Below are 57,467 nucleotides of genomic sequence, written 5' to 3' on the forward strand. Positions count from 1 at the left end.
CCAGTGACCAGAACACGGCCATCACGACCGGCAAGAGCTTGTCGATTGCCAGCGGCGACAGCCTGTTCGCCAGCATCCGCCGGACCTTCCGGCTGTTCGTGCAAAAAGCCGGCATGAAGATGGTTTCAGGAGAGGGCGACATCGACATGCAGGCCCTGAAGGACAGCATCAACGTGCTGGCCAAACTGAACATCACGCAAACCGCCAACCGCATCAGCATCATCGCCAAGGAAGAAGTCGTGATCAATGGCGGCGGCAGCTACGTCAAATACAATGCGGCGGGAATCGAACATGGAACAAACGGTAGCTATGTAGCGCATGCTGCTACGCATAGCCTGCCCGGACCAGCCAATAAGCCGCTGCCGAAATTACCGGAACCGCCGCCACCGCTCAAAGACAATATGGTGTTCAGCCTGTCGCACGTGCCGGCGTCCGCCACCTCGATGTACGCCAACCATCCTTACACCCTCTACAAGAACGGCGCAGAGGTAGAAAAAAATGTGGCCGACGCATGGGGGCGCGTAAACATCAAGGACATCAAGCCAGGCGATCACTACGACGTCAAGCTGCCAAATGGCAGCGTGTTCAAGGTGCCGACCCTGGAACAATTCGATAGCGCAGACAAGGTCAAAAACGATCAGGAACTCGCTTACAAAGGCCTGCGCACCGACGGTCTGGGCGACAAGGGAAGATTAGATCAAGCCCGCCGCGGCGCCCAGGCCGGCGATCAAGATGGAGAAGCATGATGAGTTACGACATTCAAAAAAATCTCAAATCCATTCGCAGGGATGAACACATACCGGCCAGCACCGACCAGCGCGCGCCGCAAGGATCAATGCAATGGTTTTTAGAAAATCGCAGCGATACACATCCGATCCACAACAACAATGCCTTGCAGTTTTTCATGTGCGGCAAGGAAGGATTCGGCAGCATTGCCAGCGATATTGATAAAGCCAGTCATAGCGTCGATCTCGTGTGCTGGGGTTTCGATCCGGCCATGGAACTGGTGCGCAAGCCCGGCAAATGGGGGCAGCGCGGCGAGACCTTTGGCGACCTTCTGGCTCGCAAGAGCAAGCAGGGCGTCAAGATACGCCTGCTGATCTGGAAAGACCTTGTCGGTTCGGCAAAGCAAGGAAACATGGTTGGCTATATCAGTCCAAGCCTCTGGCACACGCCGGATGGAATTGAAAAACAACGGCTGGATCATTGCATCGCCTGGTGGAAAGGCATCCGATACGGCGACTATCCGAATATTGAAATACGCACCCGCTCGGTGCCATCGAGCGATGCACGGCACAGCCTGGCGAAAAACTTCCCCGACATGCCTTCCACCTTGCTTGAAAAATTATTGACAGAGCAAGTGGCGACCCACCACCAGAAGCCGGTACTGATCGACTATGAGCATCCCGACCCAAGCCGCGCCGTCGGCTATGTCATGGGCCTCAATTCGATTACCGACTACTGGGACAGCTCTTCCCATATTTTCAACGACCATTGCCGCGAGGCCGACTATCTGCAGGACCGCGCCGGCAGCGTCATCCGCAAACCGTATCGCGACTACGCAATACGCGTCCAGGGTGAAGCCCTCTATAGTCTGAACCAGAATTTTTCCAAGGCATGGGATAACGTAAAAACGGAACTGGGAAAACCATTGGCAAGTGGAGCTTTGCTAGGCTCCCGCGCGAAAGTCAGTGCTGCCAGCTTAAGCAGTTCCTGCACTGCCGGGCACCGCTGCCAGATTGTGCGCACTCAGCCGCAGGAACAGGACGCCACCATCTGGGAAAGCTATCAGCTGGCGCTTTCCAATGCGATCCAATACATCTACGCGGAGAATCAGTATTTCTTCCTGCCTGAGTGGGCGCAGGGAATCAAGCAGATTCGTAAAGCCAACCAGACCGGCTACCTGAATGGCAAAGTCGTAAAAAAGGACATTCCACCTTTATACGTATTTATTGTCATCCCCAATCCGGAGGACCGTGGCATGGTTCCGCGTACCTACTCCACCGTTGCCGAGCTCGGGGCGGGAGATCAGTTTCCGACTTACCAAGCGGGGGCGGAACGTGCTACCAAAGTAATTAACACCCCGCCGCCAAGTGGAAATTACTATGATGGCGACGTAGGAGTGATACCTAACCCTGGCCCACAAGATATTGTGGAAAACCAGCACCTATCCGACATCAAGACGATTCGCAGGGAACTCCAGCAGCTTGGTATAGAGGTGCTGGTCGCCATGTTGCAAAGCTTCGATGACAATGGTTCCAGCAAGAGCAAGAGTTCCGAAGAACGTTATCGTGAAATTTATATTCATAGCAAATTAATGCTGATCGATGATACTTTCACCACCTTGGGCAGCGCCAATCTAAGCCCGCGTTCGATGGCGGGGGATAGTGAATTAAATCTGATTACCGAAGATCCCGGTTTTACCAGCAATGCTCGTGCGCGCGTTTGGGGTAATTTGGCGGGTGGCGATTTAAGCGGCGGCGGCGGAACACGTGATGAGATCGCCGATACGCATAAAGATTGGAAAAAACGTATGAATAATAATCTTAACGGAAAAAGCAAGGGCCAACCTTTCGAGCAAAGTAGCTTTATTTTACCGTTCCTTGATGCAGGCGGCAGCGCCATGCGGGTTCGTTAATGAAGAAAGCTTTTCTGCGTTCACTGTCCCGCAAGCCTTGGTATATCCGTCTCGGCTTGTTATTAATTGCTGCCGCCCTGTTAATCGGCGTCACCCAATTCACTTACAAACATCGTCATATTATGTCCAGCCAATTACGCTATAGCCAACTTCCGTTATTCAATCCCCATCGCACCGAATTTACCTGTATCCAACAGGCAGCAGTGGTTCCTCCCATTGATCCCGAAGCGGATCAATGGTTTGAGCAAGGCATGGCCTTGACTAGCGAAGATAAATTTGAGGAAAACAAGGACTACAAAACTGCTGCTGTACTTTGGGCTAAAGCGGCCGAGCGCAAACATTGGAAAGCACAAAATAACCTTGCCGGACTTTACTTACGCGGGAAGGGTGTGCCCTCAGACCCAGAAAAAGTGCTGCAACTGACAGAAGAAGCAATGGCTTGGGGAGTGCCACAAGCTTGGGACAACATGGGAAGTTACCACATGCAAGGCTTGGGTAACTTGAAGCCTGATGCGACCGCAGCTTATGCCTTTTGGCAGAAAGCTGCCGAGATGGGAGCTCCTGGAGCGCAGGCACGTTTGGGTAAGCAATTACTCGGTACATACGACGATCCAAAAAGCGGCTTTTGGGGTAACCATAAAATTGGACTGGAAATGCTGGAATGTGCTTTAGCTCAAGGCGACGGAAATGCCGCTTATGAGCTTGGTATTGACTATGAAATGCAAAAAACACCTGAGAGTAAGCTCCGCGCTCTAAATTACTATCAAGATGGAGTGAAATTCGGCAATCAAGACAGTGCTGATGCCCTCGAGATTGCGTTTAAAAACGGCCCGCTGCGTGACGCGGCTCCATTTGTTGACCTTAATCGCAAACTTCGTTATCAAGTATTTGGAAAAGCGCTGCGCGACAATCCGGACCTGCGCTTCCCCAATCTCGACAAAGTGCTGCCGCTACCCCCAGAGAAATTGCCATATTGGGATGGCGACGAAAATCATTTGCTCGATGCTGCCAAAGAAGTCCGTCCAACTCTGCCAGAACAAGCGTTGAGTGCCGGAAAATAATCTAGCGATGGCTATAAGCGATCCATTGAGAAAACATCGAAATGTCGAGCAGGGCAACTTTGTTTTTTCGTCCATCGATACAAACAATGGTGCAGGACTGACGTGTTAATGAAGAAAAAATTCCTGCATTTTTTCTCCCGCAAACCGTGGTACATACGCCTCGGCATGCTGTTGCTCGTAGCTGTCCTGATAGTCTTCGTCACAAAATTTTTCTACGACAGTCGGCATATCACCTCCAGCAAATTGCGCTATACCTCTCTGCCGTTGTTCCAACCGCATCGCGCTTCGTTCACGTGTATTCAGCAAGCTGCCGTTGTCCCGCCCATCGACCCTGAGGCCGATCAGTGGTTTGAGCAAGGCATGGCCTTGACCAGTGAAGACAAGTATGAGGAAGACAAGGATTACAAAACCGCTGCAGTGCTATGGGCTAAAGCGGCAGAGCGTAAACATTGGAAAGCGCAAAACAATCTAGCCGGACTCTATTTGAGCGGAAAGGGTGTGCCTTCTGATCCAGAAAAGATGCTACAACTGACAGAAGAGGCGATGGCTTGGGGGGTGCCGCAAGCTTGGGACAATATGGGCAGCTATCACATGCGGGGCGCAGGTAGCCTGAAACCCAATGCCACTGTCGCCTATGCATTTTGGCAAAAAGCTGCCGATATGGGAGCGCCAGGAGCACAAACCCTTTTAGGAGGGCAATTGCTTGCCTCGTACGACAGTCCCAAAAATGGCTGGTGGGCCAACAAAAAAATTGGCCTGCAGATGCTTGAGTGTGCGCTTTCTCAAGGTCAGGGCGCAGCAGCAAGAAAACTTGGCTTGGAATATGAACGGCAGAAATCTAGCGTAGGTAAATTCCATGCTCTAGCCTACTATCAAGAAGGGGTAAAATTTGGAGATCAGGACTCTGCGGATGCTCTCGAAATCGCGTTTGAAAGCGGGCCCTTAGATTACGCAGCCCCATTCATTGACCATGACCGCGAACGCCGGTATCGGGTATTTGGCCAAGCACTGCGCGATAATCCCGATCTGCGTTTTCCCAATCTGGACAAAATCTTGCCGCTTCCACCTGCTAAACTGCCTCACTGGAACGGCAACAAGATTGATTTACTCAACGCCGCTAAACCGGCCTTATAACCATGTCCCTCACAATTATTACTGTCGGCGATGATACCGACCACGGCGGTAAAGTCATCAGCGGCTCGCCTACACACGACATCGGCGGCAAACCAATCGCGCGCCTTGGCGATGAGGTTAACTGTCCGCAGCATTACCCCGATGGCCGGCCGCACGGCATCAATAAAATCGTCACCGCGCATCCTACCTTTACAGTCGGCGGCATTCCTGTGGCTGTGCAGGATTGCCTGACAGAGTGCGGTTGCAAGCTGATCGGTAGTGCCCATGCGTCCGTCGGCTAGCAGATAACAGCCCCGTGAATCCGCAAACCCGCGCCATGAAACAAGATCAACCAGCCATCCTGCAAGCCACCAACCTGACTTTCCATTACCCCGGCCAGGAGCTGTTCAGCAACTGGTCAGCCGCCATCCCCGCCGGCGTCACGCTGGTGCGCGGCGGCGATGGGCGGGGCAAGAGCAGTTTGCTGCGGTTGCTGGCTGGCGATCTGGCGGCGCAGGGCGGCCGTCTGGAAATCGGCGGCGCGCGTCTGGATGAACAGCCGGAGGCCTATCGGCGGCAGGTATTCTGGGTGGATCCGCGTTCTGAGGCGTTCGACCAGATGACGGCGCGCGACTATTTTGCGTCCTTGCATGCCGCGTATCCCGGATTTGACGATGCGCAGCTGCCGGCGCTAACGGAAGGGCTGTCGCTGACGCCGCACCTGGACAAGAAGCTCTACATGCTATCTACCGGCAGCAAGCGCAAGGTGTGGCTGACGGCTGCGTTCGCCGCCGGCGCTGCGGTCAATTTGCTGGATGATGCGTTTGCCGGGCTGGACAAGGCGTCTATCAATTTTGTCGTGAAGGTGCTCAACCAGGTTGCCGGCGATCCGGCGCGGGCCTGGGTGATTGCGCTGTATGAGGCGCCGGAAGGGGTGGAATTGGCGGCTACGGTGGACTTGGGGGATTGAGGCGATCGCGGCGCCGGTGGCGCTGATCGTGGGCGGGACCGCCTGGCGCACCAATTTACGATTTCAAACTTGCACCGGCTACGCATTCGACAGTCTAAATGTGCCGGGCACGGCCACGTAATTCGCGTTGTGCCTGCAACTTTGCGGCTTTGTCGAGTAGCCCTATTACCTCATCATCACCGGTTTGACGGAAGTCGTCATACCACACGCCGACCGCATAAAAGGGCTCGGGATTCATCAGAAAAACGGCTTCGTCGGCCTGTGATTCAATCTGCCGCATTCCTTCCGACGCGGCGACGGGAACGGCGACGACAAGGCGCGCCGCTTTGGCCTGGCGCGCCGCGTTGAGGGCGGCAAGCATGGTCGAGCCGGTCGCCAGGCCGTCGTCAACGATGATGGCGACCCGGCCTGCCAATTGCAGGGCGGGACGGCTGGCTCGATACAGCTTTTCACGCTCAGCCAATTCCTGGAGTTTGCGCTGCACCGTTGCTTCGACTACCTCCGCCGAGATATCAAAATGCTGCAGTATGTCGGGCTGCATTACGCACAGGCCGCCGCTGGCAACGGCCCCCATCGCACACTCTTCGTTTCCGGGGACGCCGAGCTTGCGCACGAGCAGGACATCCAGCGGGATTTCCAATGCCTTGGCAATTGCAAAACCGACAGGAACGCCACCGCGCGGCAGCGCCAGCACAATCGCATCCGGATGTCCGGAATAAGCGCCCAGTTGCTGCGCCAGGCGCGCCCCGGCTTCCGTGCGATTCTTGAAACGTCTCGCTTCAAACATATACGCTCCCGGCCTCATGGGCGACGCTGACGTCATCTCCCTCAACCGCGCCCGGCTTGCATCCGATGACAACGCCGACCTGCGGTTCGTTGTCAATCCGGCCTGCTCCAATGTTCGGATGGGATGTCGTTGCGGATTGCCCCGCATTGATATTGAACGTAAGAACCCGCTGTCGCCGCAACGATCAAGGCGATTGCTATCACGTTCCAAAGTATCGATTTCATCTCTGCCACGCTTCGTCCTGCTGGAAGCTTCATATTACGCCGCCCGGATCAATTTTGCGGCAAGCTGCCATGAAGCAGTGCCCGCCATCCGCCTGCGCCAATCGGGCATACGCCGGCAAACTCGACGTGGCGCCGATGTTTTTTGTGGCAACATGTGTCATCTGTTGGCATCTATTTCTCCACACCGGATTTGCATAACTGTTGAGCGACAGGGGCAGAGGCCATGGAACTTCTCGTAAACCTCGACGTTGACGACCTTGAGAAGGCAATTCGCTTCTATGGAACGTCGTTCGGATTGAAAGTCGGCCGACGCTTCGGCGCCGGCGGCGTGGAAATGCTGGGGAGCTCCGCGCCGATCTACCTCCTGGTCAAAGCGGAAGGGACGCAAGCGGCGAGCACAACTGCTCAGCGCCGTGCCTACGACCGCCATTGGACGCCAGTCCATCTCGATTTTGTCGTTGAAGAAATCGAATCCGCGGTTAGCAGGGCCGTCTCAGCCGGAGCGCGCCTTGAAGAGCCCATTGCCACACACAAGTGGGGCCGGCTCGCGCTCATGGCAGATCCCTTTGGCAATGGTTTTTGCTTCGTTCAATTTCTTGGGCGAGGCTATGACGAGATTGCTGAGTGACTGGGGAGCGTCAAATGGCGTTGCTCTCGATGGCTGGCTGCGTCATGCGTCAAGAGCGGCCTGGTCGAAACGCATGGCGCCGTCGAACAACGACTTTGCACAAGCGTAGCGCGGCCAATTCCATCCACACAAGTTCATCAATTGGAAGCCGCCAACATGGTTGGACGCGGTGCGCGCCAAGTTACCGTGAGGGGCAAGAAATAGACAGGTAGATTGCATCTATGGCATTGCCAGTCGCGAACGATTGGCATCAATGACCTTGGTCACTTCAACCATGGTTTTCTTCAAAACAGGCAACTCGCTCGCGCCGGCTTTGAGAGCCGCATCCGTAACCAGATCCAGTATCTCGTCAATCGTATCTTCGGCATCTTTTTCGTTCATCCCGCCGATCTGCGCCACCTTCAGCACATGAGCTCGTGTGGGGTTTTTTCCTTCACCGGCCACATCCATAAAATGTTCACCTTGATAACCAGGGCAATAGGTCAAGTCAAACGGCGGAGCCAGTTCCCACTCCTGGTGCGCGTTCAGCAGAAATGCCAGATTCTTGGCGTGATCGTCCCGATTGTTCATCAGCACGTTGAAAATGCAGCGTTGCAAGGCTTTTTTCAGTTCCCTGGCGTCGCGGGTGAGGCGACGCGTTGCGCGCATGAATTCTCCGTAGCCGAGCGACGGAATCTGAAAATTCACGTGCAGCATCCCTGCCAGTGAATGTGTATGGACACGCTGACCTTGTGCGCGGTCAAAGCGCCTGGTGCCAAATGCAGTGGCGCCATCGGGTAATTCAAAAAATTGCGTCGAGCCCATGCCCAGTCCGCATTGACGCGCCATGCGCGCATACAGTTCTTCCAGCGCACAGCTATCGCTCGAGTCTTCCTTTGCAGGGAATTTAATCAGCCAGGCCTGACCTTCGCTTACCAACCCCTCTTGGGTACTCATCTGCCCGCTGTCCGGGTTGTAGCTGACCACGGCTTTTGGCCTCGCGCCGCCGGGCGAACCCCCAGCCCTGGCCAATTCATCCAGCACCTCGTGGCTGTCATCGATCAGCAGAGTTTGTATTTCTTTTGCCAGATCGATCAGCACCATATCCTTGCTGTCAGCCAGGCTCTCGCTGGCAGGCTCATAGGTCAGCGCACCCATAGTGTTTTCACCGAGGTAGGCCAGGCGGTCCAGGACGGAAATTTTATCTGCATCGATACCCTTGGCCGCCAGCCGGCGATTCATCAGGCGGAAACCCCAGCTATCGGGCAGGGAGTCATAGACCAGCCCGGGTACGCGCAATAGTTGCAGGTAGTCTGTTTGCTTGTCTGGATACGCGTTGGGACGCAAGGGTAAGCGAAGCGGGGACGGTTCGAAACCACGCGCAAGCGCATCTGGCGAATATTGGAACAGGACGTCGCGGCCGTCGTCCGCCAATGTGCCCAGCCAATGCGATTCGCCACGCGCCTGGTACATCACTTTGAGCTCTTTCATGGCGTGCTTCTCGCTTTGCGGTAAGCGCGCTGGCGAGAAATCGCCGCAGATTTTGCGCGCATTTCTTCTATGCTGCGGGTTTCTGGAACAAGGATGTTGTTCAGGTCCGGCGTCGCATTGAGCGATTCAAGTATGCGCACAAAAGTGGCTAGCGTACATTTTCCGGTACGTTCGAAGTTGCTGACGGTCTGGTCAGACACGCCTATGCGTTGCGCCAGTTCCTCAACACTGATGTTCATCCGCACACGGCGGGCTCGGGCGCGGGCGCCTAACTCGGTGCAAATCTCACTTGGAAGCAACAGGGAGAAATCCATTGTATTTCCATGGTTTAATGCCAAAAAATATTACTATCCATTGGAATTATACAGCTTTTATATTTGGCCGTACGGGAAGTCTTCGCGGGTGCCTGCCTCAGAGCCTCAGGCGGGAATTGCCTGCAATCGCGCTTTGAAGGTGATACGTAGCCGCGCACTGTCGCGGTGAGGCACGCAAAAATAGACGCTGTGGATGATCATGCAATGGCGCAATCTGCTGATACGATGTCAACAATGCAAAACCGCACTCAATCCACTTTTACACTTGAATGTCACGCCAATATGTTGTTTGAGGCAGAAAGATTTGAATCCCGTTTAACAAAACCCGCCAGTTGGGAAGATTGCGCCTTTCGCTACTGCGACTTCGCTCACATAGATAGCGAGGGCGGTAGCATTGACTCGATTTTTGTCGGTTGCACATTTGAAAATTGCGATTGGTATTGGGGGATCTTTAACATGGCGATCCTTGTGCAGGTCAAGTTCGAGGGTTGCAAATTTCGCGGTACTGCATTCTCAGGATCCAAATTTGTCGAATGCGATTTCATAGATTGTGAATTTACAAAAGACAATTTAAATGGTGAGTGTTCCTTTCGTGACGTAGCTTGGTACAAATGCCGGCAAGATAATTGCAAGGGGCTTGAAGGCGAGTTCCGAAACAAGCACTAAATATTTTGAAACTCGCCGTACCCCGGTTCAGGCTGGGCCTCTAGGGTCAGCACGACTCAGCCAGCGCCACAGCATCCGCCCCAGCAGCAATACGAACCGGGCTCGACGGATCATTCGCCGCTCGCCACACCGCTTCCGCCACATCCTGCGCCCGAGTCACCGCAGACGACTGCCCCCATCCCGCGAACACGCTCTTTGCCAAGCCGGCGTAGGCCTCGGGAATGCCTCTCTCTATCCGAGGCTTGGCGTTTTCGCCGAAGCGGGTCTCTGGCGCCCGTCCCGGCAGCACCAGGCTCACCCGCACATTGAATTGCTTGAGTTCCAGCGCCAGCGACTCGGTGAAGGCGTTGATGGCTGCCTTGCTCGCGGTGTACACGGACAGCAGGGGCAGCGACCTCAATGTCACGCTCGAGGTGACGTTGACGATGACGCCAGCCTGGCGTTGCCTGAACTGCGGCAGCACCGCCTGGATCATCGCCATCGTGCCGAGGGTGTTGGTCTCGAAGACGTCGCGCGCGATTTCCATCGACGTGCCTTCGAGTGCGCCCAGCATGCCGATCCCGGCGTTGTTGACCAGGACATCGATAGGCCCGGCTTCTGCCACGGCCCGGCGGATGCTGTCGGCATCGGTGACGTCGAGGGCGATCACGCGTAAACGCTCGGAGCGCGGCAGAAGGTCCTCGCGCGGGGTGCGCATGGTGGCGACGACCTGCCAATCGCGGTCGAGGAAATATTGGGCGGTTTCGAGGCCGAAACCGGATGAGCATCCGGTGATGAGGACGGTTTTCATGGGGACTCCTGCAAGTGGTTAGGTGTATGAAGACTGTAGCCCACCGTAACCGGACGTACTACAATCAGAAGTCCAGGTTTCATTAGCAGGAGTCCATTCATGGTCGATCCCCTCGCAGAAGTCGTCACACTGCTGCAACCGCAAGCCCGCTTCTCGAAAGTCGTCAGCTGCGCCGGCCCTTGGCGTGTGCGCCGCTCGGAAGCCGGGCAACCGTTCTACGGCGTCATCCTCGACGGCGCCTGCCGCCTCGCAGCCGACGGCCAAGAGCCGATCAGCCTGCAGCAGGGCGACTTTGTCCTGATCCCCGCCGCGTATGGCTTCACCATGTCCAGCCTCGCACCGGTAGCGGAGGACTGCAATAGCGCACCCATCATGCTGCCCCACGGCGAGTTCAGGCTCGGCGCGCAAAGCGGGCCGCCAGATGCGCAGATGCTGATCGGCTACTGCGTCTTCGGCTCGCCGGACGCAGCGTTGCTGGTGTCGCTGCTGCCGCAACTATTGCACGTGCGCGGCGAGAAGAGACTGGCGACACTCGTGCAACTGGTAGGAGACGAATCCCGCGCGCAGCGGCCCGCGCGTGACGTCATCGTGGCGCGCCTGCTGGAAGTGCTGCTCATCGAAGCGCTGCGCTCCGCAGCGGGAACGGCAGCCTCGCCCGGCCTGTTGCGCGGGCTTGCCGACGAACGCCTCGCGGTGGCGATACGGTGCATGCACGAAAACATGACCCGGCCCTGGACGGTGGCGCAGCTGGCGAAAGAGGCGGCGCTGTCGCGCTCAGCGTTCTTCGAGCGCTTCAGCCGTGCGGTGGGCATCGCGCCGATGGCCTACCTGCTGGCCTGGCGCATGGCGATGGCCAAGGATCTGTTGCGGCGGAAAGAGGGGGGCGTTGCAGAGGTGGCTGAGCGGGTTGGGTATGGTTCTGCAAGCGCGTTCAGCGTTGCGTTTACCCGGCATGTGGGATTGGCGCCGATGCGTTATGCGCGGGAGGTTGATTATCACCATCTGTGATGTGCATTTAAAAAGCCGCTTTCTATGCATATCAATTTGAATATGTATAGAAAAGTCGCTTTTTTATACATGTGGGTGTTGACGTATATGGAAAATGACTTTGCCATCACTGCCCAACATCTTGTATGCATTCCGCCTCCGTATGCGCTTCTCGCATGACCGAGGGTGCGCGTGGGCACAAAGGCGTACCCGCCCTACACCTTATTGAGCAAACGCATGCTTCGTGCGATTCAGTTCCTGCCCAAATTCGGCAGATACTCTCGCACAAGCTCTTCGACAACGTCGGCTTGAAGGGCGTCTCGCCTGCGTTTGAGCGGGTCTCGCTCGGGTAGGGCACTCATCCACCGCTTGAAGCGGACAAACGCCATCGGATCAAGCGTGTTCATGCGAGCCATATCGCCGTTAGTGGCAACTATAACAGCCGAAAATTGAGGCGAATCAAGCAGTTCCTGGGCGCGCGGCGCTTGAGCCGCCCAGAAGTCTTCTTCGTCGTCACTTAGCCGGACGGGATGAGGGTCATCGGCAACTTGCTCACGCCGGATAATGTCGACCTCGAATCCATCCTTATTGACGGCGGTATATTTCTGCGAATTCCGAACGCGGAAAGTTGGGTCAACTTTGCGAAGCACACCCAGCATTGAGCTGTCGACACGGCGCAAGGCGGTAGCAAACGCGACCCTCTTGCGAACGTCCCATAGCAGGTCGATGTCGCGCGTGGCGACAGCGTCATTCTCGAAAGACACACCGGCAGCCGATTCATAAGCATACAACGCGTGAGTTCCGACCACACGAAAGTGCCCGCCCAGATCGGTAGCTGCCAAGCGATTCAGGATATCGATCACGAGCGGCGCAACGCGTCCGACTCTGAGGGCGCGATTCATCCTCTTATGTTTGTCGAGTGAGGCTTTCAAGCCATCGCGTCGTTGTTCGGCCAACTCTTTCCGCTGTCGGAAGCTGGTGTAAATAGCCTCAGTCTCCAGCGACCGTGGGCCAAGGCTTTTTTCGCTGCCGGAAGCACTGGTACGCACCAGATAGGTTTCCTCAGGAGCAGATGGAGGGCCTTTATGCCAGTACATGCCGCCTCGGACTTTGGCAGCCTCTGCCAGCGCTTCCTCGTATGCTGTAAAAGTGGCGGCTGCGTCGATGTACTGGCGAGTTGCGTCGTCTGGCAATTCCTGCATGGAAGGCCTTTCGGTATATTTTAGTATTATTTCAATTTATACCGAAAATACATATAAATCAATAGATTAGAACAGAAAATAGCAGATCCCCCATCGCATACATTAGCCTCCCTTAAAAAGCGCAATCTGCATCTGGATGAATAAGCCTCCGACCGACGTCGCCAGGTAGTCGGCGTTGCTATCGGTGACCAGTGTCTTGGCGACCGTCGACGAAGCGACGAAGCGCGTCACCACCAGCCGCATCGCCGACAGGGTCACGCGAAAGATCGGGGTCAAATCTTGCAATATCGCATTCAATGACTACGCCGACTGCATAATATGTCATTGCAAGACTTGCCCCCAAATTCTTCAATGTCAACGGCAGCATCTTGTGCGGCATGACTGGCCGTCGGGAGGTCTTGGCGGATTTCGCAGCTCAACCATTTCGAGGTCTTCGCCTGCGCCGCCAGCGCACCGACCAGGTTGACGAAGACCATCTGCTCCAACTCGCCGGCGGCGCACATCATTTCACCAGCTTGGATCATTAGCGTCGCCGGTGCGATGCAGTTGTCGATCACCTGCGCCCGGGTCTCTACCGGAAGAGGCACGTCGCACAACACATCCAGGCGATCGGCAATGACGTCGGCGAGGTCCTGAGGATCAGGTAAGGCAAATAGCGGCATTCCATACTCCTTATCGCTTTGTGTGTTCAGGTCGCGGTAGGCGCGACCATTAATGCAATCACTGCCAAGGTCTTGCTTATTTTGATTCTTGTTCCATAACTAAAGAGTTGTGTTTGACCATCAGCTCTACATAGTGCTGGACACTCATATGTGACGATTTGTCTACATTATTGCATGTGACGATTAGTCCGTGTTCGATTAGTCCACAAAATGTGTTAATGCTTATGTGAAATCTTTGTCAATACGCTTCGGTGAACGAGTACGAGAACTGAGAAAAGAGCAGGGTCTTTCTCAGGAGGGATTTGCCGACATGTGTGGCTTTGACCGCACGTATATCAGCGGTATTGAAAGAGGCGTGCGCAACCCTTCTTTGTCTGCGATAGAGGCTTTGGCTATGGCATTGGGGGTCACGGTGACGGAGCTTTTTAGCGGGCTTTGACGTTACAAATCGTGCCAGTTCTGTCCTTTCAACCACTCCGAACATCTCAAGTCGTCATAATCCGAAGCCTCAAATTCCGGCCAAATCTTGGCCGAGAGAGCGGAGCAGCAAATAGTAGGTAGCAGCGATCTTTTATATGGTGTTGGATGCTAGCTGCTTTGTCTGCGGACATGGTCCAAGCGATGGTGCAGATGATCCATCCAGACGTACGAACCGCTTAGCGACACAAGTCAATCTCCCTTGCTTAAATAATATTTATTCAACGTGTTAATGCTGCAATAACACGAGTAATATAGACGTTACCAAAAGGAAACGTTTATATGGCGACACTTATCCCCGCAATAGGCTCCTGTTCTTCCAGAATGACTCCAGGCGAAAGGCGCTTTGCGCGTCGGCTGGAGGAAAAACTGGAGGCCGACTATCTATGCTGGTATGACGTTTCCATCGGCGAGAAGACCAAACACCCGGATTTTGTCATCGTCCATCCCAGCCGCGGCTTGCTGGTGCTCGAAGTCAAAGACTGGAAACTCGACACCATTCAAAGCATCGACAAACAAACCACCTGCATCCTCACCGACCAGGGCACCAAGCATGTATTGAATCCGTTAAGGCAGGCGCGCGATTACATGTTCGCCGTCACCAATCGGCTTGAGCGCGATCCGCAACTGATCTTTCCGAGTGGATCGCAAAAGGGCAAGCCAGCCTTCCCCTACGGACATGGCGTAGTGCTGACCAATATCAGCCGCAAACAATTCGACGGCACCGACATCGGCGAAGTGATTCCACCGCATCTGGTCATTTGCCAAGACGAGATGCTGGAAAACGTCGACGCCGAATCGTTTCAAAAACGCCTGTGGGATATGTTCCCGCTCAAATTCACCCGCCTTTTGTCCGTGCCGCAGCTTGACCGCATTCGCTGGCACATGTTTCCAGAAATCCGCATCCCGGCGCAGCAAGACATGTTTGAGGATGCCGGACAAAAGATAACTGAAATTCCTGACTTGTTGCAGGTCATGGATTTACAGCAGGAGCAGTTGGCCCGCAGCCTTGGCGAAGGTCATCGCGTCATTCATGGCGTCGCCGGATCAGGGAAGACGCTGATATTGGGCTATCGCGCGGAACACCTTGCCAAGCTATGCCAGCGTCCGATTCTCGTGCTTTGCTATAACAAGACTCTGGCGACAAAACTTGGCAGCATGATTGAAGCCAAAGGGTTGCAAGATAAAGTTAACGTCGTCAATTTCCACGCTTGGTGCGCACGCCAATTAAAAACCTACAACGTCGGAATGCCGCCTCAAGATTTCAACAGAAACAATTTCTTCGAGGCTTGCGTTGAGAAGGTCATTCATGCCGTCGACAACAAGCTCATTCCGTCCGCGCAATATGACGCCGTATTGATCGACGAAGGGCACGATTTCAAGCCTGAGTGGTTCAAGCTGGTGGTGCAGATGATTCATCCAGACTCCAACTCGCTGTTGGTGCTGTACGACGATGCGCAGTCGATTTATGGCGGCAAGAAGAAGCTGCGGTTTTCGTTCTCCAGCGTTGGTGTGCAAGCGCAGGGGCGCACTACCATTCTTAAACTGAACTATAGAAATACGGCGGAGATTTTATCGGTGGCACGTGCATTTGCCGATGATCTACTATCGCAAAACGATGCTGAAGACGATCAGGCGCCAACTCTTCTTCCGATGAGCACTGGGCGTAGAGGCCCCAAACCGCTGCTGGTCAAATTCCCGACTTTGAAAGACGAAGCGGACTATCTCGCCGAAAGACTACTTGAGGCTAACAAGACAGGTACTGCCTGGAATGATATTGCGATTATCTGCAGACACTATGCTACTGGCAGCACGCTTGCAGACAGTCTGAAGCAGAGAAGCATTCCATTTGAATCGCAGATGGATAAAAAGCATTCTTACAACCCTGCGGACAACAGCGTCAAGATCGTCACTATGCACAGCAGTAAAGGACTTGAATTTCCGATGGTCTGTATCCCGGCTCTCGGCGCCGAAGCTATCAAAGATGATGATCTTCATGACGAGGCGCGCTTAGTCTATGTTGCGATGACTCGCGCAACGCATGAATTAATCATGACTCACGGAGAGCAAACCTTGTTTATTGAAAAAATGCAAAAAGCTATGCAGACATTGAGCGTGCTATGACGATCTTTTCCTAAAAAACACAGAGTGTTATGTGTCATTGCAAGATCTAACCCCGACCTTCCGGAAGTGAGTTCAGTGGTCCGTATTTCCTCGCCTTTCGTAGCGTCCGAGCTGCTCAGGCAGATAGCAAAAAACGTATGAGAAGGATACATCTCTGGAGAACACGGAAACGAAGCTGAACCGCCGTTTGCGATAGAGATGATCAGCCGCCGACTAAGGCCGACATAGGTGCTCTCCGAGGCACGCAGCATGCGACTGTGAGAATCAAAGCCCACAGATACTGTAGGGGGAAGTACATGCGACGAATGAACCTAGCAGACTTTAGCTTCACGAGAAGCTTTGTATTTTTGCGACAACGTAAGCGCTTGAAAGCGAAAACTTTGCGCAAACTACTGAAAGAAATTCAGATTCGTTCTGACCTAGAGAACGCTGCTGCCATCATTGTGCGACACCGATTATCGCTAGGAACCGTACCACCGAGTTATGGCTCGGTTTCCTTTCTACTGGGTGAGACTGTACGTTCTCCGACCTTTGCAAATGGGAGGTTGCAAGAGCGAGTTCTCGCGTACGTGATTTTGATCGAGTCTGCTGGATATGCCGCCATGCAGCTCCGCCATCTTGGCACTACGGACGTAGACCCGCTATTCCGGGACTACGTGCTTGTACCCTACAGCCAAGTTACGAGCGTTCTTACTAACGGCGCAAACATCCTGAAAATCGTCTCAAAGATAATCAATCCAGCACAAAGTGGGCTAACAGGGCGAGCATACGAGGGTAATTCACTTCAAAACGAGATGCCTCAATTCGGAAGCGGCAAGACTATCCCGCGCAGTTTGAAGGCAAATGACAACGGAGCAATGATTTCCGTCACTGCCAATGTCTCTCGGATTACTACATACGGGCAGGCTGTTGATATAGACAAAGTTGGCGCTTGGTTTTTCAAAATTCGTGCTTTATTGGATGCAAACCTCAGGTCAACTTTCCTTTCGCGGTTTGCCGAGCCTATAGAATTTGCAACTGCAATTCCGCTGCTAGTACCAAGCCTAGTAGTATTCGACACTTTGGGGTTACAACGAAAAATTGAGGAAGAGGGGTTGGTGTGGCGGCGCAAATTCAGGAAAAAAGGGGAAAGGAAGCTCACTCGGCCGGTGGCGACATCCCAAATGGCGGAATCTGCAGTCGAACAGTTGTCACGTAACGCGACAATTAATAGTAATCAGTTCTCCTTGGGCGGAGTTGTAGTTGGAGACAATAAGCTAAAAGTAGAGTTGAATGCCTTCAGAAATTTCAGCCTATTCGACGGCAAGAAGGATATTACGCTCTCCAGTTACATCAACAGCAAAGATTTATTTTCAATTTACTTCGATTCTCCAGATCATGTGTACATGAGTGGAGGCATCTATCGTGACTCAGGGATAGTTGGAGAAGTTCAGTCGGTCATTGCTGCTATTAGCGGATTAGATGCACTCGGCCATGCCGACAGAGAGAAGATCAATATATCTAGAGATCACCCGCACCCGGATAAGGCCACCCTGAATAGTTTTCCAGCCTCCTCCATATTCTCCATCGTCGAAGATCAATATCAGCACGCTGCATACATTTTTTGCGACGACCTGGGGGATGAATGGGCAGACCACATTGCAATAGACTCTGCAACCAAAACGCTTTCCTTTATTCATTCCAAACACGGGGAGTTGACCACGGGCGCATCAAGCTTGCATGAGGTAGTTGGGCAAGCACTGAAGAACATGGGGAATCTACTGTGTATGCCCACTGCGATGGGCCGCAAGATTTCAGGTTACAACAGAATGTATCATGGCACGGGTATCCCATTAGTACGCCGCGCTCCTGTAGGTGCGTCAATAGCCCAGATCGAGGATAGCGTTGTACAAATACTCAGTGATAACTTGTTGCGTAGAGAGACTGTTCTATGTTGCTCATTCCTATCGGCGACTGAAATTGTTAAGCAACTTACAAATTTAAAAGATGGGAAAAAAGTAAAACCGCACATACTGCAACTCCTCTGGCTACTCTCTTATTTTGTTGCTGCATGTAAGGAGCTTAGCGTCGTACCTCGCATAATTTGTCGCAAGTAGGTTTAATTCTATTCTGAACAAATACTTGCCATGTACCCCGGCGGTTATAGATGGTCATAAAGAATTCTCGAATCGACTAATTGGGCGGTGTCGAGAGAATTCTGGTGCGCACATGTATAGTTTCGACCGCTTCACATGCAAGGGACAAAAGCTTCGATAAATGTGCGTTTGGCCTACCATCGTGCAAGGTTGAAATCCCTGGATATCGAACACACCTTCATAATCATGCCATTTTTGATGATCCGGTAACCGGAAATATCTATGCCATTATGACGATCTTCCGTCATAAGCCATTTGAATCAGCGGCTTTGCCTGATCGAATTCGCGAGAATTAGTAATACTCAACTCGATGTCTCCTGTACCCCAATGCCCTGTCTCCCGTACGTTCCGAGCATTTTCAGGCAAAGTACCTAGCCGATCAGGATCCAGGTGAAGGAACAGTAAAAATCGGTTCTTTTGGATCACTATGGTGGCAAAATTTTTCAGCCGTGTGAATGCGAGGTAAAGCTTCAGCTCTTTGCGCTGGACGTCGTCACCAAGCGACAGCACGTAATCTTCCACCGAAGCCAAGAGCTCAGCCATTTCACTAGATAGCTCCTGTAGCGACTCTGCTACATGCTTATCAGAACTGCGTGCTCTAACAGCGGTTGCGGTCACCAGTCGATCCGAGCCCGCCGTCGTACGCGTCGAGACTGGTGTATTGGCGGACTCAAGCAGTAGAAGCTCCGAACCAAACAAACGATAACGCACCAATTCGATCTGACGATTAATCTGCTGCACTGCATGCCCGTCATACTTTGTGAAATCGGATGCAATGCAGATCAAGCGTGGAGCGCTCCAATCGATAAGATCTGCTACCTGCTTTCCGAGTTTATCCATGACAAGTAACTTGAACTCGGCTTGGTGATCCATCAACCAATCCAGGTAGAACAAGCCCTGGTTAATCACATTCTCTGAGCTTGACCTTTTGTATTCAAGAATTACCGGACAGTGGTTCTCATCCAGGCCAAGCGTATCGATGCGCCCAGCGTGAGTTTTACCGGTCGAATACTCGGTCGCCAGGAAGCGAATACCAAGCAAAGGTTCAAGATTGTTCTCTATCATGATTTGCAATGGTTTTTCGAGGCCAGAAGTATCCCCTTGGAACTCCTTGGCTTTACCATTTTCCAGACGAAAGAGCTTAATGTCGCTCATATGAGTTCCTGTTTAGTCGTTTTTACTATTTTTCACACAATCTCAGCCTACAACAGTAGACTTCTGTACAGTTTCTTTCTTGCTAAGCCGCGGATATTTGTACTTGCACAAAATAGAGTAAGAAAATTAGAACTTGCAATAGCACATTTGATGATTGGGTGGATCCAAAATTACGTAATGAGTGATGAAGAGAATAGTGAAATGATGTTATATCTCATTACAAGACCTGACTCTGAAATCTGTAAGGTCGTTGTGATTGACGGAAAATAACTCGTCGATCTCACGATTGATTTTGACGTTAGCATGTCGGTCTCCGCACCCTATATTGTGAAACGTGTGAGCTCCAATTATTATGAAGAAACCGATTTTTATTTGAACGGCAGCGAACTAAATCATTCATAGACTTAAAGAACGAACTCGCTTACATCAGATAAGGATAATTTGATACAAGATAAGTGAGCACTGCCATGTCTGTAGATATGGCAGTGGTATTAAACCACTCTCGTAGTCTTGGACTTCGATCCTGCGTGATTGATACATGTTATTGTAAGACTTAGCCTCATAATCTATGATTTTTCTTCAATGTACTCCATGCTAGCATTTTCATTTTGTTCGATAGCAATTTCTACGGCGCGTTTGGCAACGTTCAGCAAACGCTCGCTTTCAGCTTTGAGTGAAAAACTTTCTTGAACCATAGCCGCAATTTTTTCTTGTGTAGGCATATCCACTAATGGCACAACCACATTTTCAATTTCAGCGATTCGCCAATGAAGAATAATAGAACCGCCCGCGTCACGGTCGGCCTGCATTTTTACTAGCATTGAATTAAGCGCAAGAGTTAAATATTCAGGTAAAACCTTGGTCTTGTCCCGCACAGTAAGATGAAGCACCGCACCAGAGGTAATGAAGTTCGCGTCTTCACGCAAACAATAAGCCTCTCCCACGCTGCCATCTTTTGAAAATAAAATCGTGTTCTTCTTAGGTTTCAGCGCATCTAGCTGGGCATAATTTTCAGCAACAAAAGAAAAACTCAAGCATTTTTGCGGCTTGCTTACGCCATATTTGCTGTAGTCAGCAACTCGCAAAAACGGCAAACCTTCCTCATCTTCGCCGTAGGCATCCGATCCCGGCTCAATAGATTTTTCGATTTTAACTAGGTTGGTAAGCTTCGCATGAGATTGGGCTGCAATCTTGTTAACTATCTGTTCATACTTCGGCTGGTAGTACTCTGCATCCAAGCGCCCTGTGGCGGCGAAAGAATCTTTAAACGATTTGATGTTGATAGCTTCCGTGCTGAGCGAGGAGGCTGCCATGCTCAGCGTATCGAGTAGCAAGGTTTCAGCTTGGATATATGCTAATTTTGAGCCATTTCTACTTATAGTATGTTTTAAATAAAGCCGTTCAATAGCCTCTTGTAACTCTTTGCTTCCAACAAAAACATCAAGGGTTTTTAAATCATTTAAATTTAGTCCCTTTTGAATAGCCCCGCGCTCTTTACGCAGTAAAAGTGAGCGGCCATACTTTGAGTTTAAGTAGGCGAGAAGATATTGTGGACTTATAGTCTGTATGCGTAACACCGTGCTTTTACAGCTAAATATTGCTGGAATATCTTCCTCCTCGACTAACGCTGCGTTACCCAATGTTCCAACCACTGAAACTAAAATATCGTTCTTCTGAAGGGCATATTTTGACAATCGCTCAAAATCAGTTTTCGGCAAATAGACATTATCGTTGTCCATCAAGTACATTTGTTTAACGTCTTTTCCCCGTATGTATCGGTACGTTTTATCTGACGTGTAGTTATCTACTGTAAATGCTGACCCAAATGGACCAATCAAGAAACTCGTGAAATTTGATAAGGGCTTACTATTTTTAAGTCGCAACAATCCCTCATTTTTTAAAAATGAAGGTCTATAGTATTCTGCATCGAGTCTGCCGCTATACTCTAATTGGCTTTTCAATACCTCACTCACTTCCAGCCCTTTCAACAATGCCCTGTAGCGGGCTTCATCGAAAGGGCCTAGCGAAAAAAACTGAGTCGCTCTTTCTTCGCAAATTCAACAAATGCTTCAGCAATGCCATCTTGCGTCTTGCCATCATGATTGAACAGATCGTGTTTGACGATCAGGTGTTCGTGCGTATCCAACAGCGGTGCGCCATCGATATTCTTCATATAGATTTTGTCACCGGAATTATCCTTGCTCTGTTCCTTCATGGTGGCGAAAAAAATCGGATAGTCATCGACCTTGGGACAAAGTTCGTCATGCCATTTTTGCACTAGTAATACGCTGGTTTTAGTACCTGTATGTGGCTTGAATACATTACCGTGCAAACCCACGACTGCAAGGATGCGGCAATGGTCCGCCAAGTATTCGCGAATATTTTTGTCGCTTGAATTATTAAAACGGCCTTGTGGCAGCACAATCGCCATGCGTCCACCGGGTTTTATGAAATTCAGATTACGTTCAATAAAAAGAATATCGCGGCCTACCGTGTTTTGCGGCTTGATTTTGGTTTTGCGATAAGTGCCATCGGCCATTTTATAAATGGTCTCGTGACTAGCGTGCAATAACTCGGGAAAGGTCGGCGTACGCTGGGTTGCATCCTCAATGTCCTTGCCGCTTTCATTCACATTACCAACCTTGTCAAGGCTAACGGTTCGCGCTAATTCATATTTGGCAAGGATGCGCGTCTCCTTGATGTCACCCGCAAAAGGCGGATTTGCCATCAACACATCAAAACTAAAATCCCGGTTCTGATCTTTAGTGGCACGCAATTTCCTCAGCTTCTTCCAGCCCTCGCCGTAGATGTCCGTCCATTGCTCATCTTTGGTTTTTTCGTCCCACCGCTCATAATCCAGTGTATTAAGGTGTAGTACATTGGTTTGTCCATCGCCAGCGATCAGGTTCAAGGTGCGTCCCACACGCACGGCCTTTTCGTCAAAATCAATGGCAAATACTTTTTCCTGCACATAGGTTTCACAACGGGCGGGTTTTTTTTCCGTCGTAAACAGGTGGCTTTTACTCAAGCCCTCATCTTTCATGATCTGTTCCCAGACATGGAAAATGCTATGTACTGGGAAACCACAACTGCCCGCCGCAGTATCAATGAAAGTTTCATGCTCTTGAGGGTTGAGCATCTTGACGCACATATCAATGACATAGCGAGGGGTAAAATATTGCCCTTTCTCCCCCTTACTACTTTTGTTAATAAGATACTCGAAGGCCTCGTCCACCACATCCAAATTGGAATTGAACAGTTTCACACCTTCCAGTGACGATACGCACACAGCAAGATGACTAGGGGTAAGATCAATTTTTGCCCCACCTGGGAAGACGCCTTCCCACTTGCTACGCGCCTTGTCGAACAAGGCTTGAATTTTTTCCTTTAATTCGGTTTCGGTATCGCCGTAGTTTTTGAAAACAAGGTGGCGCTTCTTATCACGCCCGCTTTCCATCTCGTCATACAGTTTGGTGAAAATAAGTTTAAATAATTCTTCGAACACGTCCACACCAGCATTGGCGAGAACCTCGTCCTCCATTTCCAAAATCAGGTCTTTTAGCGATTTTCTTTGATTGAGCAGCTTGTCCATTTTCACAAGATCATCAATCGTCCAGCGTTCGCTCAGGATGTCTGATAATTTTTCATGCGCAGAGGGAATTGCCGGGATATCTTCAAAGTAGTTCGGGTCTTTGCGATGATAGAAAGAAATACTGTCGCCGTTACTCCACACTCCCATCGGCGCGCCGGTAGCATTGCAATAGGATTTAAGTTGTTCTTTGCCATCTTTGAGTTTGGGCTTTTTCAGTTCCACCAAAATATAGGCGGCAGTGGGGTTAGCCGAATCAAATACGCAAATATCAGCGCGTTTCTTCTCACGGCCAAAAACGACACCATATTCCAGTTCCATACGAGTCACTGGGTAGCCTAAATCGTCCGTCAGCAACATGATATATAACTGGCGCACGGCCTCCTCTGGCGTCAGCTTGATTGGTTTGCCACGTACTAGGCAAGTAACGTAAGGTACCGGGCTCTTTCCCACCACTTTCATCGTAATGCGATCTTCCAGCGCCTGTATTTGTGCCGGTTTGAATTGCGTAAGCTTGTACGCAGAGTCACGCAACAAGGCGGATAGTTTTATTTGTTCTGACATGATTCTCTCTGGATGGCAACGTGCTACTGAAAATGTGTATTAATGTACTGTAATTATCCAACGCAATCCAAATAGTTGGATGATGCGCTATTCAAGGACACTTAAGGCAAGGCATAAACTATTCGAATCTCAAGAATAGCTAAGCGCGCCTGATAGCTGTACAGCTATTCATAGTATAGGGAGGGGGCTAGTCGGTCGAAATGCGCCTTACTTTTCGCGGTGGTCAGCTCGCAGCGGAACTTGCCTGTAAGAACGGCCCCAGGCTGGACGTGCTCAAAAAGAAAGCCCGGAAATTTTCGGGCTTTCTTCAATTTATTAACAAGTTTTGACTAACAATTAGTGGCATGCGACAAGGTCAAACATCAATATTCCCAGCCTGCAAAGCATTCAACTCAATAAACGCCCGCCGAGGCTCAACATCATCCCCCATCAGTGTCATGAAGATCTGATCCGCAGCAATAGCATCCTCAATCTGCACCTTCAACAAGCGGCGCACAGTCGGATCCATCGTGGTTTCCCACAGCTGCGAAGGATTCATCTCGCCCAGACCTTTATAGCGCTGCTTGCTGACGCCGCGTTCGGCTTCGTCGCGTAGCCAGGCCATGGCTTGGTGGAAGTCGATGATGGCTGATTCTTTGACTTTTTCGCCGGCGCCGCGGCGGATCAGGGCGCCTGGGCCGATCAGGCCTTTGAAGGTTTCTGCGGCGTTGACCAGCACTGTGTAGTCCGGGCTGGCGACGAAGTCGCTGTCGATGGCGCTGACCTTGATGTTGCCGTGGTAGCGGCGCTGGATGCGCAGGGCGTGCTTGTCGGAGAGTTCGTCGGATTTGACGACGACTTGCACCGATGGCTCGTTGATCGACGCTTGCAGGGCCTGGGCCGAGGCTTCGGCGTCGGCCAGGGTGTCCAGCTTCAGCGTGACGCCGGTCATGATGGAGGTGAGGGCGGCGCCGTCTATCGCGCGCGTCAGGCGCGTGATGATGGAGTTGGCCATGTTGTACTGGCGCACCAGCTCGGCCAGGGCCGGGCCGCTGATCGGCAGCGCGCCTTCGCTTGGCACCAGGGCGGCGTCGTTGAGGGCGACCTGCATCATGTAGGAGACTTCTTCGGCGTCGTCCTTGAGGTAGCGCTCGTCCTTGCCGTGCTTGACCTTGTACAGCGGCGGCTGGGCGATGTAGATGTGGCCGCGCTCTACCAGTTGCGGCATCTGGCGGTAGAACAGGGTCAGCAGCAGGGTGCGGATGTGGGCGCCGTCGACGTCCGCATCGGTCATGATGATGATGCGGTGGTAGCGCAGCTTGTCGGCGTTGAATTCATCGGCGCCGATGCTGGTGCCGAGGGTGGCGATCAGGGTGGTGATCTGTTCCGACGACAGCATTTTTTCGAAGCGGGCTTTTTCGACGTTGAGCACTTTACCGCGCAACGGCAGAATCGCCTGGAATTTACGGTCGCGGCCCTGCTTGGCGGAACCGCCCGCGGAGTCACCCTCGACGATGTAGAGTTCGCACAGCGCCGGGTCTTTTTCCTGGCAATCCGCCAGTTTGGATGAGAGGCCGAGGCCGTCCATCACGCCTTTGCGGCGCGTCAGTTCGCGCGCCTTGCGGGCGGCGTCGCGGGCGCGGGCGGCTTCGACGATCTTGCCGCAGATGATCTTGGCGTCGTTCGGGCGTTCTTGCAGGTAGTCGTTGAGTGTCTTGGCGACGATTTCTTCTACCGGCAGGCGCACTTCGCTGGAGACCAGCTTGTCTTTGGTTTGCGAGCTGAATTTCGGCTCTGGCACTTTCACAGACAGCACGCAGGTGAGGCCTTCGCGCATGTCGTCGCCGCTGGTTTCTACCTTGGCTTTCTTGGCGAAGTCATGTTCTTCGATGTACTTGTTGAGCACCCGGGTCATGGCGGCGCGCAGGCCGGTGAGGTGGGTGCCGCCGTCACGTTGCGGGATGTTGTTGGTGAAGCAGAGTACTTGTTCGTTGTAGGCGTCGTTCCATTGCATGGAGACGTCGACGCTGACGCCGTCTTTTTCGCCGGTGGCCTGGAAAATCGTCGGGTGCAGGACGCTCTTGGCTTTGTTGATGTATTCAACGAAACCGCGGGTGCCGCCTTCGAAGGCGAAGTTTTCTTCCTTGCCGGTGCGCTGGTCGGTCAGCTTGATGTGCACGCCGTTGTTGAGGAAGGACAGTTCGCGGATGCGCTTGGCCAGGATTTCGTAGTGGAATTCGACGTGCGTGAAGATTTCTTCGTCGGCCCAGAAGTGGACTTCGGTGCCGCGCTTGTCGGTGTCGCCGATGACTTTGATCGGGGAGACGAGCACGCCTTCCTGCATTTCGGTTTCGCGGTTTTGCGGCACGCCGCGCACAAACTCCATGTAGTGCACTTTGCCGTCGCGGCGGATGGTCAGCTTGAGCAGCTTGGACAGGCCGTTAACGCAGGACACGCCGACGCCGTGCAAGCCGCCGGACACCTTGTAGGAGTTCTGGTCGAACTTGCCGCCGGCGTGCAGCTCGGTCATGACGATTTCGGCTGCGCTGCGCTTTGGTTCGTGCTTGTCGTCGAACTTGATGCCGGTCGGCACGCCGCGGCCGTTGTCGGTGATCGAGATCGAGTTGTCAGAATGGATGGTGACGTGGATTTCGGTGCAGTGGCCGGCCAGCGATTCGTCGATGGAGTTGTCCAGCACTTCGAACACCAGGTGATGCAGGCCGGTGCCGTCAGAGGTGTCGCCGATGTACATCCCGGGGCGTTTGCGTACCGCTTCCAGGCCTTCGAGAATTTGGATCGAGGACGCTCCGTATGCATTGGGTTGCGGCTGATTGGTGTTGTCTTGAGGGGCTGATGACATGGCTACCTTCTGAAAAGCTTACTTCGGAACTACATATATTGGGGCTGATGCTACTTTTACAAGCAACCGTAGGGTGGGCACGGGTGCCCACGCGGTTATAGCGGAGGGCTTTGCAGCGTGGGCACGGGGTGCCCACCCTACTCGGCTAGATCCGCATTGGCATGACGACGTATTTGAAATCGGCGTTTTCCGGCACGGTGATCAGTGCCGAGGAATTGGCGTCGCCGAGGGCGATGTTGACGTTGTCGCCCTTCAGGTTGTTGAGCACGTCGAGCAGGTAGGTAACGTTGAAACCGATGTCGACGCTATCGCCGCCGTAATCGATTTCCAGTTCTTCGATCGCTTCTTCCTGGTCGGCATTGGTGGAGCTGATTTTCAGGCTGCCGGGGGTGACTACCCAGCGCACGCCCTTGAACTTGTCGCTGGTCATGATGGCGGCGCGTTGCAGCGAGCGCAGCAGCTGGTCGCGGCTGATGGTGAAGTCGTTCTTGTAACCCTTCGGCACCACGCGGGTGTAATCAGGGAACTTGCCTTCGACCAGCTTGGAGATCAGTTCGATATCGGCGAACGACAGCTTGACCTGGTTGTTGGCGATTTCGAGCTGGACCGGTTCGTCGGTTTCTTCCAGCAGGCGCTGCAGTTCGATGATGGTCTTGCGCGGGATGATGACTTCCTGGCGCGCGAACTCTTGCTCGGTGGCGACCTGGCAAAACGCCAGGCGGTGGCCGTCGGTCGCAACGGCGATGACGTTCTTGCCGTCGAGGACCAGCAGCAGGCCGTTCAGGTAGTAACGGATGTCTTGCTGCGCCATCGAAAAGTGCACCATGTTGAACAAGTGCTTGAGCGTCTTTTGCGGCAGGGTGACGGTGGCGTTGTAGTGATCTGCCTGGGCGACTGTAGGGAACTCTTCGGCGGCCAGGGTTTGCAGCGCAAAACGCGATTTGCCGGACTGTACCGTCATGCGCTTGTTGCTCAGGGTCAGCGAGACTTCGCCAGTGTCTGGCAGGGCGCGCAGGATGTCGAGCAGCTTGCGCGCGGCGACGGTCGTCGCCGCCACTTCGCTGCCGCTGCCGACCTTGGCGTTGGTGGTGATTTGCACTTCGATGTCGGTCGACAGGAAAGAGACCTTTTCGCCGTCTTTGCGAATGAGGATATTGGCCAGAATCGGCAATGTGTGCCGACGCTCGACAATACCGCTCACGATCTGCAGTGGCCGGAGAAGGGTATCTCGGTTGGTTTTGACCAATTGCATAGCTATATCCTTGTTATTTAAAAATCAAATATTGCTGCTTGCTGTATGCCTAAGTTTGCCTAAATGCGTACGGGTTTAAATGCTTGGTAAGCAGTCTGTAAATGTAACTTAAATCGCCCCTCTACGGACCGATCCGGGGCGGAAATCTGCGTCGCTTTGCGGATTTTTTGCGATTATTAGTTAATAAATTAACAATCCGCCTGATTTAACCAAATCAGCAAAAAAACCACAGTTTTCGCGCCAGGCCGAACTTACCCGAACTTACTTTATACAAACTTATCCACAGGCTGACAGGCAAAGTGCACAATCGCCCGAAATGTCAAAATCAAGCTGGAATCAACCCCGAATCAACCCTTGAGCGTCTGCTCCAGCACGTGCAATTCGTGGTTGCATTCCGGATTCTTGGTACGGTCGGCGGCGATCTTGCGGACGGCGTGCAGCACCGTGGTGTGGTCGCGGCCGCCGAACAATTCACCGATTTCCGGCAAGCTTTTCTGGGTTAACTCTTTGGCAAGGTACATCGCAATCTGGCGCGGGCGGGCGATATTCGCCGGGCGCTTTTTCGAGTACATATCGGCAACTTTAATGTTAAAGAAGTCCGCCACCGTCTTCTGGATATTCTCTACCGAGATCTGGCGGTTCTGTACCGACAGCAAATCCTTCAATGCATCTTTGACAACATCGATGCTGATGTCTTTACCATGGAAGCGGGAGTAAGCAAGAATCTTGCGCAGCGCGCCTTCCAGTTCGCGGACGTTGGAACGTAGGTGTTTGGCAACAAAAAACGCCACGTCGTCGGAGAAGGTCACGCCTTCGGATGCCGCTTTTTTGAGCAAAATCGCGACCCGCATTTCCAGTTCCGGCGGTTCGATGGCGACCGTCAGGCCGGAATCGAAACGCGAAATCAGGCGGTCATCCATGCCGGTGATTTCTTTGGGATAGGTATCGCTGGTGATGATGATTTGTTTCTTCGCTGCAATCAAAGCTTCGAAGGCGTAGAAGAATTCTTCCTGGGTGCGGCTCTTGCCGCCGAAGAACTGGATGTCGTCAATCAGCAACAGATCGAGCGAATGGTAGTAGCGCTTGAAATCGTCGAAACCCTTGCGTTGGTAAGCAGTCACTACGTCGCGAACGTACTGTTCTGCGTGGATGTAGCGAATCTTGGAGTTTGGATTGTCGGCTAGCAGCTGGTTGCCGATGGCGTGGATCAAGTGGGTTTTACCGAGGCCGACGCCGCCGTACAGGAATAGCGGATTGTAGGAAACGCCCGGATTATTGGCGACCTGGATCGCTGCCGCGCGCGCCAGTTGATTGGCTTTTCCGGTAACGAAACTGTCAAAACTCAATGCCGTATTGATACGCGATTGATCGCGCCGGGCGGTGACTGCGCTGTTCTCGGTCTGCACTTCCGGCAGGCGGTCGAAGTTGTTGTTGCCATAAGTTCCACCGCCGGCAGCCGACGACATCGCGCCCGATTGCTCGCTACTATTATTAATGTTGGCGTGCGCCACCGGCATGCTGGACATGGACGGAGCAGGGGCTGCCTTGCGCGGATCGAGCACAAACACCACTTCGATCGGCGCTTCCCAATATTGGTGCGCCAGCGTGGTGATGCGGCTGGCAAACTGCGTTTTGACCCAATCCAGTTTGAAGCGATTTGGCGCCGCTATGCGCAAGCGGCCATCCTCGTAGTCGAGAGGCGTCAGCGGTTTTATCCACGCGCTAAATTGTTGAGGCGTCAATTCCTGCTCCAACTGGGTAGAGCAGCTCTGCCAGAAATTTTCCATGAATCGTTCTAAGTGAAGGTGTGCGGGATGAGGTTCTTTACGCCCTGGGCTGATGTTTTTATTGCACGCTGATTCAGTATTACCCCCGGCGCCAAATAAGTAGCCGGGTTGGATAACTGCGCAATGCTTAACTGGCGGGCGTGCCACACATAAGTCGCTATTCTACCCTTGCCGGCGCAAGTTATCCACAGGCACGGCCAATTATTGCTGGCGGCCGGGAGAAAAGGACCTTGTGGAAAAGAGCCCTAAGTGATTGACAAACAAGCAGAAAATGCGGTTTAATTCAAGGTTCACTGTCCGCTGAATTGCTCGTTTGCGCGTTGACTGTCGCCTGATCCTGCTCCGATTACCTGGCTTTACGCTAGTTCTTCATCGGGCAACCGGCTTCATCAAGTTAGCGAAAGGGTAAAAACCCAGCGCTCTGAGTGTGAAGATCCGATTTATTTTTGCTGATTAGCGAGACCAACATGAAACGTACTTACCAACCTTCCGTCGTGCGCCGTAAGCGTACTCACGGCTTCCGCGCCCGTATGGCAACCCGCGGTGGCCGCGCTGTGCTCAATGCACGTCGCGCTAAAGGCCGCAAACGTCTGGCAGCTTAATCAAGCCGGACGCTAAGGCGTTGCTTGCGTGACTGATACCGACCGTTGTTCCGCTGAGAACTGCGCTCAAGACTTTTCACGCGACCGGCGCATCGTTAAAACGGATGAGTTTTCATCCGTTTTTCGTTTGCGCCCTGTCTATAGAACAGCGCACTTCGTCTTGTATACCCGCCGCAATACGTTGCCGCATGCCCGTCTGGGCGTGGTGGCGGCAAAGCGGCTGGCGCCGCGCGCTGTTACGCGTAACACCGTCAAACGCGTTACGCGCGAGCTGTTTCGCCTGACACCATTGCCGCCCATCGACTGCATTGTGCGTTTATCCAAACCGGTAAACACCAAGGCAGGTCCGGCTACCACCGCGCGCCTGAAGCGGGAATTGCTGAGCGAGCTCAAGCAGCTGTTCGCGTCGCAACGCCTGGCGGCCGGCAAGCCGTAGTCACAGTTACGGCTTGGGCTTGTATTGTTCCAGCCTGGCTATATATATATGTACGGCGACGGCGGGCCGGAAGAAGAAGGGAAAAAAGCTGTCATGAAAATGCCTCTACTGTTCCTGTTGCGACTCTACAAACTGGGCATCAGCCCGTTTCTGGGACAGAATTGCCGTTTTTATCCCAGCTGCTCCGATTACGCAGCCGAAGCAATCCGTACGCATGGCGCCCTCAAGGGCAGCATGCTGGCCGGACGTCGCCTGTGCAAATGCCATCCCTGGCACGCCGGCGGACTCGATCCGGTGCCGCCGCATGCGTCATCAGCATCTCTATCCGCATCTCCATCTGCAGTCAAACCCGCATCGGCTAGCCGGTCGTGCGGTTGCAGCCATTCCTGAATCATAGATAAATACTCTTATGGATATCAAACGTACCGTCCTGTGGGTTGTATTTTCGGTGTCGCTATTGTTCCTCTGGGACCAGTGGCAGCGCCATAACGGCCAACCGTCGCTGTTCTTCCCGGGCACCGCTCAAACCACACCTGCCGCGCCAGCTGCCACCGGTCCTGCCAGTGCAGCTGCCGGCGCCAGCACCGATGTGCCGCAAGCTTCGGCTAGCGCAGCCGGTGCGGGCACAGCAACGCCGTCCGCCAGCGCCGTGCCTGCCACCGCTGCCGATGCGAAAGGCGAAATCATCACCATCACTACCGATGTGGTCAAGGCCGACATCGATACGGTTGGCGGCGAACTGAAGCGCCTGGAACTGCTGAATCACAAGGATACGGTCGATCCGACCAAGAACCTGGTGCTGTTCGACTCCAGCGCAACCCGCACCTATCTGGCTGAAACCGGCCTGATCGGCGGTCCTTTCCCTAACCACAAGTCGCCGTTCACGGCCTTGCCTGGCGTCCGTACCCTAGATGGCGGCAACCAGGTGCAACTGGTGCTGGAATCGACTGAAGGCGGCGTCAAGCTGACCAAGACTTTCACCTTCAAGCGCGGCGATTACTCGATCGACGTCAAGCACACCGTCACCAACGACAGCGGCGCTCCGGTATCGCCTTCGCTGTACCTGCAGCTGGTGCGCGACGGCAATGCACCTGAAGGCGAACAGCGTTTCGTGCACACCTTCACCGGCGCATCGGTCTACACCGAAGGCAGCAAGTTCCAGAAATTCCCGTTCGACAAGATCGAAAGCGGCAAGGCGGAACACGCTACCAAGTCTGACGATGGCTGGTTTGCCCTGATCCAGCATTACTTTGTTTCCGCCTTCATCCCACAGGACAAGGCGCCGCGCGAAATCTTCACCAAGAAGATCGCTACCAACCTGTACGCGGTCGGCAACATCCTGCCGCTGGACACGATTGCACCGGGCGCCAGCGTCACCATGGATGCGCGCCTGTATTCCGGTCCGGAAATCCAGAGCGACCTGGAAGCGGTTGCGCCTGGCCTGGAACTGGTCAAGGACTATGGCTGGCTGACCATCATCGCCAAGCCGATTTTCTGGCTGATGACGCAGATCCATAAAGTACTGGGCAACTGGGGCTTCACCATCATCGCCCTGACCGTACTGATCAAGCTGGCCTTCTTCCCCTTGTCGGCCGCGAGCTATCGCAGCATGGCCAAGATGAAGCTGGTGACGCCGAAGATGACCGCGATCCGCGAGCGCTTCAAGTCCGAGCCGCAAAAGATGAACCAGGCCATGATGGAGCTGTACAAGACCGAAAAGATCAACCCGCTCGGCGGCTGCCTGCCGATCGTGATCCAGATCCCGGTCTTCATCTCGCTGTACTGGGTGCTGCTGGCCAGCGTGGAAATCCGCAATGCGCCGTGGATCGGCTGGATCCACGACCTGGCCGCACCGGATCCGTTCTACATCTTGCCGGTGCTGATGGCTGTCTCGATGTTCATCCAGACCAAGCTGAATCCGACGCCGCCTGATCCGATGCAAGCCAAGGTGATGATGTTCATGCCGCTGATTTTCTCGGTCATGTTCTTCTTCTTCCCGTCGGGCCTGGTGCTGTACTGGGTCACCAACAACGTGCTGTCGATTGCGCAGCAATGGGTGATTACCCGCAAGATGGGTGCCGGTCCTGCGAAAGCCTAAATCGGTTTATATTCCGTATTACCGATTGTCGTAAAAAAGCCCGTGAATCAAGAATTCACGGGCTTTTTTGTTGGCTTCTGCCTGTCGCTGTTTCTATTATTTAACAACCCTCGTAGAATAATTCCATGTCTTTCGATTCCTCCCCCATCGCCGCCATCGCCACCGCACCCGGACGCGGCGGCATCGGCGTAGTCCGCATCTCCGGCAAGCATCTCGGTCCCGTCATTGAAGCCGTTTGCGGCATCGCGGAAAGCAAGCTGGTCCCGCGCCACGCCACCTACCTGCCGTTCAAGAACGCCGACGGCAGCGTCATCGACCAGGGCCTGGCGATCTATTTCAAGGCGCCGCATTCCTACACCGGCGAAGACGTGCTGGAACTGCAGGGCCATGGCGGTCCGGTGGTGCTGCAGATGCTGCTCAGCCGCTGCCTGGCGGCCGGCGCGGAACTCGGCTTGCGCATGGCCGAACCGGGTGAATTCACGCAGCGCGCCTTCCTCAACGACAAGCTCGACCTGGCGCAGGCGGAAGCCGTGGCCGACCTGATCGAAGCTTCCACCGAGGCAGCCGCCAAGTCAGCCTCGGAATCCTTGTCCGGCGCGTTTTCCAAGGTGATCCACGCGCTGGTGGAGCAAGTAACCAATTTGCGCATGCTGGTCGAAGCGACTCTGGACTTTCCGGAAGAAGAAATCGACTTCCTGGAAAAATCCGATGCACGCGGCCAGCTGGCGACCATCCGCAACACACTGGACAATGTGTTCAGCCAGGCCGCGCAAGGCGCCTTGCTGCGCGACGGCCTCAACATCGTGCTGGCCGGGCAGCCGAATGTCGGCAAATCCTCCCTGCTGAACGTGCTGGCCGGCGCCGACGTCGCCATCGTCACCCCGATCGCCGGCACCACCCGCGACAAGGTCACGGAAACGATCCAGCTGGAAGGCATCCCGCTCAACATCATCGACACCGCCGGCATCCGCGATGCCGAAGACGCCAACGACGAAGTCGAACGCATCGGCATCGAGCGCACCTGGGCCGCGGTGGCCAAGGCCGATGTCATCCTGCACATGCTGGACGCCAACCACGGCCCGTCGCTGGCCGACGAAAAAATCGTCGCCCGTTTCCCGACCAACGCGCCGGTGATCCGCATCTGGAACAAGATCGACCAGTCCGGCCACAAACCCGCGGTCGACGTGATGGGCGAAGTCACCCATATCTACCTGTCCGCCACCGACTACCTCGGCATCGACCTGCTGCGCGCCGAACTGCTGCGCATCGCCGGCTGGCAGCAAACCGGCGAATCGCGCTACCTGGCGCGCGAACGGCACCTGATCGCGCTGAAGGCGGCGCGCGATCATCTGGAGATTGCCGATCAGCACGCCTCGCTGGACAATCGCGTCAACGATCAGTCGCTGGATTTGTTCGCGGAAGAGTTGCGGCTGGCGCAGGACCGGCTGAGCAGCATCACCGGGGCGTTCACGCCGGACGACTTGCTGGGGGTGATTTTTTCGCGGTTTTGTATTGGGAAATAACTGGTAGCATCTGATTCAAGGTGCTATGACGCGAAATCCATTAGAAATCATCGGAATTACGCCGACAAAGACACTCGATGTTGATATAGACGATAAAAAGGCCGGCGCAGTAATTGCAAAGAAATTCAATCTCCCAAAAGACTGGCGGCTTCCGACTGGAAACATAGCATTCAATGGCGATGGCATGGACAGGAAATCTCTACCTGTAAATCTAGAATCCGCCGCAGGCTCACGCGATGCGCTCGGAAGGCGCATGGATGGAAAATTCATTAAAATGCTAGCTACTTGTAGCCAACAGCTGAAGCGGCAACGCACTGCGCCTGGATCTGCGACGCTCAGTTTAAAGTGTGGGCGGCTACAAAAATTTTGCAGCCGGAATACCCCATAACCCCCATCCGGGAGCCCCCGGGGATACCAATGATTAAATCACAATTAACGTTGAACTGGTTTGCCGTGACTCTCATCGTCTTAGCAGAGATCGCGTCAACAATCGCTTCACCATATAACGCGACTTATTTTGCAGTGTCAGGTTTGCTGGCTTGCTCGCCGTATGTTTCAGCTTTGATAGCCGCACGCACATCTGGGATAGCCGTAATCGGAGCTCTTACCATACTCCTAAACTGTATCACTATAGTGATTTTTGGGGGACTTACGGCAGTTGTCTTGACGGGGTTGGCCGGTGGCTTCGCACTGTTCCCTTTCTTTCTGAGCGCCGTAGTTGTGAGTGGCCTTAATGTTCTCGTCCTCGCCCGTTCATGGTGCTCAAACGCTAGGCCAGCTGTTCCGGATTAGTTACCCGTTCAGTCTCCACTATCATCAGCACTTCCTCAATATGCGCAATTCACCGTCGTCGATGATACAACCGCCGGCGACTCGCACACTGGATGCAACAATGTGCACCTTCTTCAAGGGGCTGTTCACATGGAGAATGGGATCGGATGTGACCGGACAGAGAGTAGCAGAGTAGATGCCCTCATCCTTTCGAATCAACAGCACGTGTACCACCTCACAAAACCAACGGCTGTGGCAAACGTGCGATTTCAGTACACGGCATCGGACGCCGAGGTAGCCGGATCTGGGCTCATAGGTATGAGCAATCAACAATTGCGTGATTTGCTTCATCAGCTAGCGACATACGGGTGCTGGAACAGTCAAGCATCGCTTGGCGGGCGAACACAATGCATTTAAAGATTCGATAATTGGTACTCTTATAGAACATTGTATTTCGGCCGGAATAGGCGATCGGTAAGACCGAATATGGATTAAGTGATACCTACCACCGTTTGGCTTCCCTACGTGTCGAGGACAGACTATGACGCCGACGTCTTGAGCGTCAGGTCCTAGTCTGTCGAACAACATCATCACCAGTAGAACTCACAGCTTGTACCAGTAGCAGTAGTCTCGCCGCAAACCAAAACCGCCCCATTCTTTAACAGCACCGCCGTTGGCGTAGCGCGCGCAATGGCCATACTTGCGGCGGACGACCAGGTGTTCGTTCCTGGGTCGTAAATTTCAGCAGTTGCAAGTGATCCATTCAAAGTGGCCGAACCGCCAAATACCAGTACTTTTCCATCGGGTAAAACTATTGCTGCATGTCCAGTGCGTGGAGATGCCATATTTCCAGCTGATGACCAGGCATTCGTATTCGGGTCATATATTTCTGCGCTTGAAAGGGGAGCATATGGATTCCCAGTATTGGGTTGACCGCCCGCAACCAACACTTTCCCATTCGGTAATAATGTTGCCGTGTGCTGATTCCGAGCGACAGCCATACTCGACGCTGGCGACCACGTATTGCTGCCTGGATTATAAGTTTCGGTGCTTGAAATCGTGTTATTTATAGAGGCATACCCACCCACTACAAACACTTTACCGTTTGGCAGTAACGTTGCGGTATGCCAGGTTCTGGCAGATGTCATGACTGCGGCGGCCGACCAAGCATTGGCAGTCGGGTCGTAGAGTTCTTCGGATGGAGTGGCGGGTAAGGGGAAAGTAGCGCCGCCCGCAACCAGTACATTTCCATTTGGTAAAAGCGTTGCAGTATGCCCAATTCGCCCGGACAGCATTGGCGCCACCGTCGTCGACCAACTGTTTAAAGCAGGGTCATAGGTAACGCTATCCGGCAGACTTTGACGATGGTCGCCTCCGCCCGCGACCAACACTTTGCCATTAAGCAACAATGTTGCAGTTTGCCCAATTCTGCCAATTCGCTGAGCCTCAGTGGCTGACCAAGTATCTTTATCCGGATCGTAGATTTCGGCGTCACTGCTAAGTCCATCGCTACCGGAAGAGAGGACTTTTCCACTTGTTAACAGCGTCATTGTGAATGACGACACCCGCTGAAGCATATTGCCGGCTTGCGACCAAGAGTTGGTCGTCACGTTCAGCGCGATGCTCGCCGATACGCCCGCTGAGGACACACTGATTGTCGCTGGCCCCTGCGACACCCCCGTGACTAGTCCGGCGGACACCGTTGCAACGGACGGCGTAAGAGAAGTCCATGCTGCGTTCGCTCCAAGATCTGCTGTGCTGCCATCGGAAAAGGTACCGGTGGCAGTTAAACGACGAGTAACCCCGACGCCGGTGATAAACGGGCTAGGGGTGACAGAAATCGATTGAAGTGTTAATGGAGTTACGGGGGTAACGGGTGTTGAACCCCCTCCTGGTCCGGCATCGCTACCGCCGCCGCAGGAGCTCATTAGTATCGCGATTGCGAGCATCCCTAGTGGGCGTAATTTTTGACTTGCTGCCAAAATAGAATTCACTTTTTTCCTTGCTTGACAGGTCAATGGCGTAATGCCGATTTTACTTCGGTTCCAGTTCCGCCCATGGAAACTCCCTTCGACATTGTTTACGCATTGTTATTATGTCATCAATTGTAGCATTGATGCAGCGCCGCCGTATTTGGTATGCTGAGAACCTGCCGCGGCAACAGTCAGCTGTAGAATTGCACGCAAATTGGGGGCGAGTCGAGTTATCTTTGATATTAAGGGACTATACAGAAAAACAGAGCCCAGCCGGTTCGATGCCTGGGTCGATTTTTTCGCGCTCATTGGCACCATCGTAAGTGCGATCGCGGTGCTGTTTTCTTTGTTTGGGTGAGTTTGCGTGAGCCTGTAGATAACTCAGCGCACTTTATGTTTTAAGTACACAGGTAAGTACACAAATTTGCGGAAAAACTGTGTGACCCAATACGGCACAGACTCTCCGAGGACTATCTAACTTCTGTATCGCCATAATTACTTGGTATTTCGCCATGTCTTTGCAGTGGCAAAACCAATTGCCACGATGTAGCTAGCTGCCAAGGAAATTCAAGCAAACCCGCTCCCGCCTGATCTGCATTCTAGCTGCCATGATTCTTTTGCTCGGAGGATGTGGCATATTCGGCTGCGGCGCCGCAGCAACCAATGGCGCCGCAGCTGCGGGCTGCCGGACGGGCGCCCGTTTTTAATCCCGGCATTGCTACTTCCATTGGCCAATCTCTTTGAGAATTCTTGGTCGCAGAGACTTTAAGTACGCGCATAAGGGCATTCGCACTCATGCTGAACGGCGCAAGAAAATCCTCCTTGAGAATTTCTCCGGGATGAATCGGACGCATCCTGTTTCGAATTTTGTTCACGACAACGGCACATAAGACCTGGCGCATACATCAACATTGGATTTCCATTTTTTCGCATGGAGATATCGATGACAGGCGTTTACTTAGAGAGGCATCATGGCCACGTCTTAGTCTTTCTGCCGTATCGATAGACACCAAATACAACTGAAAACAGGTATTGAAATTCGACTTGAAGACACAATATTGATTTGGTCTCCTCCAACACTCCCTAAGTTTTGGATTCAGCCCGCCGCCGCAAGGCAGGCGGGCTTTTTTTAATATGTTTCGTCCCCCAATTCCCCATGCGCCACCAAGGAAAAATCACCAGCTGGAAGGATGGCAAGGGCTTTGGCTTTGTCGCCACCAATGGGAAAAACGAAAAGGCCTTTGTCCATATCAAGGCATTTTCCGACCGCGAGCGGCGGCCGGCTGAAGGCGACCTCATCAGCTATGAGCTGATACTGGAACAAAACGGGCGTTTTCGTGCCGACAAGATCAGGTTTGCAGGCGGTGCTGCCGCTGCTTCGAGGTCTTCCCAATCCGGTTCGCTTGCCGTCATTTTCACCGTCGCGTTTTGCTGTTTGCTGCTGCTGGCCGCTGTCATGGGCCGGCTACCGCTAGCTTTTGCCGGTCTCTATCTTGTGGCCAGCGTGGTCGCCTTTGTCGCGTACGCCATCGATAAATCGGCGGCGCAAAGCAGGCAATGGCGTATCCAGGAGAACACCCTGCACATGCTGGCATTGATCGGCGGCTGGCCGGGGGCCTTGCTGGCGCAGAAGACGCTGCGCCACAAGTCGAGGAAGGAACAGTTTCAAACGGTCTTCTGGCTGACGGTGCTGCTCAATTGCTGTGCACTTGGCTGGCTTTTTACCGAGAGCGGATCGGCTTTCGTCAGGCCTCTGATCAATAGTTAGGCAGGTCCGGGGCCGGCCCGCTGCCAACTCAGTCTTGCCCCACCCAATCACGCCACAATACCGTCAGCACCGTCATCAGCGCCGGGCCGATGAACAGGCCGAGCAGGCCGAAGGTCTGGGCGCCGCCGAGGATGCCGAACAGGACCAGCAGGAAGGGCAGGCGGGTCGAGCTACCGATCAGCAGCGGGCGCACGAAGTGCTCGGCGATCAGGACCACGACGAAACCGAATACGGCGACGCTGATTGCAGCGACAGTGGCACCCTGCACAAGCAGCCAGAGCGCGGCACCGCAGAAAACGATCGGCGCGCAGAACGGCAGCATGGCGGCGATCGCCGTCAGTAAACCAAGCAGAGTGGCGTGCGGCACGCCGGTGATGGCATAGGCGATGCCCAGCAGCGCGCCTTCGCCAATCCCGACCACCACCAGTCCGGCGACTGTGCCGCGCACGGCGGCCGTCATCTGGTGCGCCAGCAGGGCGCCGTCGACGCCGAAGGCGCGGCGGGTGGCTTTGACCAGGTTGCCGCTCATCCTCGAACCGGCCTGGAAAATCACGAACAGCGTCATCAGCATGAAGCCGAACAGGATCAGACCGTGCGCCGCCAGCGCGCCGAAATGCCGGCCGGCGGCGACCGCCGCTTCGACATGCAATCCCTTGATGAAAGGCGAATCGTGCAAAGGCTGGGCCAGGTTTTCCTGCCACCAGCTGCTGATTTGCGGCGAACTGAAAGGCAAATGCTCGACCAGGCCGGGTAGCGGCAGGCCATTCGTCTCAGCCTGCTTGAACCACTCGATGAAATCGTGCGACTCGTGGGCAGCCTGGGTGATCACCGCCACAAAGGGCAGCACTACGAACAAGGCCACTGCCGCGGTCAGCAGCAGCGCCACGCCGACCGTCCGCGCGCGCGAACCGTGCGGGGTCTCCAGGCGCAGCAGCAGCGGCCATAAAGCGATGGCGATGACGCCGGCCCACACTACCGCCGGAATGAAATCGCGCATGACCCACAGCGCCAGCAACACCAGCAGGGCGTAAAGCCCGACGGTGGCGGCGTTCTGGATTTTCTTGCTGCTTGTTTCAATTTCACCTGGTTTGCGTTGGATCATGGAGTCTCTTTTCTGGTTTAGCCGGCGGGGCAGGTCAAGGGACGGTCGTTCAGTCCTTCCTTGTCGACGCTGAAATTGATTTTGGCGGCGCCGCCATCGCGCACGATGCGCAGCAGGTAGATGCTGTCGAAGTCATTGTCTTCCCAGTGCGGCACGCTGGCGCGGTCGCCGCCGTATTCCACCACGATCTGGCGCGCCAGCTCCTCGATGATCTTGTGCTCCCAGCCGACCACCAGCAGGCTGCGGCGGTATTGCGGCGCCAGCAGCGCGTTGCGCAGGTCGTCGGTCTTGGAAAAATCAATCGAGGCATTCACCGGCATACCGAAGTAAATGGCGCTGGGCTCGACCGTCGCCAGCGGACGCACATAATCGTAGCTGGTGCCGCGGTCTTTCTTTTGCGTGGCGGGATCGGGGGCGAAAATGACATCGGGCTTGCCGTACTTCGCTTCGAGCACGCGCGGCAAGGCCAGTGCGCGGTTGAGACCCTGGCAATTCAGCTGCCCGAGGCCGGCGTCGGGTTTTTCGCCGTGGCGTAGCAGGACGATGGTTTGAACGTCGGGGTTTGCCGCAGCTGCGCTTGCCCGCATGCCGCCGAAAAGAGAAACACCAGCCAATAGCAAAGCTGCGCGTGACGCGAGAAGATTCATGAATATCCAGATGATGGCGCACGCCGATGCGTACAATCGGAAAATTATCCCGCATCTCAGGGGAGTAAAGTGTATTAATTTGCACCACGTGCCGAACGCTTTTGCCCGCGGCGCCGGCAATAATGTTACCGGCAAACCTTGAATGTCAAACTCCTGTCATATTCTTTCGTTAAGATAGCTACATCTGCCTGTCGCAGCTTATCGGATATGTGAGTAGATTCATTCATAGCCTTGTCACTTTGCAGATAGCACTGGATGGCTAGAATCTCCTCACATATCGGTAATTCCAAAGCCTCGCCAACCGCGAGGCTTTTTTACATCCCAGCCCGGCAATCCCCGCCGGCGGTCATTGCGGTCATTGCGGCAACTGATATTTACGAGCCTCGTGTCGATAATAAAATGCCATCGCCAAGCCAGAAGCCGCACCAGTAATCACCGACAGCGGCAGCGCGTCGTTGCTGCGCCAGCTGCCGGTGGCCGCCAATTTTTCCAGGGCTTGATTGGCGGCTTGCGGAACGGCTTTTCAGCTGTTGATCACTTTTTCAATACGGCGATCCGGAATCAGCCACATGACGGCGACCAGCACATAGAGTCCCAGCCCGATCCAGCGGTTCAGAAAACAGAGCGGTATCGCCAGGGCATAGCCGGCCACCGAGATCTTGCCCTTGAAATCGCTGCCGACGGCCTTGGCCAGGGCGGAGTCCTTGCCATGCAGCTTGATCAGCACGCGGCTCAGGATGTAATAAGCGACACCGGCCATCATCAGCACCACGCCATACAGGGCGACCGGCACTTCCGAAAAATGATTTTCACCCATCCAGCCGGTGGCGAAGGGAATCAGGGAGAGCCAGAACAGCAAATGCAGATTGGCCCACAGCACCGAGCCGTTGATTTTTTGCACGGCGTGCAGCATGTGATGGTGGTTGTTCCAGTAGATGCCGGTGTAGATGAAACTCAGTACATAGCTGACAAACACCGGGTAGATCAGCCACAGTGCTGACAGGCTGGCTTCGTGCGGCACTTTCATTTCCAGCACCATGATGGTGATGATGATGGCGATGACGCCATCGCTGAAGGCTTCCAGGCGGCCCTTGCCCATGCGTGCTTCCTTTATTGTTCTGGTTGATCAGGCTGCCCAGGCAGCGCGCGCCTCGCCGCGATTGTGCACCGATACGCTTCTCTGTGGATCGCGTCAAATAAGGCGAATCAGGAAAATGACATGCTAACCCGCATTAATTTTTGCCACAATAAATTACTTAACGTTACACTTGTTGCCTTTCGGAATAACATTGACGCGCGCTAGCCCGTAAACTGAGGCTGTGAAATGGCGAAATCGCTGCAGATAGATTGGCAAACAGGAAATCAGATAATCAAATGAAAAAACTTTTAGCATGTCTGGCGTTTGGCGCCATCGCAGCGGGTGCGTGCGGCAGTGCTGCTGCCGGCGTGAATGTCGGTGTCGGCATTTATGTACCGTCGCCGCAACCTTACTATCCGCCGGTAGTGCAGTACGAACCGCGCTATGTGCCGGCGCCGGTCTATTACCCGCCGCCGCAGCCGGTCTATGTGGAACCGGGCTGGCGCGAACACCGCGAATGGCGCGAGCGGCGCGACGAAGATTGGCGCCGCGAAGAATGGCGTCGCCGGGAAGGATGGCGTGAGCATCATCGCCACCATGACGACGATTGAGTTTCAATCCAGCTAAGGGCCCGCGTTCAGCGGGCTTTTTAACGTCTCCGACACTCTGCCAACGGAACAGTATTGCCGATCAGCCCGCGCGCGCCGGTATGGTCCGGCATCAGGACGCCGGATATTCCCCGTTCACGATCTCTGCTCAAGCGACTCGCCGCCTCTAGTCGGGATCGACAACAGCCGCAGGCACCGGCAATTGGCGCCAGGTCCGCACCGGGGACCGGGTTCGCGGATTGATATCGACCGCATGCGGCAAGCCGTCGCGGCCGGCGATCACCAGCTGTTTGCGGCCATCCGGCAGCTTGATGAAAATCGGCGTGACCATGGAGGCGGGCACATCGACCAGCGCGGCATGGTTCAGAAGCCCGATGAATGCGCCATCGCTGCTGGCGCCACCGCTGTTGTAGTCGAGCGCAAGCAGGTAGGACTTGTCATGCGCGGGCGCATAAGTCAGCACCCACAAGAGGCCATCGACAATTTGCAGCTTGCCGACGACATAGCCGATCTTTTCCGGCAGGTCGACATACCAGCCGCGCGACACGCTCCAATCGACGCCATTGTTGCTTAGCTGCCATGTGCCATCGCTGCCTTCACTCAGCATCTGCTGCTGCAACTGTTCTCTGCCGCTGACGGGGCCGCTCCCAGCCTTGTCCCAGACGCCATACAGGCTTTGCCTTTGCGCCTCGCCTGGAATCCTGCCATCGCCGGGCTTGCCGCCGCTGAACATGACCAGGGCGCCGCCTTTGGCATGCTGTGCAAGCAAGGGCTGTTGCGTGATCGATTGCGGTTTGCCGCCCTTGTCGGCAGCGATGAACAGGGGCGTCTTGCTGAAAGCGACCTGCCAGCGCTGAGGCTCATCCGCGCTCAAATCGACTTTCCAGAGCCAGCCTCGCAAATCGCCGGCGTAGATCGCACTGACAGCGCGCTGCGGGTTGAATACCGGCGCCGGCGTCGCCAGGCCGTTCGGCGATTCGGCGTCTCCTGCGCCGACGGCGATTTTTTTGATCAGACCTCCATCGGACAACTCGACCAGATACAGCACGGCACTCAGGTTTTCGCTTTGGTAGCCGTTGCCATAGATTGCCGCCCAGGCGCCGTTCGCCAGCCGGACGGCGAACGCCTCCCCGATCAGGTGCCCCATGTCGTCGTCGCTTGCTCCTGTGCCGTCGTCTTCGGCGCTCCGTTGCCACAGCAACGGCGCAGGAACCGGCGGTGTGCTAACATCCAGCGCAAACAGGCTCCTGGCGCCGCCGCCGGTTGCGCCCAGCAGGATGGTTTTCCACGCGGCGCCCAGATAAGCGTCGCCAACGCTGAGCAAGCCATCCACGTAGGGACGATGGAGGTAGCCGGCTTCGCTCAATCGAGGCAAGGCGTCAAATACCGCGCTTGGCACAAAGGCGCTGGTTTCGACGCCGCCGAGGGCATCGAACGCATGCAGCATGCCGTCGTTGGCGCCGACGTAAAGCATGGCCTGGCGCCGCTTCTTGCTTTTGACATATTCCTGATAGGCGCTGCCGCCGGCGCCGCCTGGGAGGAACTGATATGCAGAGTCGGACAGACCCACATACAGCGGTGCGGAATACATGATGTCGCCCAGCTTGCCATGGCGATTGCGGAAGCCGCCGACGCCATGCTTGGCTTCCAGCGCGTCATTGCCTCTCAAGTACTCCAGCAGATCTTCGGAAGACAATAGGGCTCTTTGCGCATCGTCCAGCTGCAGCCATTCGAATGCTATCGCGTTGGCGTTGCCTGAGGCTGTACCGATACGGCGCGACCGCCATGGCGGAATCAGATCGGCGGCATCCCACCGGGCGACTTTGGCAACGCCGTCTGTGCCAACCGGATAGGCTTTCACATGTCCCAGCCATGACCCCGCTTCATAGCTGCCGACATAGACGAAGGGCGGTTCATCCGGCGTCTCCGCAGCAGGAGCGGAAGCCGGGGCAGAGGACAAGACCAGAACGATGGCGCAAATGCAGGGAAACAGAGGGCTCATGAGACGCCGGCTTAGAGGAGCAGATAACTCTGCAACAGCACCACCGCCGCATTGCCGGCGCCGACGCCGCGCGCGGTAATCCGGAAGGCTGGCCGCGGCTGTGGCGCGTGCAGCTGGAATTGCAGGTCGGCGTCCAGCTCCAGGCGCTCGGCCAGGCAGCGGGCCGGCGCTGCCGGGGCAAGGCCTTCAGTGCCGATGCGAGGTACCGGAATGGATATCTTGTCGTTGCGCCAGCTATCGGCCATTTCCCAGTAATGCATGCTGTTTGCGCCATCCACCGCAACCGGTCCTTGCCTGAGCTGCGGAATCGTGACCGGCGACAGTTGCAGTTGATTCTCGCAAAAGCGCAAGGCATGTTCGGCGGCCTGGAATGCCAGTTGCCGGCTACCGGCATTGGCAGCCATCCTTTCTTCCAGCAGCGCCGTGCTCAGGGCGCTGAAACCCAGAAAGGCCATGACCAGCAGGCTGATCAGCAGCATCGGCAACACCGCGCCGCGTTGCAGGCAAAGGCTAACGCGCTTCATGGCAGGAACGCGGTAGCGAAGCAGGCGACATCTTTATAGCTTGCGGGATCGGCGGCGAGCGGCCGGCAATTTTCAGCAAACGGGGCGCCCGGGACGCTGGCATCGCGGAAATACACCCGTATCGTGAAACCGCTGCTGACCGAGCCGCTGATCTCGCCCCAGCCTCCCGTCAACGCATCGCTGAGGCGGCTGCGCCAGTCATGGATGTCCCGTGCCGCCAGTTCCTGCGCCGTGCAGCGGCCGGGATTGAAGCAGGCCGGCGCCAGCGCATCCAATGCCGGATAGATCTGCCGCGGCAAATTGTAGGCGCCCTCGTGCGCACCGCGGATATTGGCGCGCACCCGCTCGGCAAGATCGGCGCCGAACTGGCCCGCCGTGGCGCGCACATGCGCTGTCTTTTGATAGCGCAGCGCCGTGGTCTGCATGTCGATCAGGGCAAACATGGCGAAGGCGACGATGGCCATCGCCACCAGCACTTCTATCATGCCGGTCCCGGACTGCGCAGCGGGGCGATTGCCGGCCACGATCATGCCTTACTCCTTTTCAGCGCCACATTTTGAGAAAGGAATTATAGGAATGACACGGAGGTTTACGAAATAAGGGATGCGCCTAAAGTCTGTCGGCAGCGCCTTGAAGAACAAACGTCAGCCGAACTTGTCCAGCAGCGCCGCCAGATTCTGCGCACTCTGCAAGGCCTGCTCCGGCGTGGCCGCAGCTGCGCTGTGGGTGACGATGGCATCGGTCAGCAGGGTGATGAAGGCGCGGTCCAGCGCCTTGCGGGCCGCCGCCAGCTGCTGGGCGACGCTGTCGCAGTCGGCCGGCACGGCGGCATTGGCGATCAGTTTCTGCACGCCGCGGATCTGGCCCTCGACCCGCGCCAGCCGGTTCAGCAAATCCTTCTTCTGCGCATCTGTCAGCGCCGTGCCGTGCACCATCTTGATGGATGTATCGCTCAAAGCCAGTCTCCTTCACCAGGAACATCATGCCAGGTAGCTTACCAAGGCGGAGGCAAAACGCAAATCCTAAGCCCAATGCGCCAATGACGACAAAGGAAAACTCAGCGTGACCTTTAGCCCGGCGGCGCCATCCGTGCCGTCGCCGGCGTCGCCCAGCACGATCTGCGCGCCATGCGAGCTGGCGATATCGCGCACGATGGACAGGCCGAGGCCGGCGCCGCTGGGATTCTGCTGCTGCGCCGACGGCGCCCGGTAGAAAGCGGAAAAGACCCGTTCGCGGTCTTCGGCAGCGATGCCCATGCCGCTGTCTTCCACTTGCAGCAGCGCGCGCTGCGCCACGCTGTCGTAGCGCACACGCAAGGTTACCTTGCCGCCGGCCGGCGTATAGTGAATCGCATTGTCGAGCAGATTGCTGACCAGCTCGTGCAACAGCAGGGCACTGCCGTCCACCATCAGATCCTCGCCGGCATCGAAGGACAAGTCGATCTGTTTCTTGACAGCCATGAGCGCGTATTCGAGCCCGACCTGGCGTGTAATGCTGGTCAGCGACACCGGCGCCACGCCGCTCTCGGCCACGCCATGCTCGGCGCGCGCCAGCGTCAGCAAACGGTTTGCCAGGTGCACCGTGGCGTCGGTGGTGCCGGCGATGCTGGCGACGATCTCGCGCATGTCTTGCCAGGCACGCGGGTCGTTGGGATGACGGTCAAGCTCGCGCATGGCCAGCTCAGCTTGTGTTTTCAGCACCGTCAACGGCGTGCGCAGCTGGTGCGAGGCATCGGCGATGAAACGGCGCTGGCCGCTGATCAGCGTCTGCAAGCGCCCCATATAGCCATTCATGGCGACCACCAGCGGCCGCACTTCCTTGTGCACCTGGTCGGCGTCGAAATCGGCCAGGTCGGTGCTGGCGCGCGCTTCCACCGTCGCTTTCAGCTGCATCAGCGGGCGCAGCACGAAGCGCACCGCAAACCACACCAGCAGCGCCGCCACGCACACCAGCAGACCTTGCCGCCACAAGGTGCTGAACAGGATCTTGCGTGTCAGGTCGCTGCGCGCATCCATGGTTTCGCCGACCTGGATCAGGGCGATGCCGCGCATCGAGTCGTCGTAGACCGGCTGATAGAGGGCGGCGATGCGCACCGGCTGGTTGTGATAGCTGGCGTGATAGAAGCGCACCAGCGCCGGATAGATTTCCGAGCGCGGCACATCGGGCGGCAGCGCCGGCAAGTCTTCGTAGCCGGAGACGAATTCACCCCGGGTGCCGGTGACCTTGTAGTAGATGCGTCCCAGGGTGTCGGTTTCAAAGCTGTCCAGCGCGACGTAGGGGACATCCGCAACGACTTTACCGTCTACCACCGACACGCGCTCCGCCAGCGCGCGGGTAGAAGCGAGCAAGGCGCGGTCGTACGCCAGGTCGGCCACATCGAGCGCATTGCGGTAGACCGAAAAAGCATCCAGCGCCACCAGCAGCAGCAATGGGATCAGCAGCCAGCTCAACAGCTGGCTGCGCAAGCTTCCCAGGGATTTTGCGGGTTTGGCGGCGGCAGGGCTGGCTGGCGCATTCATTTTACGACGGCGACTTCCAGCAGATAGCCGAGGCCGCGCAAGGTGGTGATGGCGACCGCTTCGGCGCCGTTGCGGATCAATTTTTTGCGCAGCCGGTGGATATAGATTTCTATCGCATCGGGATTGGCGTCGTCGACCAGGGAAAATACTTCATCGAACAATTTTTCCTTGGACACCACGCGTCCGGCGCGGCTGATCAGCACTTCCAGCACCGCATGTTCGCGCGGCGTCAGCGCCAGCGCCGCGCCGCCGTAGCTGAACATGCGCGTGACGGTATCGAACTGCAGCGCGCCGCAGCTGTAGACCGGCGCCTCTCCGCCTTGCGCCCGCCGCAGCAAGGCTTTGACGCGCGCCTCCAGTTCGACCAGTTCGAAGGGCTTGGCCAGGTAATCGTCGGCGCCCAGGTTCAAGCCTTGCACGCGGTCCTGCAAGCCGCCGCGCGCGGTCAGGATCAGCACCGGCGTCTTGCTGCCGCGCGCGCGCAGGCGCTTCAAGACCTCCAGGCCGTCCATCTTCGGCAGGCTGAGGTCGAGTATCACTAGTGCATACTGCTGGGTATGCAGCAGGCTGTCGGCATCGGCGCCGTTCATGGCGCATTCGACCGACCAGTGGGCATCCTGCAATGCCTTGGTCAGCCAGCGCGACAGCTCGACATGGTCTTCAATCAGCAAAATCCGCATGGCTTGGGGCAGTTGGGATTAAAAAAAGAGGACGTTAATACTCACACAGAAAACCGCTGTTGGCAAAATGTGAGTGAAAGGAAAATGAAAGACTGGGGCCGCTATGATGCAAAAAAACGTATAAAAGCCCGGTTTCACCCCTGCCGCCGATCAGGCGCCGCAGGAGGCATAACAACAGAATGGGTAGGAGACAATGAATTCTGCAATCGCCCGGATTTGTGCACTCGGTGCACTCGTCACATCCGTCACGCTCGTTGCGCAGGCAGCGCCGCTGCAGTGCCTCGCCCCGGCCAAGCCGGGCGGCGGCATGGCTGTCACCTGCAAGCTGATCCAGAAAGGCTTACAGATCCCGGCCGTCGCCGAGGCGCAGGAAGATCCCCTGAAGATCAGTTACTTGCCGGGCGGCATCGGCGCCGTCGCCTGGAATTCCATCGTCAGCCAGCGCCGCGCCGAAGCCGATACGCTGGTGGCGTTTTCCGGCGGTTCGCTGATGAATCTGGCGCAGGGAAAATACGGCGATGCCGACGTCAGCAATGTGCGCTGGGTGGCGGCCATCGGCGTCGACTACGGCATGATTGCAGTGCGCCACGATTCTCCCTATAAGACGCTGCGCGACCTGCTGGCCGCGCTCAAGAAAAATCCGGCCCAGGTCACGATCGGCGCCGCCGGCACCGTCGGCAGCCAGGACTGGCTGAAAATCTCCATACTGGCCAAGCAAAGCCAGATCGATTCCAAGACCCTGCGCTTCGTCGCGCTGGAAGGCGGCGGCGAAGCCTTCACCGCCTTGCGCGCCGGCCATGTGCAGGTCGTCTCCGGCGACGCCTCGGAAGCCACCCTGCATTCGCTCGATGGTGAAATCCGTATCCTTGCCGTGCTGTCCGAACAGCGCCTGCCGGGCGCGCTGGCGCAGGTGCCGACCGCGCGCGAGCAGGGCCTAGCGGTGAGCTGGCCGATCATCCGCGGCGTCTATGTCGGACCGGAAGTCAGCGATGCCGCCTACCGGCATTGGGTCAAGCGCTTCGACGCCATGATGGCGACGCCTGAATTCACGCAGCTGCGCGCCGCCACCGGGCTTTCACCGTTCGCCATGAGCGGCAACCAGCTGACAGCATATATAAAGAAAACCGTTGAAGACTACCGCAAGCAATCGGACCAGCTCGGCTTAATTAGATAAACCCCGGATAAACCCCGCCGCGGCCTCCGGCCCGGCAAAACTCCCGCAAGCGACAGCAAGTGGCCGCCACGCCTTGGCAGGCCGGTGCTCGACTGTTGCCTGCAGCTTTTAACCCGGATTCATCAGCAGCACCCATAACCATCTGAAACCATCAGGAGACGACACCCATGTTGATCAAAAAACCTTTAAAACCATTGGCTGCGGTGTTCGCCGCTCTCTCATTCAGCCTGGCGCTGAACGCTTCCGCACAAGCGCCGGCCGGCTATCCGGCGGATTACGCCAAGATCGTCGACAGCGCAAAAAAGGAAGGCAAGCTGGTGATCTACAGCGCCACCGATTCCAAGGCGGCGGAACCGCTGATCAAGGATTTCAGCGCGCTCTATCCCGGCGTCAAGGTCGAGTTCAACGACATGAATTCGACCGAAGTCTATAACCGCTTCATCTCCGAAGCCGCCGCCGGCGGCGCCACCGCCGACGTGCTGTGGTCGTCAGCCATGGACCTGCAGTTCAAGCTGGTCAGCGAAGGCTACGGCGCGGTCTACAAGTCGCAGGAAGCGGCAGCGATTCCGGCCTGGGCCAACTACAAGGACAGCGCCTACGGCACCACTTTCGAGCCGTTGGCGATTGTCTATAACAAGCGTCTGGTCAGTGCCGACGAAGTGCCGGCCACCCACGCCGACCTGGTCAAGCTGCTGAGCACGAAGGCCGACAAGTTCCGCAACAAGGTCACCACCTACGATATCGAAAAATCCGGCGTCGGCTTTTCCTTCATCACCGAAGATGCGCAGATCAATCCGCAATTCTGGGACCTGGCCAAGACCTTCGGCGACGTCAGCATCCGCGTGCAATCCTCCACCGGCACCATGCTGGAGCGGATTTCCTCGGGCGAGAACCTGATCGGCTACAACGTCATCGGTTCCTATGCACAGGCGCGCGCCGCCAAGGATCCATCGCTCGGCGTGGCCTTCACCAAGGATTACAACCTGGTGCTGTCGCGCGTGGTGTTCATCAACAAGTCAGCCAAGAACATGAACGCCGCCAAGCTGTGGGTCGATTACCTGCTGTCCAAGCGCGGCCAGACCGTCATCTCGACTGAATCGCAGCTGTATTCGCTGCGCTCGGATGTCGGCGGCAACGCCACCGTGGCCGGCCTGACCACGCAGCTCGGCAATGCGCTCAAGCCGATCCCGTTGACCCCGGCCTTGCTGCAATACCTGGACCAGAGCAAGCGCCTGGCTTTCCTCAAGCAGTGGAAGGCTGCTGCGGGCAAGAAGTAACAGCAGGATTGGCAGGATCCAGGCCGGCTGCCCCGAGCGCAGCCGGCCGCAGTTTTCAAGCAGGTTTTCAGCAAGGTACACACTATGACTTCGATTTCTCCTCCCCATCCGCTGGCCAGCCGCTCCCGGCTGGCGCGCCTCAACTGGCCGCGCGGACTGGTGGTCACGCTGGCGGCGGTGGCGATTTTCCTGCCGCTGCTGCTGATTTTCTATCAAAGTTTTTTATCCGCGCCATTTTTCGCGCCGGTCAAAACCCTGAGCCTGGAACCGTATCGCTTCATCTTCGACGATCCGGATTTCCGCCAGGCTTTCATTAACGGCCTGCTGCTGGCCAGCGGCCTGGCCCTGATCGCGGTGCCGCTGGGCGGCATGCTGGCCTTCCTGATGGTGCGCACCGACCTGCCGGGCCGCAACTGGATCGCGCCGATGCTGCTGGTGCCGATTTTTGTTTCGCCGATGGTGATCGCTTTCGGCTATGTGGTGGCTATGGGACCGGTCGGCTTCTATACCGTGTGGATGCAGGACCTGCTGCGCATGGTGGGTATCGAGGCGACGCCATGGAATGTGTACGCCTTCCCCAGCATCGTCATCATCGCCGGCCTGACCCACGTGCCGCATGTTTACCTGTACGCCTCGGCGGCGCTGAAGAGCCTCGGCGCCGACGTCGAAGAAGCCGCGCGCGTAGCCGGCGCTTCGCCGCTGCAGGTGGCGCTGAACGTGTCGCTGCCGATGATCATGCCGGCGCTGGCCTATGCCGGCGTGCTGGTGTTTTTCCTCGGCTTTGAAGTGTTCGGCCTGGTGCTGGTGCTGGGCGATCCGGAAGGCCACCTGGTGCTGCCGACCTATCTGTACAAGCTGACCAACAAGCTCGGCACGCCTTCCTATCACCTGATGGCGGCGGTCGCAGTGTGCCTGGTGGCGGTGACCCTGCCGCTGGTGATGATACAGCGCTGGCTGCTGCGTTCGGCCAACAAGTATGTCTCGATCAAGGGCAAGGGTGCGCGGCAGAAGGCGCTGCCGCTGGGCAAATGGAAATGGCTGGCGTTCAGCCTGATCGCGGCCTGGCTGATTTTCACCATCGTGATTCCCTTGTCCGGCATCGCCTTGCGCGCCTTCGTTTCGCATTGGGGTTACGGCGTGTCGCTGCTCGATGCGCTGACTTTCCAGCACTTCCGCGACATCTGGGAGCAGCCGGCGCTGGTGCGCGGCATCGTCAACACCATCCTGATCGGCGTCATCGGCGGCGCGATTGCGGTGGCCTGCTATTGCTGCATCGCGCTGGCAATGCACCGCAAGGCCGACGGCATCACTCGCTTCCTCGACTACAGCGTGCTGATTCCGCGCGCCGTGCCGGGACTGCTGGCCGGCCTGTCGTTCCTGTGGGTATTCCTGTTCGTGCCGTCTTTCCTCGACAGTTTCCTGAAGGGCTTCGACAACGTGGTCGCCAACTGGCTGGTGGAAAATTTCATTCCGCAATTGCGCGAGCTGCGTTCCACCATTTTCTCGGTATGGCTAGCGTATTCGGTGGTGTGGCTGGCGTATGGCTTGCGCCTGATCACGACGGCGCTGCTGCAAGTCGGACCGGAGCTGGAAGAAGCTGCCCGCGCAGTCGGCGCGCGCCGTTCGCAAGTCACGCGCGACGTCACCTTGCCGCTGGTGCGCTACGGCGTGCTGGGCGCCTGGCTGATGGTGTTCCTGATCTTCGAACGCGAATATTCCACCGGCGTGTACCTGCTGTCGCCCGGCACCGAAGTCATCGGCGCGCTCATCGTGTCGCTGTGGGCTTCCGGTTCGGTCGACCTGGTGGCGACGCTGTCCTTTATCAACATCACGCTGGTGGCCATCGGCCTCGGCATCGCGCTGCGCTTCGGCATCAAGCTGCACGACTGAGCTGCACCACTAAGCAAAACGAAAACAGGAAATCATCATGAGCGAATTAAGTGTCAACAACCTGCATCTCGACTACGGCAGCGGCGCCAGCGCCAATCCGATTCTCAAAGGCGTGTCGATGGAATTGCAGCGCGGCGAAGTGGTCGCCCTGCTGGGTCCTTCCGGCAGCGGCAAGACCACCTTGCTGCGCGCCGTAGCAGGCCTGGAATCGCCGAAATCCGGCAGCATCCAGATCGGCGAACGCATCATGTTCGACGGCCAGCGCAAACTGGAAATTCCGGCCGAAGAACGCAATCTCGGACTGGTGTTCCAGTCGTATGCCTTGTGGCCGCACAAGACCGTGTCCGACAATGTCGGCTACGGCCTCAAGCTGCGCAAGATGAACGGCAGCGATATCGCCCAACGGGTCAAGACTGTGCTCGGCCAGCTCGGCCTCGGCCACCTCGGCGAGCGCTTTCCGCACCAGCTTTCCGGCGGCCAGCAGCAGCGGGTGGCGATCGCCCGCGCGCTGGTGTACAACCCGCCGGTGATCCTGCTCGATGAGCCGCTCTCCAACCTCGATGCCAAGCTGCGCGAAGAAGCGCGCGCCTTCCTGCGCGAGCTGATCGTGCGGCTGGGCCTGTCGGCGCTGATGGTGACCCACGACCAGGCCGAGGCGATGGCGATCTCGGACCGCATCCTGCTGCTCAACAACGGCAAGATCGAACAGCAGGGCACGCCGCAAAGCATGTACGAAACGCCGGACACCTTGTTCACGGCGGAATTCATGGGCAGCAACAACCGCCTGTCCGCCAAGCTGCTGCAGCGCGATGGCGCCCAGGCCTTGCTGCAGGTTGAAGGCGGCAACGTTAGCGCCACCTTGCGCGGCGGCGCCGCTGCCGGCGACACCAAGGAAGCGGTCGCCATCATCCGCGTCGAGCAAGTCAACATTGCCGACACCCCGGTCGAGAACAGCATCAGGCTGCCGCTGGCCACCTGCATGTATCTGGGCGATCGCTGGGAATGCGTATTCCGCAACGGCGACGACAGCAGCGTCTTGCGCGCCTATGCGCGGCAGCGGCTGGCGCCGGGCGAGTACTGGCTGCAATTGCCGCAAGACGCGCTATGGGCTTTCTGATTGCAGACTAAAGAAGAGGAAAGGGGGGAGAGCTCACACAACAGCCTTTGTGCAGCTGCTCGGCATTCGCACAGCCAACAAAAAAATACCATACTGGAGGAAGCAACATGAACAGACAACACCTGGCGGCCGCCACCCTGGCCGCGCTCGGGGCAATCACGTCCGGCGCTTACGCGCAAACCAATGTCAGCATCTACGGCCTCATCGATACCGGCGTCGAGTACGTCAACCACGCCAACGCCAGCAAGGACAGCCTGCTGCGCCTCAGTTCCGGCGCCATGAACACTTCGCGCATCGGCTTTCGCGGCAGCGAGGACCTGGGCGGCGGCCTGAAAGCCGTGTTCCAGCTGGAAAACGGCTTCAAGACCGACACCGGCGAATTCGACAGCGCAGGCGTGCTGTTCAACCGGCAAGCCAATGTCGGCCTGGAAGGCGGCTTTGGCCGGGTGGTCCTGGGCCGCTCCTTTACCACCACTTATGACTTCATCCTGCCGTTCGACCCCATGGGTTATTCGGCCCAGTATTCGTGGGTGACTTCGGCCGGCGCCACCGGCGGGCGCAAGGACGGCATGCCGACCAACCTGCAGAACATCGTCAAGTACCAGGGCAAGTTCGGCGACTTCAAGCTGGGCGCCACCTATGGCTTTGGCGAGACTGCCGGCAGCGCCAGCGACAGCGCGAAATACGATCTGGGCGTGGGCTACGAAAGCGGTCCTTTCCGTGTCGCCTTGACCTATGACCGGGTCAACGGCGCCGCCGCCAGCGCTACCAGCAGCGCTTACGACAAGGCCACCAGCATCCACCTGGCCGGCAATTACCAGCTCGGCGACAACCTGAGCATGAGCCTGGGTTATCGCAACTACAAGAAGACGCTGGCGTCGAACGCACCCGACCTGCGCAGCGATTTCTTCTGGGGAGGCGCCAGCTACAAGGTGACGCCGGTAGTGACGCTGATCGGCGCCATCTACTATCAAAACATCAAGAACGTCGCCAGCGGCAAGGATGCCGATCCGATCATGTATTCGGTGCGCGGCAAGTACGCGCTGTCGAAACGTACCGACCTGTATCTGAGCGCGGCCTATGCCAAGGCCAAGAACCAGCAGCTGGTCGGCCTGTCGCGTGACGATATCGCCTACGGCAGCAGCCAGACCGGCGTGATTGGCGGGATCCAGCACCGCTTCTGAACCTGCAGCAAGCGGGCCGGGATGGCGCTGGAACATGCAGCGCCATCCCGGCCTGTATTTACCTGGCTTCAGCTCGAAAAAGCCGGGAAAAGCCTCATCCATTCTTCATGAATGCGGCGTAAAATGTTTCGTCAGAAAAACAATTGCCGTACTCACTCCAGGAGAATAGATGCAAGTTTCGACGAAACGTATCGCGGTATGCGGGTTGATGGTGACTGCCGCCGTAAGCCTGATGGCCTGCGACGTGCCGACCAAGGCCTCACAGAACGCCGCCACCGCCAGCGCAGCCTATGCCGCATCTTCGCCGTTCGCGCAGATCAGCTCCCTGCCTTACAACCTGCCGCCTTTCGACAAGATCAAGGATTCCGACTACCAGCCTTCGTTCGAAGCCGGCATGGCGCAGCAGCGCCAGGAAGTCAGCGCCATCGCCGCCAACCCGGCGGCGCCCACCTTCGACAATACGATCGTGGCGCTGGAGCGTTCCGGCCAGATGCTGGGACGGGTCAAGGATGTTTTCTTCAACCTGATCAGCGCCAACACCAGCCCGGTGCTGGACCAGACCCAGCAGGATATCGCCCCTAAGCTGGCTGAGCATGAAGACGCGATTTTCCTCGATCCTGCCTTGTTCGCCCGTATCGAACAGCTGTACCAGCAGCGCGCCGGCCTTGGCCTCGATCCTGAATCGCTGCGCCTGCTGGAGCGTTACCGGACTGACTTCGTCAGGGCCGGCGCGCGCCTGTCGCCGGCGGAAAAAGATCAGTTGCGCAAGATGAACCAGCAGCTTTCTTCGCTGACCACGCAATTCCAGCAAAACCTGCTGAAATCCAGCAATGAAGGCGCGATCGTGATCGACAAGGTCGCCGACCTGGATGGCTTGTCGGCAGAGGGCATCGCCGCCGCCGCGCAAGCCGCCGCCAGCCGCAAGCTGGAAGGCAAGTGGCTGATCACGCTGCAAAACACCACCGACCAGCCGGTGCTGGCGCAGCTCAAGAATCGCCAGCTGCGCGAGCGCATCTATAAAGCCTCGATCAACCGCGGCGACGGCGGCGCCGGCGACAACGTCGGCAATGTCGCCCAGATCGTCAAGCTGCGGGCACAGCGCGCTGCCTTGCTGGGTTATCCGAACCACGCGGCCTATGTGCTGGAAGAGGAAACCGCCGGCACTCCGGCCGCGGTCAACAAGATGCTGGCGCAGCTGGCGCCGCCGGCTGCCGCCAACGCCCGCAGGGAAGCGGCCGCCATGCAGCAGCTGATCGACCGCCAGGCCAAGGCTAGCCATACCAAGCCGTTCAAGCTGCAGCCGTGGGACTGGGGCTTTTACTCGGAACAGGTGCGCAAGGCGCGCTACAGCTTCGATGAATCCCAGATCAAGCCTTACTTCGAACTCAACAACGTGCTGCAGGAAGGCGTGTTCTACGCCGCCCACGAACTGTACGGCGTCACGTTCAAGGAGCGCACCGACCTGCCGGTATACCAGCAGGATGTGCGCGTCTTCGAGGTGTTCAATGAAGACGGTTCGGCGCTCGGCCTGTTCCTGTTCGATCCGTTCGCGCGCGACAACAAGCAAGGCGGCGCCTGGATGAACAACTATGTCTCGCAGTCGCACCTGTTCGGCACCAAGCCGGTGGTGTCGAACAATATCAACATCGCCAAGCCGCCCGCAGGCAAGCCGGTGCTGCTCAGTTTCGACGAAGTCAACACGCTGTTCCACGAGTTCGGCCATGGCTTGCACGGCTTGTTCTCGAACGTCGAATATCCGATGTTCTCCGGCGCCTCGGTGCCGCCCGACTTTGTCGAGTATCCGTCGCAGTTCAACGAAATGTGGTCGCACGATCCGAAGGTGCTGGCGCACTACGCCAAGCATTACGAGACCGGCAAGCCGATGCCGCGGGCGCTGCTCAACAAGCTGCTGGCGGCGCGCAAGTTCAGCGCCGGCTACGATACTTCCGAGTACCTGGCGGCGGCGATGCTGGACCAGTCCTGGCACCAGCTGTCGACCAACCAGACACCGGACGTCACCGATGTGATGGCGTTTGAAGCCAAGGCGCTGGGCAGCGCCAAGGGCTACGTGGTGCCGCCGCGCTATCACACGACGTACTTCTCGCACGTCTTCTCCAACGGCTACTCCGCCGGTTACTACGCTTACATCTGGAGCGACGTGCTGGCCAAGGATACCGAGCACTGGATGAATACCCACGGCGGCCTGAAGCGCGCCAACGGCGACCTGCTGCGCGCCAAGGTGCTGTCGCGCGGCTTCAGCGGCGATCCCAGCGCCTTGTTCAAGGATTTCTACGGACGCGGCCCGGATGTCGGGCCTTTGCTGGAAGCGCGCGGCCTGAGCGGCGCCGCCAAGTAGTTGCAGGAAAAATGTGAAAATGTGAAACGGGGCAGAAATTCTGCCCCGTTTTTTTTCGTCTGCGCCAGATCCGGCAGGTGGTTGACGTTACAGCGGCTCGAAAACCCCTGCAGTGCGGTTCTTCGCTACCTTGTCCCAGGCAAAGATCTTGCCGTTCATCGCCACGTACACGCCATGCGGCAAGACTTGCGCAACGCCGCAGGCAAAGCCGAAATTGAACAGGGCGTCGGAATTGGCGATGGCATAGGGAATCATCGCACCGGTCACCACGATGGTCTTGTCCAGGACCGCCGCTCCCAGCACCGCGGCAGTTTCGCGCATGGTGTCGGTGCCGTGGATGATGACGATCGCTTCTTCCTTGGCATGGCTGCAGGACGCCAGCACGCGCCGGCGGTCGATGTCCTGCATGTCGAGCGAATCGAGCAGCGGCAGCTCTTCCAGCGCGATTTCCGTGGTGATGCGGGCGCGCTGGATCACTTGCGGCAGGTGGCTGGCGGCAAAGGTCAGCTTGCCGGCGATCTCGTCGTAGTGTTTATCGAAAGTGCCGCCGGTGGCGATGATGCGTAAAGCCATGAGAATCCGTTTCCTTTTTTGTAATGCGGTTACTTGGGCCGGCGACGGCCGCCGCGCCTGAAGATTGAAAACAGTATAAATACCACGATCAGCGCTGCGGCCGCCAGTCCCACCGGCAATAATGTGAGCAG

54 protein-coding genes (1 of these 54 running past the window's edge) are annotated in these 57,467 nt (G+C 56.1%); 27 read left to right on the forward strand and 27 right to left on the reverse strand.

Going from position 1 to position 57,467, the window contains the following annotated elements; all coding sequences use genetic code 11:
* From AC07V8_RS11025 to AC07V8_RS11050, 6 genes are all read left to right on the forward strand, one after another.
* A partial coding sequence (locus AC07V8_RS11025; protein ID WP_494678494.1) for a DUF2345 domain-containing protein occupies positions 1-746 on the forward strand: 746 nt, incomplete at its 5' end.
* A complete protein-coding gene (locus AC07V8_RS11030) occupies positions 743-2,638 on the forward strand; it encodes a phospholipase D-like domain-containing protein (RefSeq protein WP_494678493.1) in 1,896 nt (631 codons plus the stop codon). The genes AC07V8_RS11025 and AC07V8_RS11030, both read left to right, overlap by 4 nt.
* Positions 2,638-3,699, forward strand: coding sequence for an SEL1-like repeat protein (locus tag AC07V8_RS11035; protein WP_494678492.1), 1,062 nt, complete (start codon positions 2,638-2,640; stop codon positions 3,697-3,699). The genes AC07V8_RS11030 and AC07V8_RS11035 overlap by 1 nt, the downstream gene beginning before the upstream one ends.
* A gap of 108 nt (positions 3,700-3,807) precedes the next feature.
* Positions 3,808-4,833: an SEL1-like repeat protein gene (locus tag AC07V8_RS11040; RefSeq protein WP_494678491.1), complete on the forward strand. Its 1,026-nt coding sequence runs from the start codon at positions 3,808-3,810 to the stop codon at positions 4,831-4,833.
* A 2-nt stretch (positions 4,834-4,835) separates the two neighbouring features.
* The gene (locus tag AC07V8_RS11045) at positions 4,836-5,114 is read left to right on the forward strand and encodes a PAAR domain-containing protein (RefSeq protein ID WP_494678490.1); all 279 of its coding nucleotides are present in this window, start codon (positions 4,836-4,838) and stop codon (positions 5,112-5,114) included.
* Between the two features lie 35 nt (positions 5,115-5,149).
* Positions 5,150-5,782, forward strand: a complete 633-nt coding sequence (locus AC07V8_RS11050) for an ABC transporter ATP-binding protein (protein ID WP_494678489.1) — start codon at positions 5,150-5,152, stop codon at positions 5,780-5,782.
* A 94-nt stretch (positions 5,783-5,876) separates the two neighbouring features.
* Here the strand turns inward: AC07V8_RS11050 and AC07V8_RS11055 are convergent, their stop codons facing one another.
* Entirely contained in the window at positions 5,877-6,569 is a 693-nt protein-coding gene (locus tag AC07V8_RS11055) for a phosphoribosyltransferase (protein ID WP_494678488.1), read from the reverse strand.
* 16 nt (positions 6,570-6,585) lie between these two features.
* Between AC07V8_RS11055 and AC07V8_RS11060 the strand changes: the two genes are divergently transcribed.
* Positions 6,586-7,032, forward strand: coding sequence for a hypothetical protein (locus AC07V8_RS11060; RefSeq protein WP_494678487.1), 447 nt, complete (start codon positions 6,586-6,588; stop codon positions 7,030-7,032).
* The gene (locus tag AC07V8_RS11065; protein WP_494678486.1) at positions 7,017-7,421 is read left to right on the forward strand and encodes a VOC family protein; all 405 of its coding nucleotides are present in this window, start codon (positions 7,017-7,019) and stop codon (positions 7,419-7,421) included. Before AC07V8_RS11060 ends, AC07V8_RS11065 begins: the two co-directional genes overlap by 16 nt.
* 219 nt (positions 7,422-7,640) lie before the next feature.
* Here the strand turns inward: AC07V8_RS11065 and AC07V8_RS11070 are convergent, their stop codons facing one another.
* Together AC07V8_RS11070 and AC07V8_RS11075 are read right to left on the reverse strand one after the other, a co-directional pair.
* A complete protein-coding gene (locus AC07V8_RS11070) occupies positions 7,641-8,891 on the reverse strand; it encodes a type II toxin-antitoxin system HipA family toxin (protein WP_494678485.1) in 1,251 nt (416 codons plus the stop codon).
* Positions 8,888-9,205, reverse strand: coding sequence for a helix-turn-helix domain-containing protein (locus AC07V8_RS11075; RefSeq protein WP_494678484.1), 318 nt, complete (start codon positions 9,203-9,205; stop codon positions 8,888-8,890). The genes AC07V8_RS11070 and AC07V8_RS11075 overlap by 4 nt, the downstream gene beginning before the upstream one ends.
* 204 nt (positions 9,206-9,409) lie before the next feature.
* On the opposite strand from AC07V8_RS11075, the gene AC07V8_RS11080 reads away from it, so the two are divergent.
* Positions 9,410-9,871: a pentapeptide repeat-containing protein gene (locus tag AC07V8_RS11080; RefSeq protein WP_494678483.1), complete on the forward strand. Its 462-nt coding sequence runs from the start codon at positions 9,410-9,412 to the stop codon at positions 9,869-9,871.
* Between the two features lie 46 nt (positions 9,872-9,917).
* Here the strand turns inward: AC07V8_RS11080 and AC07V8_RS11085 are convergent, their stop codons facing one another.
* Positions 9,918-10,661 (reverse strand): SDR family oxidoreductase, encoded by a 744-nt coding sequence (locus tag AC07V8_RS11085; RefSeq protein WP_494678482.1) that lies wholly within the window; start codon positions 10,659-10,661, stop codon positions 9,918-9,920.
* A 99-nt stretch (positions 10,662-10,760) separates the two neighbouring features.
* On the opposite strand from AC07V8_RS11085, the gene AC07V8_RS11090 reads away from it, so the two are divergent.
* Positions 10,761-11,669, forward strand: coding sequence for an AraC family transcriptional regulator (locus AC07V8_RS11090; RefSeq protein ID WP_494678481.1), 909 nt, complete (start codon positions 10,761-10,763; stop codon positions 11,667-11,669).
* A 230-nt stretch (positions 11,670-11,899) separates the two neighbouring features.
* Here AC07V8_RS11090 and AC07V8_RS11095 read toward each other — a convergent pair whose 3' ends face one another.
* From AC07V8_RS11095 to AC07V8_RS11105, 3 genes are all read right to left on the reverse strand, one after another.
* Complete coding sequence (locus AC07V8_RS11095) at positions 11,900-12,850, reverse strand: GSU2403 family nucleotidyltransferase fold protein (protein ID WP_494678480.1); 951 nt, start codon at positions 12,848-12,850, stop codon at positions 11,900-11,902.
* Positions 12,851-12,952: 102 nt separating this feature from the next.
* Positions 12,953-13,135, reverse strand: coding sequence for a hypothetical protein (locus tag AC07V8_RS11100; protein WP_494678479.1), 183 nt, complete (start codon positions 13,133-13,135; stop codon positions 12,953-12,955).
* An 8-nt stretch (positions 13,136-13,143) separates the two neighbouring features.
* Positions 13,144-13,512: a hypothetical protein gene (locus AC07V8_RS11105; RefSeq protein WP_494678478.1), complete on the reverse strand. Its 369-nt coding sequence runs from the start codon at positions 13,510-13,512 to the stop codon at positions 13,144-13,146.
* 226 nt (positions 13,513-13,738) lie between these two features.
* Here AC07V8_RS11105 and AC07V8_RS11110 point away from each other — a divergent pair, with 226 nt between their 5' ends.
* The 3 genes from AC07V8_RS11110 to AC07V8_RS11120 all read left to right on the forward strand — a co-directional run bounded on the left by AC07V8_RS11110 (position 13,739) and on the right by AC07V8_RS11120 (position 18,209).
* Positions 13,739-13,951, forward strand: a complete 213-nt coding sequence (locus tag AC07V8_RS11110) for a helix-turn-helix domain-containing protein (RefSeq protein WP_494678477.1) — start codon at positions 13,739-13,741, stop codon at positions 13,949-13,951.
* 320 nt (positions 13,952-14,271) lie between these two features.
* Complete coding sequence (locus tag AC07V8_RS11115; protein ID WP_494678476.1) at positions 14,272-16,113, forward strand: 3'-5' exonuclease; 1,842 nt, start codon at positions 14,272-14,274, stop codon at positions 16,111-16,113.
* 305 nt (positions 16,114-16,418) lie between these two features.
* Complete coding sequence (locus AC07V8_RS11120) at positions 16,419-18,209, forward strand: hypothetical protein (protein ID WP_494678475.1); 1,791 nt, start codon at positions 16,419-16,421, stop codon at positions 18,207-18,209.
* Positions 18,210-18,476: 267 nt separating this feature from the next.
* On the opposite strand, the gene AC07V8_RS11125 is transcribed toward AC07V8_RS11120, so the two are convergent.
* The 6 genes from AC07V8_RS11125 to dnaA form a co-directional block, all read right to left on the reverse strand.
* Positions 18,477-19,403 carry a DUF5655 domain-containing protein gene (locus tag AC07V8_RS11125; protein ID WP_494678474.1) on the reverse strand — a complete coding sequence of 309 codons (927 nt, stop codon included), beginning with the start codon at positions 19,401-19,403 and terminating at the stop codon, positions 18,477-18,479.
* A gap of 566 nt (positions 19,404-19,969) precedes the next feature.
* Positions 19,970-21,391, reverse strand: coding sequence for a restriction endonuclease subunit S (locus AC07V8_RS11130; RefSeq protein ID WP_494678473.1), 1,422 nt, complete (start codon positions 21,389-21,391; stop codon positions 19,970-19,972).
* A 32-nt stretch (positions 21,392-21,423) separates the two neighbouring features.
* On the reverse strand, positions 21,424-23,556 hold the full coding sequence (locus tag AC07V8_RS11135) for a type I restriction-modification system subunit M (RefSeq protein ID WP_494678472.1): 2,133 nt from the start codon (positions 23,554-23,556) through the stop codon (positions 21,424-21,426).
* Between the two features lie 355 nt (positions 23,557-23,911).
* Positions 23,912-26,395 carry a DNA topoisomerase (ATP-hydrolyzing) subunit B gene (gene gyrB, locus AC07V8_RS11140; protein ID WP_494678471.1) on the reverse strand — a complete coding sequence of 828 codons (2,484 nt, stop codon included), beginning with the start codon at positions 26,393-26,395 and terminating at the stop codon, positions 23,912-23,914.
* A 145-nt stretch (positions 26,396-26,540) separates the two neighbouring features.
* Positions 26,541-27,647: a DNA polymerase III subunit beta gene (dnaN, locus tag AC07V8_RS11145; protein ID WP_038483788.1), complete on the reverse strand. Its 1,107-nt coding sequence runs from the start codon at positions 27,645-27,647 to the stop codon at positions 26,541-26,543.
* A 347-nt stretch (positions 27,648-27,994) separates the two neighbouring features.
* Positions 27,995-29,434, reverse strand: coding sequence for a chromosomal replication initiator protein DnaA (gene dnaA / locus AC07V8_RS11150; RefSeq protein WP_494678470.1), 1,440 nt, complete (start codon positions 29,432-29,434; stop codon positions 27,995-27,997).
* Positions 29,435-29,901: 467 nt separating this feature from the next.
* On the opposite strand from dnaA, the gene rpmH reads away from it, so the two are divergent.
* From rpmH to mnmE, 5 genes are all read left to right on the forward strand, one after another.
* Positions 29,902-30,036 carry a 50S ribosomal protein L34 gene (gene rpmH, locus AC07V8_RS11155; RefSeq protein WP_061535510.1) on the forward strand — a complete coding sequence of 45 codons (135 nt, stop codon included), beginning with the start codon at positions 29,902-29,904 and terminating at the stop codon, positions 30,034-30,036.
* A gap of 28 nt (positions 30,037-30,064) precedes the next feature.
* Positions 30,065-30,472: a ribonuclease P protein component gene (rnpA, locus tag AC07V8_RS11160; RefSeq protein ID WP_082793270.1), complete on the forward strand. Its 408-nt coding sequence runs from the start codon at positions 30,065-30,067 to the stop codon at positions 30,470-30,472.
* 93 nt (positions 30,473-30,565) lie between these two features.
* A complete protein-coding gene (yidD, locus tag AC07V8_RS11165) occupies positions 30,566-30,862 on the forward strand; it encodes a membrane protein insertion efficiency factor YidD (protein WP_494678505.1) in 297 nt (98 codons plus the stop codon).
* A 19-nt stretch (positions 30,863-30,881) separates the two neighbouring features.
* A complete protein-coding gene (gene yidC / locus AC07V8_RS11170) occupies positions 30,882-32,570 on the forward strand; it encodes a membrane protein insertase YidC (RefSeq protein WP_494678469.1) in 1,689 nt (562 codons plus the stop codon).
* Between the two features lie 125 nt (positions 32,571-32,695).
* Positions 32,696-34,093, forward strand: a complete 1,398-nt coding sequence (mnmE, locus tag AC07V8_RS11175; RefSeq protein WP_494678468.1) for a tRNA uridine-5-carboxymethylaminomethyl(34) synthesis GTPase MnmE — start codon at positions 32,696-32,698, stop codon at positions 34,091-34,093.
* Between the two features lie 1,361 nt (positions 34,094-35,454).
* Here mnmE and AC07V8_RS11180 read toward each other — a convergent pair.
* Entirely contained in the window at positions 35,455-36,858 is a 1,404-nt protein-coding gene (locus AC07V8_RS11180; protein ID WP_494678467.1) for a Kelch repeat-containing protein, read from the reverse strand.
* A gap of 578 nt (positions 36,859-37,436) precedes the next feature.
* Positions 37,437-37,712 carry a helix-turn-helix transcriptional regulator gene (locus tag AC07V8_RS11185; protein ID WP_494721463.1) on the reverse strand — a complete coding sequence of 92 codons (276 nt, stop codon included), beginning with the start codon at positions 37,710-37,712 and terminating at the stop codon, positions 37,437-37,439.
* Positions 37,713-37,927: 215 nt separating this feature from the next.
* Here AC07V8_RS11185 and AC07V8_RS11190 point away from each other — a divergent pair, with 215 nt between their 5' ends.
* A complete protein-coding gene (locus AC07V8_RS11190; protein ID WP_494721464.1) occupies positions 37,928-38,605 on the forward strand; it encodes a DUF1294 domain-containing protein in 678 nt (225 codons plus the stop codon).
* 28 nt (positions 38,606-38,633) lie between these two features.
* Here the strand turns inward: AC07V8_RS11190 and AC07V8_RS11195 are convergent, their stop codons facing one another.
* Positions 38,634-39,707, reverse strand: a complete 1,074-nt coding sequence (locus tag AC07V8_RS11195; RefSeq protein ID WP_494678464.1) for an AI-2E family transporter — start codon at positions 39,705-39,707, stop codon at positions 38,634-38,636.
* A 17-nt stretch (positions 39,708-39,724) separates the two neighbouring features.
* Positions 39,725-40,354 (reverse strand): histidine phosphatase family protein, encoded by a 630-nt coding sequence (locus AC07V8_RS11200; RefSeq protein WP_494678463.1) that lies wholly within the window; start codon positions 40,352-40,354, stop codon positions 39,725-39,727.
* Here AC07V8_RS11200 and AC07V8_RS11205 point away from each other — a divergent pair.
* Complete coding sequence (locus tag AC07V8_RS11205; RefSeq protein WP_494678462.1) at positions 40,353-40,496, forward strand: hypothetical protein; 144 nt, start codon at positions 40,353-40,355, stop codon at positions 40,494-40,496. The genes AC07V8_RS11200 and AC07V8_RS11205 overlap by 2 nt on opposite strands.
* A gap of 213 nt (positions 40,497-40,709) precedes the next feature.
* Here AC07V8_RS11205 and AC07V8_RS11210 read toward each other — a convergent pair whose 3' ends face one another.
* Entirely contained in the window at positions 40,710-40,838 is a 129-nt protein-coding gene (locus AC07V8_RS11210) for a hypothetical protein (protein WP_494678461.1), read from the reverse strand.
* 39 nt (positions 40,839-40,877) lie between these two features.
* Positions 40,878-41,453: a TMEM175 family protein gene (locus AC07V8_RS11215; protein WP_494678460.1), complete on the reverse strand. Its 576-nt coding sequence runs from the start codon at positions 41,451-41,453 to the stop codon at positions 40,878-40,880.
* 275 nt (positions 41,454-41,728) lie between these two features.
* On the opposite strand from AC07V8_RS11215, the gene AC07V8_RS11220 reads away from it, so the two are divergent.
* Entirely contained in the window at positions 41,729-42,043 is a 315-nt protein-coding gene (locus tag AC07V8_RS11220; RefSeq protein ID WP_494678459.1) for a hypothetical protein, read from the forward strand.
* Between the two features lie 163 nt (positions 42,044-42,206).
* Here the strand turns inward: AC07V8_RS11220 and AC07V8_RS11225 are convergent, their stop codons facing one another.
* The 6 genes from AC07V8_RS11225 to AC07V8_RS11250 form a co-directional block, all read right to left on the reverse strand.
* The gene (locus AC07V8_RS11225) at positions 42,207-44,042 is read right to left on the reverse strand and encodes a pilus assembly protein (protein WP_494678458.1); all 1,836 of its coding nucleotides are present in this window, start codon (positions 44,040-44,042) and stop codon (positions 42,207-42,209) included.
* Between the two features lie 11 nt (positions 44,043-44,053).
* Positions 44,054-44,566, reverse strand: a complete 513-nt coding sequence (locus AC07V8_RS11230; protein ID WP_494678457.1) for a pilus assembly PilX family protein — start codon at positions 44,564-44,566, stop codon at positions 44,054-44,056.
* Complete coding sequence (gene pilV, locus AC07V8_RS11235; RefSeq protein ID WP_494678456.1) at positions 44,563-45,096, reverse strand: type IV pilus modification protein PilV; 534 nt, start codon at positions 45,094-45,096, stop codon at positions 44,563-44,565. The genes AC07V8_RS11230 and pilV overlap by 4 nt, the downstream gene beginning before the upstream one ends.
* Positions 45,097-45,210: 114 nt before the next feature.
* On the reverse strand, positions 45,211-45,522 hold the full coding sequence (locus tag AC07V8_RS11240) for a metal-sensitive transcriptional regulator (protein ID WP_211442674.1): 312 nt from the start codon (positions 45,520-45,522) through the stop codon (positions 45,211-45,213).
* Between the two features lie 66 nt (positions 45,523-45,588).
* The gene (locus AC07V8_RS11245; protein ID WP_494678455.1) at positions 45,589-47,085 is read right to left on the reverse strand and encodes a sensor histidine kinase; all 1,497 of its coding nucleotides are present in this window, start codon (positions 47,083-47,085) and stop codon (positions 45,589-45,591) included.
* Entirely contained in the window at positions 47,082-47,765 is a 684-nt protein-coding gene (locus AC07V8_RS11250; RefSeq protein ID WP_494678454.1) for a response regulator, read from the reverse strand. The genes AC07V8_RS11245 and AC07V8_RS11250 overlap by 4 nt, the downstream gene beginning before the upstream one ends.
* A 193-nt stretch (positions 47,766-47,958) precedes the next feature.
* Here AC07V8_RS11250 and AC07V8_RS11255 point away from each other — a divergent pair, with 193 nt between their 5' ends.
* From AC07V8_RS11255 to AC07V8_RS11280, 6 genes are all read left to right on the forward strand, one after another.
* Positions 47,959-48,939 (forward strand): Bug family tripartite tricarboxylate transporter substrate binding protein, encoded by a 981-nt coding sequence (locus AC07V8_RS11255; RefSeq protein WP_494678453.1) that lies wholly within the window; start codon positions 47,959-47,961, stop codon positions 48,937-48,939.
* Between the two features lie 167 nt (positions 48,940-49,106).
* Positions 49,107-50,216, forward strand: a complete 1,110-nt coding sequence (locus AC07V8_RS11260; protein WP_494678452.1) for an ABC transporter substrate-binding protein — start codon at positions 49,107-49,109, stop codon at positions 50,214-50,216.
* An 84-nt stretch (positions 50,217-50,300) separates the two neighbouring features.
* The gene (locus AC07V8_RS11265) at positions 50,301-52,106 is read left to right on the forward strand and encodes an ABC transporter permease (RefSeq protein WP_494678451.1); all 1,806 of its coding nucleotides are present in this window, start codon (positions 50,301-50,303) and stop codon (positions 52,104-52,106) included.
* Between the two features lie 37 nt (positions 52,107-52,143).
* Entirely contained in the window at positions 52,144-53,223 is a 1,080-nt protein-coding gene (locus AC07V8_RS11270; RefSeq protein WP_494678450.1) for an ABC transporter ATP-binding protein, read from the forward strand.
* A gap of 107 nt (positions 53,224-53,330) precedes the next feature.
* Positions 53,331-54,407, forward strand: coding sequence for a porin (locus tag AC07V8_RS11275; protein ID WP_494678449.1), 1,077 nt, complete (start codon positions 53,331-53,333; stop codon positions 54,405-54,407).
* Between the two features lie 169 nt (positions 54,408-54,576).
* On the forward strand, positions 54,577-56,763 hold the full coding sequence (locus AC07V8_RS11280) for a M3 family metallopeptidase (protein ID WP_494678448.1): 2,187 nt from the start codon (positions 54,577-54,579) through the stop codon (positions 56,761-56,763).
* A gap of 87 nt (positions 56,764-56,850) precedes the next feature.
* Here AC07V8_RS11280 and AC07V8_RS11285 read toward each other — a convergent pair whose 3' ends face one another.
* On the reverse strand, positions 56,851-57,336 hold the full coding sequence (locus AC07V8_RS11285) for an asparaginase domain-containing protein (protein WP_494678447.1): 486 nt from the start codon (positions 57,334-57,336) through the stop codon (positions 56,851-56,853).
* A 29-nt stretch (positions 57,337-57,365) separates the two neighbouring features.
* Positions 57,366-57,467: the final stretch of a c-type cytochrome gene (locus tag AC07V8_RS11290; RefSeq protein WP_494678446.1), read on the reverse strand. It continues 1,311 nt past the right edge of the window; 102 of the gene's 1,413 nt are visible here — the last part of the coding sequence; the start codon falls outside the window, past its right edge — the gene reads right to left on this strand; its stop codon occupies positions 57,366-57,368.

The sequence above is a fragment of the Collimonas sp. GW821-FHT02H07 genome (assembly GCF_059421505.1).

Coding starts and splice junctions, on each gene's coding strand:
- AC07V8_RS11030 (WP_494678493.1), top strand. CDS start 743: ATGATGAGTTACGACATTCAAAAAAATCTCAAATCCATTCGCAGGGAT.
- AC07V8_RS11035 (WP_494678492.1), top strand. CDS start 2,638: ATGAAGAAAGCTTTTCTGCGTTCACTGTCCCGCAAGCCTTGGTATATC.
- AC07V8_RS11040 (WP_494678491.1), top strand. CDS start 3,808: ATGAAGAAAAAATTCCTGCATTTTTTCTCCCGCAAACCGTGGTACATA.
- AC07V8_RS11045 (WP_494678490.1), top strand. CDS start 4,836: ATGTCCCTCACAATTATTACTGTCGGCGATGATACCGACCACGGCGGT.
- AC07V8_RS11050 (WP_494678489.1), top strand. CDS start 5,150: ATGAAACAAGATCAACCAGCCATCCTGCAAGCCACCAACCTGACTTTC.
- AC07V8_RS11055 (WP_494678488.1), bottom strand. CDS start 6,569: ATGTTTGAAGCGAGACGTTTCAAGAATCGCACGGAAGCCGGGGCGCGC.
- AC07V8_RS11060 (WP_494678487.1), top strand. CDS start 6,586: ATGGGCGACGCTGACGTCATCTCCCTCAACCGCGCCCGGCTTGCATCC.
- AC07V8_RS11065 (WP_494678486.1), top strand. CDS start 7,017: ATGGAACTTCTCGTAAACCTCGACGTTGACGACCTTGAGAAGGCAATT.
- AC07V8_RS11070 (WP_494678485.1), bottom strand. CDS start 8,891: ATGAAAGAGCTCAAAGTGATGTACCAGGCGCGTGGCGAATCGCATTGG.
- AC07V8_RS11075 (WP_494678484.1), bottom strand. CDS start 9,205: ATGGATTTCTCCCTGTTGCTTCCAAGTGAGATTTGCACCGAGTTAGGC.
- AC07V8_RS11080 (WP_494678483.1), top strand. CDS start 9,410: ATGGCGCAATCTGCTGATACGATGTCAACAATGCAAAACCGCACTCAA.
- AC07V8_RS11085 (WP_494678482.1), bottom strand. CDS start 10,661: ATGAAAACCGTCCTCATCACCGGATGCTCATCCGGTTTCGGCCTCGAA.
- AC07V8_RS11090 (WP_494678481.1), top strand. CDS start 10,761: ATGGTCGATCCCCTCGCAGAAGTCGTCACACTGCTGCAACCGCAAGCC.
- AC07V8_RS11095 (WP_494678480.1), bottom strand. CDS start 12,850: ATGCAGGAATTGCCAGACGACGCAACTCGCCAGTACATCGACGCAGCC.
- AC07V8_RS11105 (WP_494678478.1), bottom strand. CDS start 13,512: ATGCCGCTATTTGCCTTACCTGATCCTCAGGACCTCGCCGACGTCATT.
- AC07V8_RS11115 (WP_494678476.1), top strand. CDS start 14,272: ATGGCGACACTTATCCCCGCAATAGGCTCCTGTTCTTCCAGAATGACT.
- AC07V8_RS11120 (WP_494678475.1), top strand. CDS start 16,419: ATGAACCTAGCAGACTTTAGCTTCACGAGAAGCTTTGTATTTTTGCGA.
- AC07V8_RS11125 (WP_494678474.1), bottom strand. CDS start 19,403: ATGAGCGACATTAAGCTCTTTCGTCTGGAAAATGGTAAAGCCAAGGAG.
- AC07V8_RS11135 (WP_494678472.1), bottom strand. CDS start 23,556: ATGTCAGAACAAATAAAACTATCCGCCTTGTTGCGTGACTCTGCGTAC.
- gyrB (WP_494678471.1), bottom strand. CDS start 26,395: ATGTCATCAGCCCCTCAAGACAACACCAATCAGCCGCAACCCAATGCA.
- dnaN (WP_038483788.1), bottom strand. CDS start 27,647: ATGCAATTGGTCAAAACCAACCGAGATACCCTTCTCCGGCCACTGCAG.
- dnaA (WP_494678470.1), bottom strand. CDS start 29,434: ATGGAAAATTTCTGGCAGAGCTGCTCTACCCAGTTGGAGCAGGAATTG.
- rpmH (WP_061535510.1), top strand. CDS start 29,902: ATGAAACGTACTTACCAACCTTCCGTCGTGCGCCGTAAGCGTACTCAC.
- yidD (WP_494678505.1), top strand. CDS start 30,566: ATGAAAATGCCTCTACTGTTCCTGTTGCGACTCTACAAACTGGGCATC.
- yidC (WP_494678469.1), top strand. CDS start 30,882: ATGGATATCAAACGTACCGTCCTGTGGGTTGTATTTTCGGTGTCGCTA.
- mnmE (WP_494678468.1), top strand. CDS start 32,696: ATGTCTTTCGATTCCTCCCCCATCGCCGCCATCGCCACCGCACCCGGA.
- AC07V8_RS11195 (WP_494678464.1), bottom strand. CDS start 39,707: ATGATCCAACGCAAACCAGGTGAAATTGAAACAAGCAGCAAGAAAATC.
- AC07V8_RS11205 (WP_494678462.1), top strand. CDS start 40,353: ATGAATATCCAGATGATGGCGCACGCCGATGCGTACAATCGGAAAATT.
- AC07V8_RS11200 (WP_494678463.1), bottom strand. CDS start 40,354: ATGAATCTTCTCGCGTCACGCGCAGCTTTGCTATTGGCTGGTGTTTCT.
- AC07V8_RS11215 (WP_494678460.1), bottom strand. CDS start 41,453: ATGGGCAAGGGCCGCCTGGAAGCCTTCAGCGATGGCGTCATCGCCATC.
- AC07V8_RS11220 (WP_494678459.1), top strand. CDS start 41,729: ATGAAAAAACTTTTAGCATGTCTGGCGTTTGGCGCCATCGCAGCGGGT.
- AC07V8_RS11225 (WP_494678458.1), bottom strand. CDS start 44,042: ATGAGCCCTCTGTTTCCCTGCATTTGCGCCATCGTTCTGGTCTTGTCC.
- AC07V8_RS11230 (WP_494678457.1), bottom strand. CDS start 44,566: ATGAAGCGCGTTAGCCTTTGCCTGCAACGCGGCGCGGTGTTGCCGATG.
- pilV (WP_494678456.1), bottom strand. CDS start 45,096: ATGATCGTGGCCGGCAATCGCCCCGCTGCGCAGTCCGGGACCGGCATG.
- AC07V8_RS11245 (WP_494678455.1), bottom strand. CDS start 47,085: ATGAATGCGCCAGCCAGCCCTGCCGCCGCCAAACCCGCAAAATCCCTG.
- AC07V8_RS11250 (WP_494678454.1), bottom strand. CDS start 47,765: ATGCGGATTTTGCTGATTGAAGACCATGTCGAGCTGTCGCGCTGGCTG.
- AC07V8_RS11255 (WP_494678453.1), top strand. CDS start 47,959: ATGAATTCTGCAATCGCCCGGATTTGTGCACTCGGTGCACTCGTCACA.
- AC07V8_RS11260 (WP_494678452.1), top strand. CDS start 49,107: ATGTTGATCAAAAAACCTTTAAAACCATTGGCTGCGGTGTTCGCCGCT.
- AC07V8_RS11265 (WP_494678451.1), top strand. CDS start 50,301: ATGACTTCGATTTCTCCTCCCCATCCGCTGGCCAGCCGCTCCCGGCTG.
- AC07V8_RS11270 (WP_494678450.1), top strand. CDS start 52,144: ATGAGCGAATTAAGTGTCAACAACCTGCATCTCGACTACGGCAGCGGC.
- AC07V8_RS11275 (WP_494678449.1), top strand. CDS start 53,331: ATGAACAGACAACACCTGGCGGCCGCCACCCTGGCCGCGCTCGGGGCA.
- AC07V8_RS11280 (WP_494678448.1), top strand. CDS start 54,577: ATGCAAGTTTCGACGAAACGTATCGCGGTATGCGGGTTGATGGTGACT.
- AC07V8_RS11285 (WP_494678447.1), bottom strand. CDS start 57,336: ATGGCTTTACGCATCATCGCCACCGGCGGCACTTTCGATAAACACTAC.